The sequence below is a fragment of the Pseudomonas sp. Ant30-3 genome (assembly GCF_000690905.1).
Classification (GTDB): Bacteria; Pseudomonadota; Gammaproteobacteria; order Pseudomonadales; family Pseudomonadaceae; genus Aquipseudomonas.
Genome location: NZ_JMCL01000002.1, coordinates 1 through 57,671 on the forward strand (window position 1 = coordinate 1; position 57,671 = coordinate 57,671).

The 57,671-nt window shown below is 59.7% G+C and carries 49 protein-coding genes (1 of these 49 running past the window's edge); 17 read left to right on the forward strand and 32 right to left on the reverse strand.

Going from position 1 to position 57,671, the window contains the following annotated elements:
• Positions 1–98: 98 nt before the first annotated feature.
• From DU29_RS0100385 to bioB, 9 genes are all read right to left on the reverse strand, one after another.
• Entirely contained in the window at positions 99–1,895 is a 1,797-nt protein-coding gene (locus DU29_RS0100385; protein WP_028619907.1) for an acyl-CoA dehydrogenase C-terminal domain-containing protein, read from the reverse strand.
• 90 nt (positions 1,896–1,985) lie between these two features.
• On the reverse strand, positions 1,986–3,272 hold the full coding sequence (locus DU29_RS0100390) for a GGDEF domain-containing protein (protein ID WP_028619908.1): 1,287 nt from the start codon (positions 3,270–3,272) through the stop codon (positions 1,986–1,988).
• Between the two features lie 216 nt (positions 3,273–3,488).
• On the reverse strand, positions 3,489–5,294 hold the full coding sequence (locus DU29_RS0100395; RefSeq protein WP_028619909.1) for a phenylacyl-CoA dehydrogenase: 1,806 nt from the start codon (positions 5,292–5,294) through the stop codon (positions 3,489–3,491).
• Positions 5,295–5,572: 278 nt separating this feature from the next.
• The gene (locus DU29_RS0100400; protein ID WP_028619910.1) at positions 5,573–5,869 is read right to left on the reverse strand and encodes a hypothetical protein; all 297 of its coding nucleotides are present in this window, start codon (positions 5,867–5,869) and stop codon (positions 5,573–5,575) included.
• 107 nt (positions 5,870–5,976) lie between these two features.
• A complete protein-coding gene (gene bioD, locus DU29_RS0100405) occupies positions 5,977–6,657 on the reverse strand; it encodes a dethiobiotin synthase (RefSeq protein ID WP_028619911.1) in 681 nt (226 codons plus the stop codon).
• Positions 6,654–7,466, reverse strand: a complete 813-nt coding sequence (gene bioC, locus DU29_RS0100410) for a malonyl-ACP O-methyltransferase BioC (RefSeq protein WP_028619912.1) — start codon at positions 7,464–7,466, stop codon at positions 6,654–6,656. Before bioC ends, bioD begins: the two co-directional genes overlap by 4 nt.
• On the reverse strand, positions 7,459–8,190 hold the full coding sequence (locus DU29_RS0100415; protein ID WP_028619913.1) for an alpha/beta fold hydrolase: 732 nt from the start codon (positions 8,188–8,190) through the stop codon (positions 7,459–7,461). The genes bioC and DU29_RS0100415 overlap by 8 nt, the downstream gene beginning before the upstream one ends.
• Positions 8,183–9,361, reverse strand: a complete 1,179-nt coding sequence (bioF, locus tag DU29_RS0100420; protein ID WP_028619914.1) for an 8-amino-7-oxononanoate synthase — start codon at positions 9,359–9,361, stop codon at positions 8,183–8,185. Before bioF ends, DU29_RS0100415 begins: the two co-directional genes overlap by 8 nt.
• 161 nt (positions 9,362–9,522) lie before the next feature.
• A complete protein-coding gene (gene bioB / locus DU29_RS0100425) occupies positions 9,523–10,578 on the reverse strand; it encodes a biotin synthase BioB (protein ID WP_028619915.1) in 1,056 nt (351 codons plus the stop codon).
• Between the two features lie 92 nt (positions 10,579–10,670).
• Between bioB and DU29_RS0100430 the strand changes: the two genes are divergently transcribed.
• The 5 genes from DU29_RS0100430 to rarD all read left to right on the forward strand — a co-directional run bounded on the left by DU29_RS0100430 (position 10,671) and on the right by rarD (position 16,931).
• A complete protein-coding gene (locus DU29_RS0100430) occupies positions 10,671–11,411 on the forward strand; it encodes a ComF family protein (protein ID WP_028619916.1) in 741 nt (246 codons plus the stop codon).
• A gap of 323 nt (positions 11,412–11,734) precedes the next feature.
• The gene (locus DU29_RS0100435; protein ID WP_028619917.1) at positions 11,735–12,499 is read left to right on the forward strand and encodes a TOBE domain-containing protein; all 765 of its coding nucleotides are present in this window, start codon (positions 11,735–11,737) and stop codon (positions 12,497–12,499) included.
• Positions 12,500–12,724: 225 nt separating this feature from the next.
• Entirely contained in the window at positions 12,725–14,626 is a 1,902-nt protein-coding gene (locus DU29_RS0100440) for a PhoX family protein (RefSeq protein ID WP_028619918.1), read from the forward strand.
• A 238-nt stretch (positions 14,627–14,864) separates the two neighbouring features.
• Positions 14,865–15,839 carry a serine/threonine protein kinase gene (locus DU29_RS0100445; RefSeq protein WP_028619919.1) on the forward strand — a complete coding sequence of 325 codons (975 nt, stop codon included), beginning with the start codon at positions 14,865–14,867 and terminating at the stop codon, positions 15,837–15,839.
• A 204-nt stretch (positions 15,840–16,043) separates the two neighbouring features.
• On the forward strand, positions 16,044–16,931 hold the full coding sequence (rarD, locus tag DU29_RS0100450) for an EamA family transporter RarD (protein WP_028619920.1): 888 nt from the start codon (positions 16,044–16,046) through the stop codon (positions 16,929–16,931).
• Between the two features lie 214 nt (positions 16,932–17,145).
• On the opposite strand, the gene DU29_RS0100455 is transcribed toward rarD, so the two are convergent.
• Positions 17,146–17,664, reverse strand: coding sequence for a glycine cleavage system protein R (locus DU29_RS0100455; protein ID WP_028619921.1), 519 nt, complete (start codon positions 17,662–17,664; stop codon positions 17,146–17,148).
• A 537-nt stretch (positions 17,665–18,201) separates the two neighbouring features.
• Here DU29_RS0100455 and DU29_RS0100460 point away from each other — a divergent pair.
• Positions 18,202–20,379, forward strand: a complete 2,178-nt coding sequence (locus DU29_RS0100460; protein WP_028619922.1) for a malate synthase G — start codon at positions 18,202–18,204, stop codon at positions 20,377–20,379.
• A gap of 183 nt (positions 20,380–20,562) precedes the next feature.
• Here DU29_RS0100460 and DU29_RS0100465 read toward each other — a convergent pair whose 3' ends face one another.
• Positions 20,563–21,009, reverse strand: a complete 447-nt coding sequence (locus DU29_RS0100465) for a response regulator (protein ID WP_028619923.1) — start codon at positions 21,007–21,009, stop codon at positions 20,563–20,565.
• Between the two features lie 258 nt (positions 21,010–21,267).
• On the opposite strand from DU29_RS0100465, the gene DU29_RS0100470 reads away from it, so the two are divergent.
• The 8 genes from DU29_RS0100470 to DU29_RS0100505 all read left to right on the forward strand — a co-directional run bounded on the left by DU29_RS0100470 (position 21,268) and on the right by DU29_RS0100505 (position 30,587).
• Positions 21,268–23,202, forward strand: coding sequence for a putative nucleotidyltransferase substrate binding domain-containing protein (locus tag DU29_RS0100470; RefSeq protein WP_028619924.1), 1,935 nt, complete (start codon positions 21,268–21,270; stop codon positions 23,200–23,202).
• The gene (locus DU29_RS0100475) at positions 23,199–23,906 is read left to right on the forward strand and encodes a 3'-5' exonuclease (RefSeq protein WP_028619925.1); all 708 of its coding nucleotides are present in this window, start codon (positions 23,199–23,201) and stop codon (positions 23,904–23,906) included. The genes DU29_RS0100470 and DU29_RS0100475 overlap by 4 nt, the downstream gene beginning before the upstream one ends.
• A gap of 238 nt (positions 23,907–24,144) precedes the next feature.
• Positions 24,145–24,663, forward strand: coding sequence for an RNA polymerase sigma factor (locus tag DU29_RS0100480; RefSeq protein ID WP_028619926.1), 519 nt, complete (start codon positions 24,145–24,147; stop codon positions 24,661–24,663).
• Entirely contained in the window at positions 24,660–25,634 is a 975-nt protein-coding gene (locus DU29_RS0100485; RefSeq protein WP_028619927.1) for a FecR domain-containing protein, read from the forward strand. Before DU29_RS0100480 ends, DU29_RS0100485 begins: the two co-directional genes overlap by 4 nt.
• Positions 25,635–25,877: 243 nt before the next feature.
• A complete protein-coding gene (locus DU29_RS0100490; RefSeq protein WP_028619928.1) occupies positions 25,878–28,313 on the forward strand; it encodes a TonB-dependent siderophore receptor in 2,436 nt (811 codons plus the stop codon).
• A 72-nt stretch (positions 28,314–28,385) separates the two neighbouring features.
• Entirely contained in the window at positions 28,386–29,516 is a 1,131-nt protein-coding gene (locus tag DU29_RS0100495) for a PepSY-associated TM helix domain-containing protein (protein ID WP_028619929.1), read from the forward strand.
• Complete coding sequence (locus DU29_RS0100500; protein ID WP_028619930.1) at positions 29,513–29,692, forward strand: hypothetical protein; 180 nt, start codon at positions 29,513–29,515, stop codon at positions 29,690–29,692. Before DU29_RS0100495 ends, DU29_RS0100500 begins: the two co-directional genes overlap by 4 nt.
• A 265-nt stretch (positions 29,693–29,957) precedes the next feature.
• Complete coding sequence (locus DU29_RS0100505; RefSeq protein ID WP_028619931.1) at positions 29,958–30,587, forward strand: glutathione S-transferase; 630 nt, start codon at positions 29,958–29,960, stop codon at positions 30,585–30,587.
• 22 nt (positions 30,588–30,609) lie between these two features.
• On the opposite strand, the gene DU29_RS0100510 is transcribed toward DU29_RS0100505, so the two are convergent.
• The 8 genes from DU29_RS0100510 to rloA2 all read right to left on the reverse strand — a co-directional run bounded on the left by DU29_RS0100510 (position 30,610) and on the right by rloA2 (position 38,158).
• Positions 30,610–30,948, reverse strand: a complete 339-nt coding sequence (locus DU29_RS0100510) for a hypothetical protein (protein WP_028619932.1) — start codon at positions 30,946–30,948, stop codon at positions 30,610–30,612.
• 246 nt (positions 30,949–31,194) lie between these two features.
• Positions 31,195–32,145, reverse strand: a complete 951-nt coding sequence (locus tag DU29_RS1000000133095; RefSeq protein WP_050483046.1) for an RHS repeat-associated core domain-containing protein — start codon at positions 32,143–32,145, stop codon at positions 31,195–31,197.
• A 12-nt stretch (positions 32,146–32,157) separates the two neighbouring features.
• Entirely contained in the window at positions 32,158–33,222 is a 1,065-nt protein-coding gene (locus DU29_RS1000000133100; RefSeq protein ID WP_050483047.1) for an RHS repeat protein, read from the reverse strand.
• A 328-nt stretch (positions 33,223–33,550) separates the two neighbouring features.
• Positions 33,551–34,921 carry a cell envelope integrity protein CreD gene (gene creD / locus DU29_RS0100525; protein ID WP_028619933.1) on the reverse strand — a complete coding sequence of 457 codons (1,371 nt, stop codon included), beginning with the start codon at positions 34,919–34,921 and terminating at the stop codon, positions 33,551–33,553.
• Between the two features lie 114 nt (positions 34,922–35,035).
• Entirely contained in the window at positions 35,036–35,335 is a 300-nt protein-coding gene (locus DU29_RS0100530; protein ID WP_028619934.1) for a hypothetical protein, read from the reverse strand.
• Between the two features lie 149 nt (positions 35,336–35,484).
• A complete protein-coding gene (creC, locus tag DU29_RS0100535) occupies positions 35,485–36,912 on the reverse strand; it encodes a two-component system sensor histidine kinase CreC (RefSeq protein ID WP_028619935.1) in 1,428 nt (475 codons plus the stop codon).
• Positions 36,912–37,592 (reverse strand): two-component system response regulator CreB, encoded by a 681-nt coding sequence (gene creB, locus DU29_RS0100540; RefSeq protein WP_028619936.1) that lies wholly within the window; start codon positions 37,590–37,592, stop codon positions 36,912–36,914. Before creB ends, creC begins: the two co-directional genes overlap by 1 nt.
• 59 nt (positions 37,593–37,651) lie before the next feature.
• Positions 37,652–38,158 carry a retropepsin-like aspartic peptidase RloA2 gene (gene rloA2, locus DU29_RS0100545; RefSeq protein WP_028619937.1) on the reverse strand — a complete coding sequence of 169 codons (507 nt, stop codon included), beginning with the start codon at positions 38,156–38,158 and terminating at the stop codon, positions 37,652–37,654.
• Positions 38,159–38,468: 310 nt separating this feature from the next.
• On the opposite strand from rloA2, the gene DU29_RS0100550 reads away from it, so the two are divergent.
• Positions 38,469–39,356 (forward strand): acyltransferase, encoded by an 888-nt coding sequence (locus DU29_RS0100550; RefSeq protein WP_028619938.1) that lies wholly within the window; start codon positions 38,469–38,471, stop codon positions 39,354–39,356.
• Between the two features lies 1 nt (position 39,357).
• On the opposite strand, the gene DU29_RS0100555 is transcribed toward DU29_RS0100550, so the two are convergent.
• The 9 genes from DU29_RS0100555 to DU29_RS0100595 all read right to left on the reverse strand — a co-directional run bounded on the left by DU29_RS0100555 (position 39,358) and on the right by DU29_RS0100595 (position 50,174).
• Complete coding sequence (locus DU29_RS0100555) at positions 39,358–39,915, reverse strand: DUF2780 domain-containing protein (RefSeq protein WP_028619939.1); 558 nt, start codon at positions 39,913–39,915, stop codon at positions 39,358–39,360.
• Between the two features lie 163 nt (positions 39,916–40,078).
• Positions 40,079–41,278, reverse strand: a complete 1,200-nt coding sequence (gene fdhA, locus DU29_RS0100560; protein ID WP_028619940.1) for a formaldehyde dehydrogenase, glutathione-independent — start codon at positions 41,276–41,278, stop codon at positions 40,079–40,081.
• 206 nt (positions 41,279–41,484) lie between these two features.
• On the reverse strand, positions 41,485–42,342 hold the full coding sequence (gene purU / locus DU29_RS0100565) for a formyltetrahydrofolate deformylase (protein WP_028619941.1): 858 nt from the start codon (positions 42,340–42,342) through the stop codon (positions 41,485–41,487).
• Positions 42,343–42,511: 169 nt separating this feature from the next.
• Positions 42,512–43,144 (reverse strand): sarcosine oxidase subunit gamma, encoded by a 633-nt coding sequence (locus DU29_RS0100570; protein ID WP_028619942.1) that lies wholly within the window; start codon positions 43,142–43,144, stop codon positions 42,512–42,514.
• A gap of 144 nt (positions 43,145–43,288) precedes the next feature.
• Entirely contained in the window at positions 43,289–46,306 is a 3,018-nt protein-coding gene (locus DU29_RS0100575) for a sarcosine oxidase subunit alpha (protein WP_028619943.1), read from the reverse strand.
• On the reverse strand, positions 46,303–46,632 hold the full coding sequence (locus tag DU29_RS0100580; RefSeq protein WP_028619944.1) for a sarcosine oxidase subunit delta: 330 nt from the start codon (positions 46,630–46,632) through the stop codon (positions 46,303–46,305). Before DU29_RS0100580 ends, DU29_RS0100575 begins: the two co-directional genes overlap by 4 nt.
• Positions 46,633–46,646: 14 nt before the next feature.
• On the reverse strand, positions 46,647–47,897 hold the full coding sequence (locus DU29_RS0100585; RefSeq protein ID WP_007947735.1) for a sarcosine oxidase subunit beta: 1,251 nt from the start codon (positions 47,895–47,897) through the stop codon (positions 46,647–46,649).
• Positions 47,898–47,919: 22 nt separating this feature from the next.
• Entirely contained in the window at positions 47,920–49,173 is a 1,254-nt protein-coding gene (gene glyA / locus DU29_RS0100590; protein WP_028619945.1) for a serine hydroxymethyltransferase, read from the reverse strand.
• Between the two features lie 284 nt (positions 49,174–49,457).
• Positions 49,458–50,174 carry a TraX family protein gene (locus DU29_RS0100595; protein WP_028619946.1) on the reverse strand — a complete coding sequence of 239 codons (717 nt, stop codon included), beginning with the start codon at positions 50,172–50,174 and terminating at the stop codon, positions 49,458–49,460.
• A 131-nt stretch (positions 50,175–50,305) separates the two neighbouring features.
• Here DU29_RS0100595 and DU29_RS0100600 point away from each other — a divergent pair, with 131 nt between their 5' ends.
• On the forward strand, positions 50,306–51,346 hold the full coding sequence (locus tag DU29_RS0100600) for a threonine aldolase family protein (protein ID WP_028619947.1): 1,041 nt from the start codon (positions 50,306–50,308) through the stop codon (positions 51,344–51,346).
• Between the two features lie 187 nt (positions 51,347–51,533).
• Here the strand turns inward: DU29_RS0100600 and gbcB are convergent, their stop codons facing one another.
• Entirely contained in the window at positions 51,534–52,634 is a 1,101-nt protein-coding gene (gene gbcB / locus DU29_RS0100605; protein ID WP_028619948.1) for a glycine-betaine demethylase subunit GbcB, read from the reverse strand.
• A 295-nt stretch (positions 52,635–52,929) separates the two neighbouring features.
• On the opposite strand from gbcB, the gene gbcA reads away from it, so the two are divergent.
• The gene (gene gbcA / locus DU29_RS0100610; protein WP_028619949.1) at positions 52,930–54,225 is read left to right on the forward strand and encodes a glycine-betaine demethylase subunit GbcA; all 1,296 of its coding nucleotides are present in this window, start codon (positions 52,930–52,932) and stop codon (positions 54,223–54,225) included.
• A gap of 906 nt (positions 54,226–55,131) precedes the next feature.
• On the opposite strand, the gene etfB is transcribed toward gbcA, so the two are convergent.
• The 3 genes in view from etfB to dgcB are tightly spaced (at most 15 nt apart) and all read right to left on the reverse strand, a layout consistent with a single transcriptional unit that may run on beyond the window.
• The gene (etfB, locus tag DU29_RS0100615; RefSeq protein ID WP_028619950.1) at positions 55,132–55,902 is read right to left on the reverse strand and encodes an electron transfer flavoprotein subunit beta; all 771 of its coding nucleotides are present in this window, start codon (positions 55,900–55,902) and stop codon (positions 55,132–55,134) included.
• Between the two features lie 15 nt (positions 55,903–55,917).
• Entirely contained in the window at positions 55,918–57,138 is a 1,221-nt protein-coding gene (etfA, locus tag DU29_RS0100620) for an electron transfer flavoprotein subunit alpha (protein ID WP_028619951.1), read from the reverse strand.
• Positions 57,138–57,671, reverse strand: partial view of a dimethylglycine demethylation protein DgcB gene (dgcB, locus tag DU29_RS0100625; RefSeq protein WP_028619952.1) — the 3' end only. Its footprint extends 1,416 nt past the window's final position; 534 of the gene's 1,950 nt are visible here — the last part of the coding sequence; its start codon lies beyond the right edge, outside the window; it ends in the stop codon at positions 57,138–57,140. Before dgcB ends, etfA begins: the two co-directional genes overlap by 1 nt.

The window sequence follows — 57,671 nt, forward strand, 5'->3', positions numbered from 1 at the left end:
GGCGAGGGAGCTTGCTCCCGCTCGGATGCGTAGCAGCCGCCAATCGGTGAGCGCTACGCACTCAAGCGGGAGCAAGCTCCCTCGCCACAGACGTTGGTTCAGAGCGCAAACAATTCCGCCGGCAGTGCCATCAAACAGTCACTCCCCGCCTCGATCGCCGCGCGATGAGCGGCCGTGCGCGGTAGCAGTCGCTTGAAGTAGAACTCGCTGGTCGCCAGTTTGGCCCGGCAATAATCGGCGTCGCCACTGCCCTCATCAACTTGCGCCTGCGCTACCAGCGCCATACGCAACCACAGATAACCGAGAATGATGTAACCGCTGTACATTAGGTAATCCACTGACGCAGCGCCAACTTCATCGGCATTCTTCATGGCGGCCATGCCGACCTTGGTCGTCAGTTCGCCCCACTGCTGATTTAGCTCGTTGAGCTGCGCGACATAATCGCCCAGTTCAGGGTGCCCGGCATTGGCGGCGCAGAACTTGTGGACGATTTTGGTAAAACCGCGCAGCAGTTTGCCCTGACTGCCGAGCACCTTGCGCCCGAGCAGGTCCAGCGCCTGAATACCGTTAGTGCCTTCGTAAATCGGGGCGATCCGGCAGTCGCGGACCAACTGCTCCATGCCCCACTCACGAATGTACCCGTGACCACCAAACACCTGCATGCCGAGGTTGGTCACTTCCAGCCCGGTGTCGGTCATGAAGGCTTTGCAGATGGGCGTGAGGAACGCCAGCAAGTCTTCGGCATCCTGGCGCGCGGCTTGATCCGCGCTCAGATGCGCGACGTCCAGCAATTGCGCGGTGAAGTAGGTCAGCGCGCGATTGCCTTCGTTGAAGGCTTTCATGGTCAGCAGCATCCGGCGCACGTCCGGGTGGACGATGATCGGGTCGGCAGCTTTTTCCGGTGCTTTCGGCCCGGTCAGCGAGCGCATTTGCAGCCGGTCGTTGGCATACTTGATCGCCCCTTGAAAGCTCGCTTCGCCCAGACACAATCCCTGCATGCCGGTGCCGAGGCGCGCGTGGTTCATCATGGTGAACATGCAGTTGAGGCCTTTGTTCGCCTCGCCGATCAGAAATCCCTTCGCCTCATCGAAATTCAGGACGCAAGTGGCCGACGCCTTGATGCCCATCTTGTGCTCGATCGATCCGCAAGACACACCATTGCGCTCGCCCGCTTCACCCGCGTTGTCCGGCAGAAATTTGGGCACGATAAACAGCGAAATACCCTTGGTTCCTGCTGGAGCCTCCGGAAGTTTCGCCAACACCAGATGAATGATGTTGCCACTCATGTCGTGCTCGCCGGCGGAGATGAAAATCTTGCTGCCGGAGATCGCGTAACTGCCGTCCGCCGCAGGCACGGCGCGGGTTTTTATGATGCCCAGGTCGGTTCCGCAATGGGCTTCGGTCAGGCACATGGTGCCCGTCCATTCGCCCGCAGTGAGTTTGCTCAAATACGTCTGTTTCTGCTCGTCAGTGCCATGGGCGTGAATGGCCGACATGGCGCCGTGCGTCAGGCCGGGATACATGCCCCAGGATGTGTTGCTGGAGCCGACCATTTCACTGATGACCAGGCCCAGCGAGCTGGGCAAACCCTGGCCGCCAAATGCCGGATCAGCCGCCAGACCATGCCAGCCGCCTTCTACATATTGTGCGAAAGCTTGCTTGAAGCCTGTAGGCGTTGTGACCACGCCATTGTCGAAATGGCAGCCCTCTTCGTCACCGTTGCGATTGAGCGGCGCGAGAACGTTCTCACAGAACTTTGCGCCTTCTTCAAGGATCGCGTTGACCATGTCCGGGCTGGCGTCTGTCGCGCCCAGCGCAGCATAGTTGCTGTGAAAATCGAAGACGTGGTCGATCAGGAAGCGCATGTCGCGCAGGGGAGCTTTGTACTCGGGCATGGTCATTTCTCCGGCAGCAGATCCCTCAAACCTACTGCCGGCGACTACGCCTCACAATCACAGTCCAGACGCTGAATGCGCCATCATCACTCAACCTGCAGCAGCGTCCATGCGCACCGCGCCACGGCGATTTCGTCCGTACGCCACCACACAGTTGCGACCGGCGCCTTTGGCTGCATAGAGCGCTTCGTCCGCTGACTTCAGCACTTTTTCCGGGTTGCGTTGCTCGACACGCTCAGCGACGCCGATGCTGACGGTGACCGAGACACTCGAGGCCGCCGAACCGGCACGGCGCTGTCGCCCTTGCTGATCATCCTGAGGGCGGTCCTGATTACGTAGATGGATGTTGTAGGTCGCGATGGATTCGCGGATGACTTCGAGATGCGGCATACACTCTTCGAGCGTCTTGCCGGCAAACACAAGGGCAAATTCCTCTCCGCCGTAGCGATACGCCCTACCGCCACCGCCGATTTTCGACAGTTTGCTGGCAACCAGACGCAGCACTTGATCACCCACATCATGGCCGTGGGTGTCGTTGAATTTCTTGAAGTGGTCGACATCGCCCATCGCCAAAACGTAATTGCGCCCCAGACGTTGCATGCGTTCATTCAGTGCGCGCCGGCCGGGCAGACCGGTGAGCTCATCGCGAAACGCCATCTGATACGCCTCATGAGCGACCGCTGCAGCAATCATCAACATGACCTGACTGCACATGATATTGAGCGTGAACGGCAGGATGAACGTCTTCGGTAGCGCCCAGAACAGTCCGAGCAAGCCGACCAGTTGCGCGGCGTGCAAGGGTCTGGGGTTGCGCCAGTATTGCCAACCCAGCAGCACAAATGCGCCGATAAATACCGGGTAGGCGAGCTGGATCAGGCTCATCCAGGTTCCGTGCAACGCGGGCCAGCGGATTTCCGACAGCCACAACAGCAGCGCTTGCGGGTAGCTCTGTTCCAGCCCCAGCGCGACACTGCCCACCGCCAGCAACACTGCGAAACGCGCCACCATGTCCTGAAACAAATGGGTGCGTTCCTGCCACGCGGCAAACACCCCGAACAACAGCGGTAACAGCAGGCAACACAGGTGAAACACCACCGCAGCGTCTGCGCGAACTTTGCCGTTGTCGCGGTAGTAATCGGTTTGGGTATCAAGCAGGAAGTACGCGATGTACACCGTGACCATCAGAAACAGTTCGCGCTGGCGTCGGTATACCGCGCAGTAAGCGCCGCCGAGCAGCAGGACCAACGTGGGCAAGACGTTGAACAGCGAGGTGAGGAAGACGTTCAGATCCTTGACGTAGGCCGCCGCGAGTCCCGCAACCAAGAGCAGAAGGGACGGCAGAAAATGACTGATACGTACAGCGGAAGGACGTGACAAAGGGTAAAACTCCAACCCGGCAAAAAGAGATGGCACTGTGCCTGCCATCAGTAAATCACATAGGGTGTGACACATGTCACATCGCCATCCTCTTTAACGGCAGCGTTTGCGTTCTTCTTAAGGTTTTTTGGCTGGAATGTTTAGCCATTTATGTCGCGCACAAAAAAGCCGCTGCTCCCGAGGAAGCAGCGGCTCGATGAAGCACCTGCGCGGGTCTTAGTAACCCAGCGCGAAGTCCTCTTCCTTCATATCCATCAGGTTACCGGCGCCCGACAGCATGGTTGCAACGTGAGTGCGTGTACGCGGCAGGATGCGCTGGAAGTAGAAGCGCGCAGTCTGCAACTTGGCGGTGTAGAACGCTTCTTCCGAGGTGCCGGCCGCCAGTTTTTCTGCCGCCAGGCGCGCCATGTCAGCCCAGAAATAGGCCAGGCAGGCGTAACCGGAGTACATCAGATAGTCCACCGACGCCGCGCCGACTTCTTCGCGATCTTTCATGGCAGCCATACCGACCTTCATGGTCAGCTCGCCCCACTCTTTGTTCAGCGCAGCCAGCGGTGCGACGAACTCTTGAACCGCTTCGTTACCTTCGTTGGTCTGGCAGAACTTGTGGACGATCTTGGTGAAGCCTTTCAGTGCCTCGCCTTGAGTCATCAGCACTTTGCGGCCCAGCAGGTCGAGTGCCTGGATACCGGTGGTGCCTTCGTACAGCATCGAAATGCGGCTGTCGCGAACGTTCTGCTCCATGCCCCACTCGGCGATGAAGCCGTGACCGCCGTAGATCTGCACGCCGTGGTTGGCAGATTCGAAACCGACTTCGGTCATGAAGGCTTTGGCAATCGGCGTCATGAACGCCAGCAGTGCGTCAGCTTTTTTCTTCTCTTCTTCGTCCACACCGTATTTGACGATATCGACTTGCTTGGCCGTGAAGTAAACCATCGCGCGGTTACCTTCGGCGAAAGCCTTCATGGTCAACAGCATACGACGCACATCAGGGTGCACGATGATCGGGTCAGCGGCTTTTTCAGGCGCTTTCGGGCCAGTCAGCGAGCGCATCTGCAGACGGTCGCGAGCGTATTTCAGACCACCCTGGAATCCGATCTCGGCGTGTGCCAGACCTTGCAGCGCAGTACCCAGACGTGCGGTGTTCATAAAGGTGAACATGCAGTTCAAGCCTTTGTTCGCCGGGCCGATCAGATAGCCGGTGGCCGCGTCGAAGTTCATCACGCAGGTGGCGTTACCGTGGATGCCCATCTTGTGTTCCAGGGAACCGCAGGTGACCGCGTTGCGGGCACCGATCGAACCGTCAGCGTTCGGCATGAACTTCGGCACGATGAACAGCGAGATGCCTTTGGTGCCAGCCGGTGCGTCCGGCAGGCGGGCCAGGACGATGTGGACGATGTTATCGGCCATGTCGTGTTCACCGGCCGAGATGAAGATCTTGGTGCCGGATACTTTATAGGAACCGTCGGCCTGAGGTTCAGCCTTGGTGCGCAGCATGCCCAGGTCGGTGCCGCAGTGCGGCTCGGTCAGGCACATGGTGCCGGTCCATTCACCAGATACCAGCTTGGTCAGGTAAGCCTCTTGCTGCTCAGGCGTACCGTGCTCGGAAATGGTGTTCATCGCGCCATGCGACAGGCCCGGGTACATGCCCCACGACCAGTTGGCTTCACCGACCATCTCGCTGACCGCCAGACCCAGCGACTCCGGCAGGCCTTGGCCGCCGTGCTCGATGTCGTGCGCCAGGCTCGGCCAGCCGCCTTCAACGAATTGCTTGTAGGCTTCTTTGAAACCGGTCGGCGTTTTAACGCCGGACTCGCTCCAGGTGCAACCTTCGGTGTCACCCACGCGGTTCAGCGGAGCCAATACCTGCTCACAAAACTTGGCGCCTTCTTCGAGAATGGCGTCAACCATGTCAGGAGTTGCGTCTGCACAAGCCGGAAGGCTCTGATAATGCGCTTCGTAGCCGAGCAGTTCGTCACGAACGAAGCGAATATCACGCAAGGGGGCCTTGTAGTCAGGCATAGCGATAAACCTCTGCTGATGTAACCGGGGATGAACGACCGTATGGATTTGTTGTGACGGTCAAACAGTTGTTTGAAACATACGTTTACGCCTAAACCTTGTCAAGCGTCGATCTTTTGCCGTTTGTCATTCACGCCCTCGGTTGGCCGGACGCGCGCATGCGCAAGCCCTCGCCATCAGCGAAGCGTATTGAAGAAAAGATTAGTTGAGCGAGAAGGACTTACGCAGAAAAACGCCGCGACAAGGCGCGGCGTCGGGTAGCGGATTGCAGCGAGGCGTCAGGCAAATGTATCAATCAGCGTACCGAGCATTTCGTCGGAAGCCTTGGCCACTTTAACCCCGGCTTCAAGCTGAAACCTGCCTTGCGCCATCTCGACCATGCTGCTGGAGAGGTCTGACTGCTGAGCGCGGTCAACCGAGCGCAGACGGTCGACTTGCGATTCGGAGGACTGACTGGTGACCGAACGCTCGATCGTATTGTTGGCGATCTGAACTCCAGCCTGATCGACACGGTTCTGCCCAGTCTGAACAGTGCTCAGACCGGCATAAAAAGCGGTGTTTCCTGAGATTTCCATGGGAGAACACGTCCTTTGAAGGATCAACAAGAACTCATTGAAGCAGACCTGACAGTAAAACGCCCGACAAAAACACTAATGGCAAAGTGCCCTGTCATAGTGAAAGCCTAGTCCAGCAGATCCAGTTGCAGATGTTCAGCCACCGCCTCAGCCGTTACCAACTTGAGTTTCGGGACCCGCCCAAGGCACGGCGCGGGGAGTCGTTCGGCGAGGGTGGCGAGGTTTTCTTCCAGCCGCGAGGTTTTTGGATCGATGATATTCGCCACCCAACCGGCCAGCTGCAGGCCGTCTCGGGCAATCGCTTCGGCCGTCAACAGTGCATGGCTGATGCAGCCGAGGCGCACACCAACCACCAGAATCACTGGCAGATTCAGCGCCATCGCCAGGTCGGACAGATTGTCCTGATCCGCCAGCGGCACGCGCCAGCCACCGGCGCCTTCAATCAAGGTGAAATCCGCCTGCATGTCTAGAATCTGCCGCATCGGCGTGAGCAGAGACTGCACTGTAAGCGCCACACCGGCTTCTCGAGCGGCCAGGTGAGGCGCGATGGCCGGCTCGAACGCCAGCGGATTCACTTGCTTATAAGTCAGCGGCATTGAGCACTCCGCCAGCAGCGCCAGGGCATCGGCATTGCGTAAACCCTTGGGCGTGACCGAGCAACCGGAGGCCACCGGTTTGCCCGCTGCGGTACTCAGGCCCGCTGAGCGCGCAGCGTGCAGCAACCCCGCCGCAACGGTCGTCTTGCCAACATCGGTGTCCGTACCGGTGATGAAATAGGCTGCGCTCATTGGGGTTTCTCCAAAACGGCGTACACCACTTGATAAGTCGCCGGCAGACCTTTGGCCTGACGAAACCGCTCATAAGCCTCAACCAGGCCGAGAATCCGCGCGCGGCCGGTCAAACCGCCCGGTCGACCGGGGTTCAGGTTGTGCGCACCCAACGCCTTGAGCTCGTGGGTGAGACTGCGCACATCAGGGTAATGCAGCACATGGGGACGGGTCTCCAGTCGCGCGATTCGCAAACCGCTGTCGGCGCAAAGCTGTTGGTAAACCCCGAACTCCCGAAAGCGATTGACGTGCACTCTGCCATCGACCTGACGCCAACTGTCGCGCAGCTCCGCCAGGGTGCCTACGCACAGACTAGCAAACGCGAAGACTCCACCCGGTTTCAGTACCCGATTCGCTTCACTGAGCACCGAAGCGAAATCCGCGCACCACTGCACCGCCAGGCTTGAAAAGATCAAATCGCAGGTCGAGGCCTGCAGCGGTAACCGTTCTGCATCGCCAACAATGAAATCGCGCGCCCCGCCCAATGGCCGCGCGTGATTGAGCATGCCCTCGGCAATGTCCAGCGCAATACCCTGGCTGCCGGCGAACCGTTCGGCCAACACGCGACTGAAATAGCCAGTGCCGCAACCCAGATCCAGCCAGCGCGCCGGTACGAAAGCCTCCGGCAACCTGTTCAGTAATTCACCGCCGACTGCACGCTGAAGCTCGGCCACGCTGTCATAGCTGGCTGCCGCGCGGGAGAAGGAAGCGGCTACGTCGCGCTTGTCCGGCAACCCGCCGGGCAAGCCGTGAAGGGATAAATCAGTCATCACCAAACTCATGCAAAAAGGCCTGAATCGCCCCCGCCACACCGTGGGGGTCTTCCAGAAGAAACGCGTGGCTGGCCTGTTCAATCAGACCAATTTCGACATCCGGCAACAACGCCAGCAATTCACTCGCGGCCTCAGCGGGCACAAGGCCGTCGAGCCCGGCGAAGAGGTGCAGTTGCGGTCCGCGAAAGGCTTGCAGCGCCTGACGGGTATCCAGTTGCGCGAGCACTTCGAGGCCGCTCATTAGGACGGCGTCGGTCGTGTGCGGCGCGCCGCCGAGCAACAACCGCGACAACCCGCGCGGGTCTTCAGCGCCCTGCGTGCAAAGCAGTGCAAAGCGTTTCAAGGTCAGCCGCGAATCGGTTTTGCACCCGGCCAGAAACGCGTCGAAGGTTTCTCCCGACATCGCACTCGGCCACTGTTCATGGGCGATAAAACAGGGATTGCTCGCGAGCGTCAGCACGCCGCAGCAGCGGTCGCCGCGCCGCGCCGCCAGTTCGGACGCGAGCATGCCGCCAAAGGACCAGCCGCCCAACCAGGTGTCCTGGGGCAGGGTCGCATCAAGTTCGTCGAGCCATTCTTCCAGGTCGCTGGATGCCAGCTCAGGCAACGGCTCGATCTCGACGCGCAAGCGCTCATCCAGTCCCTGCAGAGCCGCAGACAATGGCTCCAGCGGAGAAATGCCGAGACCCCAACCGGGTAGCAGAATCAGCCGATCACGCATGGTTTGGCTCCGGGCGCAGTTGTTGAAAACAGTCGGCGAGGCCCTCTAACAATAGCTGCACCTGTGCTTCGCTGTGCGCCGCGGTCAACGTCACTCGCAAACGCGCACTGCCCGCAGGCACGGTCGGCGGGCGAATCGCGGTCACCATCAGGCCGCGTTCACGGAGCATGTGCGACAGGCGAACCGCGCGCCCGGCATCGCCAACCATGATCGGCTGGATTGGCGTGGAGCTGTCCATCAGCTCCAGACCTATCTGCTCGGCACCCCGGCGGAATTGGCGGATCAAGCTCTGCAGGTGCTCACGGCGCCAGTGTTCACTGCGCAGCAATTCCAGGCTTTTCAGCGTTGCGCAGGCCAGGGCCGGCGGCTGGCTGGTGGTGTAAATGTATGGGCGGGCGAACTGGATCAGGCTTTCGATCAGCTCGTCGCTGCCAACGACAAATGCGCCGGCCGTACCAAACGCTTTGCCCAGCGTGCCGACCAGTACCGGCACATCGTCCTGACTCAAACCGAAATGTTCGACGATGCCGGCACCCGTGGCGCCCAGCGGTCCAAAACCGTGGGCATCGTCAACCATCAACAACGCGCCTTTGGCCTTGGTTTCGCGCACCAGCGCCGGGAGATCGGCGATGTCGCCGTCCATGCTAAACACGCCGTCGGTGACCACCAGGGTATTGCCGGTGGCTTTCTCGAGGCGCTTGGCCAGACTCGCCGCGTCGTTGTGCAGATAACGATTGAAGCGCGCGCCGGAGAGCAGCCCGGCGTCCAGCAATGATGCGTGATTGAGCCGGTCTTCGAGGACCGTATCGCCCTGTCCCACCAGCGCGGTGACTGCGCCAAGATTGGCCATGTAGCCGGTGGTAAACAGCAAGGCACGTGGGCGGCCGGTAAGGTCGGCGAGGGCTTCTTCGAGTTCATGATGCGGCGTGCTGTGACCGATTACCAGATGCGATGCCCCGCCGCCGACGCCCCATCGGGACGCACCGGCCCGCCAGGCTTCGATCACTTGCGGGTGATTGGCCAGACCGAGGTAATCGTTGTTGCAGAACGCCAGCAACGGCTGACCATCGACCACCACTTGCGGGCCTTGCGGGCTGTCGAGCAATGGGCGGTGACGGTAGAGATTGTCGGCACGACGGGCGGCAAGGCGTGCGGCGAGATCGAAAGACATGCAGGCCTCGACTTTCAAATGATACATGTCCCCTGTGGGAGTGAGCCTGCTCGCGATGGCATTGTGTCAGCCGAGATCGTTATTGGATGTCATACAGCTATCGCGAGCAGGCTCACTCCTACAGTGGTTTTGCATTCCAATCAGTGGGAAAGGTGAAACGGTCAAACAGCCGCGTTATAAAACTGCTCGCTGCTTTTCTGCTCCACCAACGCCTGCTCGATCGCCGCCTGATGCACTTCATCCGCATGCTCTTCACGCGCTTCCGGCAGGATGCCCAGGCGCGAGAACAGTTGCATGTCCTTGTCGGCCTGCGGGTTGGCGGTGGTCAGCAACTTGTCGCCGTAGAAAATCGAGTTCGCACCGGCGAAAAACGCCAACGCCTGCATTTGCTCGTTCATCGCTTCACGGCCAGCGGACAGGCGCACGTGAGACTGCGGCATCAGGATGCGCGCGACCGCGAGCATGCGGATGAAGTCGAACGGGTCGATGTCATCGGCATTTTCCAGCGGCGTGCCGGCGACTTTCACCAGCATGTTGATCGGCACCGATTCCGGATGCTCCGGCAGGTTGGCCAACTGGATCAGCAGGTTGGCGCGGTCGTCCAGCGACTCGCCCATGCCGAGAATGCCACCGGAGCAGATCTTCATGCCCGATTCACGCACGTACGCCAGGGTTTGCAGGCGCTCGCCGTAAGTGCGCGTGGTGATGATGCTGCCGTAAAATTCCGGCGAGGTGTCGAGGTTATGGTTGTAGTAATCGAGGCCGGCGTCGGCCAGCGCTTCGGTCTGATCCTGATCCAGGCGACCGAGGGTCATGCAGGTCTCCAGGCCCATGGCTTTCACGCCTTTGACCATTTCCAGTACGTACGGCATGTCTTTGGCCGACGGGTGTTTCCACGCCGCGCCCATGCAGAAGCGGGTGGAGCCGATGGCTTTGGCGCGCGCGGCCTCTTCGAGGACCTTCTGCACTTCCATCAACTTCTCTTTCTCCAGCCCGGTGTTGTAGTGACCGGACTGCGGACAATATTTGCAATCTTCCGGACAGGCGCCGGTTTTGATCGAAAGCAGCGTTGAAACCTGAACGCGATTGGCGTCGAAATGCGCGCGGTGCACCGTCTGCGCCTGGAACAACAGGTCGTTGAACGGCTGCACGAAGAGTGCTTTGACTTCGGCCAAAGACCAATCATGACGCAGAGTTGCAGTGGTGCTGGCGCTCATGGGTGTTTCCTTTGTTTTATGCTTGGCTGGCGACTGGGGTAAGGAATACCCACAGACGCGACACGGATGTTCGGCATATTTAAGGAAGAGTGATGCGCTGTCAACCACGCTACGAAGGACCGGTTTACATCTGGTTAAAAAACAAACAACACTGTTCGCTGTGCGGCGAAGTGGCGGATGACGCCACGCCGATCTGCATGGCTTGTGAAACCGATCTGCCGTGGCTGGGTGAACATTGCCGGACGTGCGCATTGCCACTGCCGTCGGCGGGGCTAACGTGTGGTCAGTGCCTCAAACAACCGCCGGCATTCGAACAGGTCGCGGTGCCATGGACCTACAGTTTTCCGCTGGACAGCCTGATCACCCGTTTCAAACACAGCGCGCGTTGGCCGTATGGACGACTGCTTGGTAACCTTCTTGCTCAGTTTCTGCGCCACCGTTTCGGAGAGGATATGGACCGGCCCGACGCAATGCTTCCAGTGCCTATGGCCGCGAAACGTCTGCGCAAGCGTGGTTTTAATCAAGCGGCCATGCTCGCGCGATGGCTGAGTGAGGGGCTCGACATCTCTTGCGATGACAAAATATTGTTGAGAGTTCAGGACACCAGCGCCCAGCAGGATCTGAATGCCGAGGCGCGCAAAAAGAACCTGCGCAATGCCTTCGCCCTGGCGCCCGATGCACGGGTCGCAGGTCTTCATCTGGCGCTGGTGGACGACGTGCTCACCACCGGCGCCACGGCCCATGCCTTGGCCCGATTGTTGATGGATGCCGGCGCGGCGCGGGTCGATGTGTACTGCCTGGCGCGCACACCAAAACCTGGCGACACCCTCTAATTCACGCCGGAAAATATATCTGTGGCGAGGGGATTTATCCCCGTTCGGCGGCGAAGCCGTCGTAAGACCTGCTTGCAGGGTACGCGTTAACAATGTTTGGGGCCGCTTCGCAGCCCAACGGGGATAAATCCCCTCGCCACAGATGAACCCTTCCATCAGGTATACACCTCCATCAGGTATACCCTTCCATCTGGTATACCCTTTCATCTTAGCGACATAACCCGTGGGATCGGGCTTGCTGCCACAAGTCCGCTGCGCGACTTGACTCCCGCGTTCCAAGCAGCCAACGTCCCCGACATCGTCATAGTCCAAAGCCTCTCGCCATGTCCCTGCCCACGTTGTTGTCCCAGCACATTGTCCGTCGCCCGCAACGCATTGCGTTGCTGCAGCACATCGCCGAGGAAGGCTCGATCACCCGTGCGGCAAAAAGCGCCGGCCTGAGTTACAAAGCTGCGTGGGACGCCATCGACGAGTTGAACAACCTCGCGCAGAAACCGTTGGTGGAACGCAGCGTCGGTGGCAAGGGCGGCGGTGGTGCCAGACTGTCCAGCGAAGGTGAGCGGGTGCTGCGCCTGTATCAAAAACTGCAAACCCTGCAGGCGCAGGTGCTGGAAGCGGCAGAGGACGCCAGCGATCTCGATCTGCTCGGACGCCTGATGCTAAGGACCAGTGCGCGCAATCAATTGCACGGCAAGGTGATCGCGATTGGCAGTCAGGGCCGCAACGACCTGATCCGGCTTGAGCTGGCGGCGGGCCTGACACTGGATGCGCAAATCACCCACGACAGCACGCTGCGTCTTGAGCTGGAAATTGGCACCGAGGTGGTGGCGTTGATCAAAGCCGGATGGCTGGAGCTGCTGGCGCTCGAAGATTCGGCAACGCCGGGATACAACGACCTGACCGGCATTATCGAAGAAATCCTCGACGCCGAGGACGGCCCCAGCGAAGTGCGCATTGGCTTGCCCAACGGCCAGACGCTGTGCGCACTGGCCGAGCCGCTGCTCTTGCGCTCGCTCGATCTGGCAGCGGATAAACCGGTGCGCGTGCAATTCGCACCGTCCAACGTTTTGCTTGGCACACCGCTGTAAACCATACACCGCTGCCTTTGTAGCAGCTGGCGGAGCCTGCGTCCGGCGGCGCAGCTGTCGTAAAAAACTCACGTCGCGATCGCGATTAAAAATTGATATGAGATTACGACTGCTGCGCAGCCGGACGCAGGCTCCGCCAGCTGCTACAAGGGAGGTGTGCTGCAACTGCAACAAAAACTTCATCGTTGCTCTTTATGGTGACTGCAAAACCGCAGGGAGCCTGATGTGAGCCTATTAGAAGAAAACCAGTCCACCGATCTCGAAAACATGATCGGCCTCAGTCGCCGTGGCTTCATTAGCGCAGGCGCCCTGTGCGGCGCCGCGATGTTCCTCGGTGGCAACCTGCTGAGCCGCAGCGTCCTGGCCGACAGTGTCAGCGCAGGCGCGAGCAAACTGTTGGGCTTTGCCAGCATCCCCGCCGCCACTAGCGACGCCATCACCCTGCCGCCGGGCTACAAATCCTCGGTGCTGATCAGCTGGGGCCAGCCGCTGCAAAAGGACGGGCCAGCCTTCGACCCGGCTGGCAACGGCACCGCGGCCCAGCAGGAACTGCAGTTCGGCGATAACAATGACGGCATGAGCCTGTTCGAATTCCCCGGTGAAAAAGACCGGGCGCTGATGGCGATCAACAACGAATACACCAACTATCGCTACCTCTATCCCCACGGCGGCATGCCGCAGTCGGCGGACGATGTGCACAAGGCGCTGGCCTGTGAAGGTGTGTCGGTGATCGAAGTTCAGCGCCAGAACGGTCAGTGGCATTTTGTACAGGGCTCGCGTTACAACCGGCGGATTCACGGCAATGCGCCGATCCAGTTGAGCGGCCCGGCCGCCGGTCATGCGCTGATGAAAACCAGCGCCGATCCCGACGGCAAAACCGTGTTGGGCACCTTTCAGAACTGTGCCAACGGCATGACGCCGTGGGGCACCTACCTGACCTGTGAAGAAAACTTCACGGATTGTTTTGGCAGCAATAACGCCGAGCAAAAATTCGATGCCGCGCAGAAACGCTACGGCGTGGTCGCCGCGAGCAAAGAGATCAACTGGCATCAGCACGACGAGCGCTTTGATCTGGCGAAGAATCCCAACGAGCTCAACCGTCACGGCTGGATCGTCGAGATCGACCCGTTCGATCCGCAATCGACGCCTGTCAAACGCACGGCCCTGGGCCGCTTCAAACATGAAAACGCCGCCCTGACCGAAACCGCCGACGGCCACGCCGTGGTGTACATGGGCGACGATGAGCGTGGCGAATTCATTTACAAGTTCGTCAGCCGCGACAAGATCAATCACAAAAATCCCAAGGCCAATCGCGATTTGCTGGACCACGGCACGTTATACGTCGCACGTTTCGACGCCGGGGACAGCAATGCCGATCATCCGAAGGGCCACGGTGAATGGATCGAACTGACCCACGGCAAAAACGGCATCGACGCCAGCAGCGGTTTCGCTGATCAGGCGCAAGTGCTGATCCACGCACGTCTGGCCGCCAGTGTGGTGAAAGCGACGCGCATGGACCGTCCGGAATGGATTGTCGTCAGCCCTCAGGATGGCCAGGTGTATTGCACGCTGACCAATAACGTCAAACGCGGCGAGGAAGGTCAGCCGGTAGGTGGGCCCAACCCGCGCGAGAAAAACGTCTACGGACAGATTTTGCGCTGGCGCACGGATCGCGACGATCACGCCTCGAAAAGCTTTGCCTGGGACCTGTTCGTGGTCGCCGGTAACCCCGGCGTGCACGCCGGAACGCCGAAAGCTGGCTCTTCGAACATCACCACGCAGAACATGTTCAACAGCCCCGACGGCCTGAGTTTCGACAAGGCCGGACGCTTGTGGATCCAGACGGATGGCGACTCGAGCAACACCGGCGATTATGCGGGCATGGGCAACAACCAGATGCTCTGCGCCGATCCGGTGACGGGCGAGATCCGCCGGTTCATGGTAGGGCCGGTAGGTTGTGAGGTGACGGGGATTGCGTTCTCGCCGGACCAGAAGACGTTGTTTGTAGGGATTCAGCATCCGGGGGAGAACGGTGGTTCGACGTTCCCCGACCATTTGCCCAATGGCAAGCCGCGGTCTTCGGTGATGGCGATCACGCGTGAAGATGGTGGGGTTGTCGGCGCCTGACAGGGCCTCATCGCGGGCAAGTCGGGATGCCGCACCACACGCTCCCACAGGAGGCTGCGGTGTGTCGCAATAACGTGCGCACCGCAATACCCTGTGGGAGCGTGTGGTGCGGCATCCCGACTTGCCCGCGAACGCGTCGCCACGAACAACACTTACCTCAAGTGCAACCCCTAAACCCTCCCCGTCTGCGCTACCATGCTTGGCCGGACGCGGCAGCCTGCTGCGCGCAGGAGTCAGCATGGCCCACCCGTTTGCAACGCTTACCCCCGACCTCGTGCTCGATGCCGTCGAAAGCATCGGCTTTCTCAGCGACGCGCGCATTCTGGCGCTCAACAGCTACGAGAACCGCGTCTACCAGGTCGGCATCGAAGACTCCGAGCCGCTGATCGCCAAGTTCTATCGCCCGCAGCGCTGGACCAACGAAGCGATTCTCGAAGAGCATCAATTCACCTTCGAGCTCGCCGAGTGCGACGTACCCGTGGTGGCACCGATGATCCACAATGGCGCCAGCCTGCACGAACACAACGGTTTCCGTTTCACCCTGTTCCCACGGCGCGGCGGCCGGGCGCCGGAGCCGGGCAACCTCGATCAGCTGTATCGCCTCGGCCAATTGCTCGGCCGCTTTCACGCGATGGGCTCGACGAAGCCGTTCGAACACCGTGAAGCGCTGGGCGTGAAGAACTTCGGCCACGACTCACTGACCACGTTGCTTGAAGGCAACTTCATCCCCAAGAGCCTGCTGCCAGCCTACGAGTCAGTCGCCCGCGACCTGCTCAAGCGTGTGGAAGAGGTCTACAAGGCAACGCCGCACCAGAACATCCGCATGCACGGTGATTGCCATCCCGGCAACATGATGTGCCGCGATGAGATGTTCCACATCGTCGACCTTGACGACTGCCGGATGGGCCCTGCGGTGCAAGACATCTGGATGATGCTCGCCGGTGATCGTCAGGAATGCCTGGGGCAGTTGTCGGAATTGATGGACGGCTACAACGAGTTTCATGATTTCGATCCGCGCGAACTGGCACTGATCGAGCCGCTGCGCGCCTTGCGCCTGATGCACTACAGCGCCTGGCTCGCCCGCCGCTGGGACGACCCGGCGTTCCCGCACAGCTTTCCGTGGTTCGGCACCGAGCGTTATTGGGGCGATCAGGTACTGGCGTTGCGCGAGCAGTTGTCCGCGCTGAATGAAGAACCCCTGAAATTGTTTTGACACACTCAATCCCTAATGGGAGCGAGCCTGCTCGCGAAGACGGACTTTCATTCAACAGAGACGTCGACTGACATACCGCTTTCGCGAGCAGGCTCGCTCCCACAGATATTGTGTTCACAACTGCCCGACCTAATCAGGCAGGACATTCACAGACAAATCTCCTTACAATCCCCTCTTTGTTAGCTGCCTATGCAAGGATTCCGCATGCAAGCCGCCAACCCGCGTCGCGGGTACATCCTGGGCCTGAGTGCCTACATCATCTGGGGACTTTTCCCGCTCTACTTCAAAGCCATCGCCAATGTCCCCTCCGTGGAAATCATCATCCACCGGGTGCTCTGGTCGGCGTTGTTCGGGGCGTTGCTGCTGATGGTCTGGAAGCACCCGGGCTGGTGGCGCGAATTGCGCGACAACCCCAAACGGCTGGCGATCCTGGCGTTGAGCGGCACACTGATCGCGGCCAACTGGCTGACTTACGTCTGGTCGGTAAATAACGACCGGATGCTCGAAGCCAGTCTTGGTTACTACATCAATCCGCTGATAAACGTGTTGCTCGGCATGCTGATTCTGGGTGAGCGGCTGCGGCGCATGCAGTGGATCGCCGTGGGTCTGGCGGCGGCCGGTGTGGCGCAGCAAGTGTGGCAGGTGGGTAGTCTGCCGTGGGTGTCGCTGGTGCTGGCGTTAACGTTCGGTTTCTACGGGTTGATTCGCAAGCAGGCGCCGGTCAAGGCCCTGCCCGGTCTGGTGGTGGAAACCTGGATGCTGGTGCCGATCGCCGTTGCCTGGTTGTTGTTCAATCCCGGGGCAAACAGTGCTCAAGCTGAATTCTGGAGCACCTCCGAGGCTTGGTGGCTGGTCGCCGCCGGACCGGTGACGCTGATACCGCTGGTGTGTTTCAACGCCGCTGCACGGCATTTGCCCTACACGACATTGGGATTTCTCCAATACATCGCGCCGACGCTGGTGCTGCTGCAGGCAGTACTGCTCTTCAATGAGCATATGTCGTCGAGCACGCTGGTTGCGTTCATGTTTATCTGGGCAGGTTTGGCGATCTACAGCGTCGATGCGTGGATAAGTCTGCGCCGCCGCAGCTGATCAGAAAACGTACAAACCTCTGCAGGCCACGTCCATCGTGGCCTGTGTGCATCCTTCCCAAGGTTATCCACAGCGTGATCCCCGCCGTTTGTGCACAACTTGTTGAAACTGCTGGTTTTTTGATCAGAGGCTGAAGACGCCCGGCCGGCGTGGGCTGGCGGGCAGTCTCTACAGGTTATCCACAGGCAGGTGCACGTTTAACTTGGATAACTGATCAAGGTTCACTGCGCAGCACCAATTCGACCATAAGATCGTCTGCCAGCGTCTCCAGACGCGACTGCAAAACATCCAGGGACAAGGTCAGCGGCACAGCCAGAATGGCTTCGGCGTGGAACAAAGGCTCGCTGCTCATCGGCGCCGGACGGACTTCTGTCACCAGCCGTTCAAGGTTGACGCCCTGTTCACTTAATAAACGCGTGATGTCCCGCACGATGCCCGGACGATCATTGCCCACCAGCTCCATGGCGATCGGTTTCCAGGTGCAGGATTGCTCGATGCCGCTTTCGGCGATCAGCACGCGAATACCATGGGTCGACAACGCTTGCAGAGCGTCGACCAATTCATCGTAGGCCTCGGCCGGCACGCCCACCCGAAGAATCCCGGCAAACTGCCCGGCCATGCGCGACATGCGGCTCTCCAGCCAGTTGCCGCCATGCTCGGCGATGCACTGGGCGATGCGCTCGACCTGCCCGGCCTTGTCCGGTGCAAATACTGTCAGTACGAGGTGGTCCATGGCGCAGCCCTCTTTTGTTATCGAAAAGGAAGTATAGGCAAGGGGCTAATCTGTGGTGAGTCGACTGATGCCCTCGCGGGCAAGCCATGCTCCCACAAGCCTGCGCGATCCGGGTGGGAGCAAGGCTTGCCCGCGAACGGCGCACTAACGATTCAATTGAAAAGCACAAATCGTGTACAACTTTTGATATTTAACTGGAACAATCCAATAGTTTTTTGAGAACATCCCGTTCCCCGTCGTGACCGCAATGCGTCATGGCGTCGCACAACGACGTATTTAGTCTGATTTTCACAAGCGCAATTCATCATGTAGTATGCCGCAGCGCGCACTACATAACCTTGGATCGATGTCTGCCGCAGGCGCAATCGCAACCCTGAAAGCCCTGTCAGCAAGGCCTCCAAGCCGTTGATCGGTTACCACCCAGCCGCCCGAAATGGCATGTACTGGTAGAAGGGGTTTGTGGTTTAAATAGCCAGAGGCTTCATTGTCAATTTGAAGAGCTGAAAAGCGAAATAGCTGAGCAGAGTGAGGCAAGCAATGACTGAACACGTTCAAGTCGGTGGCCTTCAGGTCGCCAAAGTCCTGTTCGACTTCGTGAACAACGAAGCCATTCCCGGTACCGGTCTCACCGCCGACAAGTTCTGGGACGGCGCCGACAAGGTCATTCATGACCTGGCGCCGAAGAACAAAGCCCTACTCGCCAAACGCGATGATTTCCAGGCTCGCATCGATGCCTGGCACCAGACTCGTGCGGGTCAAGCGCATGATGCGGTGGCCTATAAAGCTTTCCTCCAGGACATCGGTTACCTGCTGCCGGAAGTGGCGGATTTCCAGGCGACGACGCAAAACGTCGATGACGAAATCGCGCGCATGGCCGGCCCGCAGCTTGTGGTGCCGGTCATGAATGCCCGCTTCGCGCTCAATGCCTCGAACGCTCGCTGGGGTTCGTTGTACGACGCGCTCTACGGCACCGACGCCATCAGCGAAGCCGGTGGCGCGGAAAAAGGCAAGGGCTACAACAAGGTCCGCGGCGACAAGGTCATTGCCTTCGCCCGCGCCTTCCTCAATGAGGCCGCACCATTGGCCGCCGGTTCGCACGTCGACTCCACCGGTTACAAGATCATTGACGGAAAACTGGTGGTTGCCCTCAAGGGCGGCAGCAATTCCGGCTTGCGCGACGATGCTCAACTGATCGGTTTCCACGGCGATGCCAGCGCACCGACCGCAATCCTGCTGAAGAACAACGGCCTGCACTTCGAGGTCCAGGTCGATGCCAGCACTCCGGTTGGCCAGACCGACCCGGCCGGCATCAAAGACATCCTGATGGAAGCCGCACTGACGACCATCATGGACTGCGAAGACTCCGTCGCTGCCGTCGATGCCGACGACAAAGTGGTGATCTACCGCAACTGGCTCGGCCTGATGAAAGGCGACCTGGCGGAAGAAGTTTCCAAGGGCGACAAGACATTTACCCGCACCATGAACGCGGACCGGACCTACACCGACGTCGACGGCAAGGAACTGAGCCTGCACGGTCGTTCGCTGCTGTTCGTGCGCAACGTCGGTCACCTGATGACCATCGATGCGATCCTCGACAGCCAAGGCAACGAAGTGCCGGAAGGCATTCTCGACGGTCTGGTCACCAGCCTTGCAGCGATTCACAGCCTCAACGGCAACAGCTCGCGCAAGAACAGCCGCACCGGCTCGGTGTACATCGTCAAGCCGAAGATGCACGGCCCGGAAGAAGTCGCGTTCGCCAACGAGCTGTTCGGACGCGTCGAAGACGTGCTTGAGCTGCCGCGCAATACGTTGAAAGTCGGGATCATGGACGAGGAGCGCCGCACCACGGTCAACCTCAAGGCGTGCATCAAGGCGGCGAGCGAGCGCGTGGTGTTCATCAACACCGGTTTCCTCGACCGTACCGGCGATGAAATCCACACCTCGATGGAAGCCGGCCCGGTGGTGCGCAAGGCTGACATGAAGGCTGAAAAGTGGATCGGCGCTTATGAAAACTGGAACGTCGATATCGGTTTGAGCACCGGCCTGCAAGGTCGCGCGCAGATCGGTAAAGGCATGTGGGCGATGCCCGACCTGATGGCGGCGATGCTGGAACAAAAGATCGCGCACCCGATGGCCGGTGCGAACACCGCGTGGGTGCCCTCGCCGACTGCGGCTGCACTGCATGCGCTGCACTACCACAAGGTCGATGTGTTCGCCCGTCAGGCTGAACTGGCCAAACGCGAGCGCGCGTCGGTCGACGACATCCTGACCATCCCGCTGGCCGTGAACCCGAGTTGGACTGCAGAACAGATCAAGAACGAACTGGACAACAACGCCCAGGGCATTCTCGGTTATGTGGTGCGCTGGATCGACCAGGGCGTGGGCTGTTCGAAAGTGCCGGACATCAACGATGTCGGCCTGATGGAAGACCGTGCCACGCTGCGTATTTCCAGCCAGCACATCGCCAACTGGCTGCGTCATGGCATCGTCACCGAAGAGCAAGTGATGGAAAGCCTCAAGCGCATGGCGCCAGTGGTTGACCGTCAGAACGCCAACGACGCGCTGTACCGCCCACTGGCACCGAATTTCGACAGTAACATTGCCTTCCAGGCAGCGGTCGAACTGGTGGTGGAAGGTACCAAGCAGCCCAATGGCTATACCGAGCCGGTGTTGCACCGCCGTCGTCGTGAATTCAAGGCTGCCAATGGCCTGTGATTGAGCGTTGATGCCACAAATGAAAAAGCCCTGATCGAAAGATCAGGGCTTTTTTGTGGGTAAGCTCCCTATATCACGCTCCCGTAGGAGCCGGCTTGCTGGCGATGAACGATCACGCGTTTGACCTGTAGATCTGCTGTGTCAGGATCGCCAGCAAGCCGGCTCCTACAGCTTTGGGTTGCGCTAAGGCTCCATCCCCAGCTCATGCTTCACCAACCCGAGCAATTTGACGGTATCAATCGGTTTTAGCAGAAAGTCCACCACGCTCAAATGCATCGCCGCAATCGCGTCCTGCACATCGGCGTCACCGGAGACGATGATAAACGGCAGCGCCGCGCGATCCGACTCGCGAACCTGGCGGATCAGGTCCAGCCCATCGATATGGCCCATGCGAAGATCGGTAATCACCAGGCCAATCGACGGCTTCTCGCTGAGCATCTTCAGCGCCGTTTCGCCACTCGCCGCCGTCAGGCAACGAATTCCATCCAGCCCCAGAATCTCCGACAACAGCTCGCGCGCGTCTTTATCGTCGTCAACGATCAGCACCCGTTGCGGCGGTAAATCAGGCTCGAGCATGACTGCGCTCAGCGCCTCGCGCTCGTCGTCAGTCAAAATATCGTGGTCGGACATGGCTTTCTCTACGTTTCCAGATCAATCCCCAGCACAGTGGTGAGACAGCGCTAAGTGGACCGCTAATGTGCACTTCGTCGGATTTATTTCCAATAGATAAAAGCATAGGTTCTTCCCATAGTTACGTAAGGATTTTCCGAAACTTCTTAAGCTCCGCTGCCTACCTAGACTTACGTCCAATGGGCACCCTGCGCGCAGGGGTCGACCATGGCTCAGTCATCCGACAACAACAATTCCAAAAAAAATGCGGTAACGGTTATGAGTAAAGCGGACGCCTTCACACAGGCAGGGAAAACCGCGGTGTTGCAGAACATCCAGGGCACGTTGCAATTTCTTCAGCGCTTCCCGCCCTTCAATCAGATGGAACACGCGCACCTGGCGTACCTGGTGGAACAATGTCAGCTGCGTTTTTACGCGCCAGACGAGAGCATCATCAAGCCTGCCGATGGCCCGGTCGAACACTTCTACATCGTCAAGCAAGGCCGCGTGGTGGGTGAACGTCCACACACGGCCAAGGGTGGCACCGAGACCACGTTCGAAATCACCACGGGCGAATGTTTTCCTCTGGCGGCATTGCTTGGCGAGCGTGCCACGCGGACCGAGCACCTCGCCGCCGAAGATACCTTTTGCCTGCAGCTGAACAAGCTGGCGTTCATCAAACTGTTCGCCCTGTCCAACGCGTTTCGCGACTTTGCCCTGCGCGGTGTGAGCAGTTTGCTCGATCAGGTCAACCAGCAAGTTCAGCAGAAAGCCGTGGAAACCCTCGGCACGCAATACTCGCTCAACACCCGACTGGGCGAATTGGCCATGCGCCATCCGGTGATGTGCAGTCCCGCGACACCGTTGCGGGAAGCCGTGACCCTGATGCACGAGCAGCAGGTCGGCAGCATCGTGATCGTCGATGAAGACAAAGCCCCGCTGGGCATCTTCACCCTGCGCGACCTGCGCCAGGTGGTGGCGGGCGGCACCAGCGACTTCAACGAGCGCATCGAAGGGCACATGACCCCTGCGCCGTTTTTTCTGTCGCCGGACCACAGCGCCTTCGACGCGGCGATTGCCATGACCGAGCGGCATATTGCCCACGTCTGTCTGGTCAAGGATCAACGCTTGTGCGGCGTGGTGTCCGAGCGTGATCTGTTTTCCCTGCAACGGGTCGATCTGGTTCACTTGGCGCGGACCATCCGAAGCGCTCAGCGCGTGGATAACCTCGTGGCGCTGCGCGGTGAAATCGGCCAGTTGGTGGAGCGCATGCTCGCCCATGGCGCGTCGTCGACGCAGATCACCCACATTATTACCTTGCTCAACGATCACACGGTGTGCCGGGTGATCGAGCTGACCTTGGCCGAGAAAGGCGACCCCGGCGTGCCGTTCAGCTGGCTGTGTTTCGGCAGCGAAGGTCGCCGCGAGCAAACGCTGCACACCGATCAGGACAACGGCATTTTGTTCGAAGCACGGGATGCGGCGCACGCTGCCGAGATTCGCGGCAAGCTGCTGCCGATCGCCCAGCAGATCAATCAGAGCCTGGCGTTGTGCGGTTTCACCCTGTGCAAGGGCAACATCATGGCCGGCAACCCCGAGCTGTGTTTGTCCCGGGCCGAGTGGGCGCGGCGCTTCGCGGCGTTCATTCGCGAAGCGACGCCGGAGAATCTGTTGGGTTCGAGTATTTATTTCGACCTGCGCGTGGTCTGGGGCAACGAGCAAGGTTGCGAACAGCTGCGCAAAGGGATTCTTGATCAGGTCAGCGACAATCGCCTGTTCCAGCGCATGCTCGCCGAAAACGCGCTGCGCAACCGTCCGCCGGTAGGACGTTTCCGCGAGTTTGTGCTGGCGCGCAAAAACGGCGAAAAGGCCACGCTGGACCTTAAAATTCAGGGCCTGACGCCCTTTGTCGACGGCGCGCGTCTGCTGGCGTTGGCCCATGGCATCGAGGCGAATAACACCTTGGAGCGTTTCCGCCAGTTGGTCGCCAAAGAGGTCATCGAGCGGCTGGACGGCGCGGCGTACGAAGAGGCCTATCACTTCATTCAGCAAACCCGCATGCAGCAACATCAGCTACAGACCCGCGAGAATCTGCCTTACTCGAACAGGGTCGATCCGGACAGCCTCAACCATCTGGACCGACGCATCCTGCGCGAATCCCTGCGCCAGGCACAACGCCTGCAAAGCAGCCTGGCCCTGCGGTATCAGCTATGAGTCTATTTTCATGGTTGCGCCCGGCCAGCGTGGCGATTTCCAATGAGCAGCAACAGCGGCTGAAACGCTTGCCAACCGTGGTCGAGTTGAGCGAATGCAGCCTGCGTGAACAACGCTGGGTGGTGCTCGATCTGGAAACCACCGGGCTGAATCTGAACAAGGACCGGGTGCTGTCGATCGGTGCAGTGGTGATCGAGGACGGCGCGATCGACTTCAGCCAGCAATTCGAGCGCACCCTGCAATGTGACGAGCTCAAACTCGGCCCCAGCGTGCTGATTCATGGCTTGGGGCCGAGCGCAATTGCCGCCGGCAGCGACCCGGCGCACGCCTTGCTGGAGTTCATGGAATTTGTCGGCGACAGTCCGCTGCTGGCGTTTCATGCTCCTTTCGATCGGCACATGCTCGGGCGCGCATTGAAGGATCATCTGGGCTACAAACTGCATCATCCGTTTCTGGACGTGGCGGACCTTGCGCCGCTGCTGTGTCCGCAAGCAAACATTCGCGAGGCGGGCCTGGACGAATGGATCGAGTGGTTCAAGCTGGAGGTGTTCGAGCGCCACAATGCCAGCGCCGATGCGCTCGCCACGGCGGAACTGGCGCTGATCCTGTTCAGCCGCGCACGTCAACAACAGATTCATAGCCCGTTGAATCTGCAGCAGCGGGTGAGTCAATGGAAACGCCGACAGCGAGCGCCGTCTTTTTAGTACTGCGGTGATTGTGCTGGCCAATCGCGGGCAAGCCTTGCTCCCACAGGCTTGTTTTTGTTCTCCCGTTTTGTGTGCGACGCAAAACCCGTGGGAGCAAGGCTTGCCCGCGATGAACGATAAAGCGGTCTAACTGCACAATCCCGACCCGACCAGTGGCCAATTGCTTACCTCCCGCGCCTCTGCGACAATCGCGAACAATTCTCGTTAGTTAACATTTCCCAATCGGTGATGCTGCGTGTCGTCAGTCCAAAGCCCCCACAGTGAGCTCGTCGGTGCGTTATACCGGGACCATCGCGGCTGGCTGTTGACGTGGCTGCGGCGCAACGTGGCGTGTCCGCAACGGGCCGAAGACCTGAGTCAGGACACTTTCGTGCGCTTGCTGGGACGCGATGAATTGAAGGAGCCACGCGAGCCGCGGGCGTTTCTGGTGGCGATTGCCAAAGGTTTGTTGTTTGACTATTTCCGTCGCGCCGCACTGGAACAGGCTTACCTCACCGAACTCATGCTGATTCCTGCAGGCGAACAACCGTCCGTTGAAGAACAGCAACTGATTCTTGAAGACTTGAAAAACATCGACCGCTTGCTTGGCAAATTGTCGAGCAAAGCGCGGGCAGCCTTCCTTTATAACCGTCTCGATGGCCTGGGGCATGCCGAGATCGCGCAGCGTCTGGGCGTGTCGGTGCCGCGCGTGCGTCAGTACCTGGCGCAAGGCATTCGCCAGTGCTACATCGCGCTCTACGGTGAGCCGCTTTGAACTCCGCCAGTTCCAAGCCGGTTTCGGCACAGGTGCTGGACGCGGCGATTGCCTGGCAGCTGTCGCTCGATTCCGGCAACCCGGTGGAGCGCGAGGAGTTCGCCAAATGGCACGCGGCCCACGAAGAACACGCCCGCGCCTGGCGTCAGTTGGGCATGCTCGATCAACGTTTCAGCGTGGCCAGCGGGCCAGCCCGTGCCGCGCTGTTGCAATCGCGCGAAAGTATTCGCCGGCGAGTTCGCAAGCTGGGCAGCGGTCTGGCAAGCGTGGTGGCGGTGATCGGGCTGGCGTTGTTTGCCGGCGATCGTTATCTGCCGATCGACTACTGGCTGGCCGATCAGCGCACTGCGACCGGCGAACAACGTACCTTGCGCCTGAGCGACGGCACGCTGATCAACCTCAACACGCACAGCGCAGTGGACGTGCGATTCGATCAGAAGCAGCGCCTGATTGTTTTGCAGGAAGGTGAAATTCTCGTCGAGACCGGCCACGGCGATGCGCGGCCATTCATTGTCGAAACCCGCGAAGGCAGCATGCGTGCGTTGGGTACGCGCTTCCTGGTCAAGCGCGAGGAAGAAGGCACGCGCCTGAGCGTGTTGAAATCCGCCGTCGCCGCTCATCCGCAGTCGAGCCCGCAAGAGCAAATTTTGCGCGAAGGTCAGCAGGTGCTGATGCGCAGCAATGGCCTCGGCCCTATCGTCGCGCTCAACCTTGGCGCCGATGCCTGGACCCGCGGCATGCTGGTGGTGGACAACACGCGACTGGACGATCTGGTGCACGAACTCGGTCGCTATCGTCGCGGGCATCTGGGTGTTGCGCCGGAGGTTGCCGACTTGCGGATCACCGGCAGTTTTCCGCTGCACGACACTGATCTGGCATTGAGTGCGTTACTGCCGACGCTGCCGGTGCAGATTGAAAAGCAAACACCGTGGTGGGTGACGGTGGTGGCGAAGGCTGAAGCCAAGCCCTGAAATTCGTCTCGATGGACAAATCGCCTTCGCGAGCAGGCTCGCTCCCACAGGGACCGCGGTCAAATGTGGGAGCGAGCCTGCTCGCGATGGGGTCATCAGCCGCCCCATGAAAACCGGTTTCATCCCACATCCGTTGCAACACTGACTTGATGAATCACAATTATTTTCATCCAGCCCTATCACTTTTCGGTTTTCGTTCGGCACCAAGGCAATTGAGAAATATTCCCTTTCAGGAGCCGCTGTATGTCCCGTTCGCTAGACACCTTGTTGCGCCCCAGTCTGCTGGCTGTCGCCATTGCCCTTAGCGCCCCGCTGGCCAGCAGTGCGCTGATGGCCGCCGAACAAGCGTCCAGCGTGCGCGCCTACAACCTGCCCGCAGCGCCACTGGCCAGCACGCTGAACCAGATCGCCAGCCAGGCCGGCATTGCGTTGTCGCTGAGCCCTTCGCTGGCGGCGGGCAAGACTTCAGCGCCGGTCAACGGCCAGTTCGACGCCACCGCCGCCCTGCGCGCCGCGTTGCGTGGCACGGGTTTACAGCTGGAGCAAAGCAGCGCGGGCACCTACACGCTGGTGGCCGTGCCGGAGGGCGTGATGGCGCTGCCGGAGACGGCGGTGATCGGCGTGGAAAATACTGAAAGCGCGTGGGGGCCAGTAGAAGGTTATGTAGCGACTCGTACCGCCGCAGGCACCAAGACTGATACCGCATTGGTAGAAGCACCGCGTTCGATCTCCGTTGCGACCCGTCAGCAAATGGAAGATCGCGGCGTGCAAAACCTCGATGACGCCGTGCGCTACATGCCGGGCATCACGGCCAGCAGCTACGGCAGTGACACCCGCGCCGACTGGTTGCGCGTGCGCGGTTTCGAACCGACTCAATTCCTCGACGGCCTGCCGTTGCCGAAAGGCGTGTACGCCAACCCGAAACAGGAAACCTGGAACCTCGATCGTCTGGCCCTGCTGCGCGGCCCGGCTTCTTCGGTCTATGGTCAGACGCCGCCGGGTGGTTTGCTGGACATGGTCAGTCGTCGTCCCAGCGCTGAATCGAGCAGTGAAATCCAGGTGCAATACGGCAGCGACAATCACCGCCAGATCAACTTCGCCAGCACCGGCAAGATCGATGACGAAGGTCGTTTTCTATACGGCATGAGCGGTGTAATACGCGACAGCGGAACGCAGATCGACCACGTCGACAACAAGCGCTACAACATCGCGCCTAGCCTGACCTGGAATATCGACGACGACACCAAACTCACCTTGCTGACGCAATTCACCCGCGACGATACCGGCATCACCAGTCAGTTTTACCCGATTCAAGGCACCAAGATCGACATGCCGTTTGGCAAGGTGTCGCACCATAAGAACCTGGGCGATCCAAACTACGAATATTACGACCGGACCTACTACGCGCTCGGCTACGCCTTTGAACATCGCCTGAACGATGTCTGGCAGTTCCGGCAGAATCTTCGCTATACCAAGTCGGACACGTCCTTTCAGGCGATCACGGTTAACAGTTACTCTCCGGAATTTGGCTTAGTTGTCGACGATCAAGGCAACACCGGCCGTGGCACCACCAATGTGGAAGAGGACATCAGCCAGTTCGCTGTGGATAACAACTTTCAGGGCGACTTTGCAACCGGTGACATCCAGCACACCCTGTTGATCGGACTCGACCACCAGCGTAGCAATACCAATTACCTGTCGATCTTCGGCACGGCGCCGAGCATCAACGTCAACAATCCGATCTACGGCTTGCCGATCACCCGTCCGCCGCGCTCCGATGCCTTCTATGACTACGACCAGAAGACCTATCAGACCGGCCTGTACATCCAGGACCAGATGGCGCTCGATAATTGGCGTCTGACCTTGGGCGGACGCGAAGACTGGGTTCACAGCGGCACCAAGTTCTTCAATCAAGACGGCGCGACGAACACCGAGCGCGACAAGAAATTCAGCGGCAATGCCGCAATCAGCTACGTTTTCGACAACGGCATCGTGCCGTACCTGTCTTACGCCGAGTCGTTCCAGCCGACCGCCAACGCCAACGCCACAGCAACTCAATCGTTCAAACCGACAGAGGGCCAGCAGTGGGAGTTGGGCCTCAAGTACCAACCGCCCGGCAGCAACACCCTGCTGACTGCGGCGATTTATGACCTGACGCAGAAAAACGTGTCCGCTACCACTATCGTGGCCGACGTGCCGATCACCAGTCAGACGGGTGAAGTGAAAGTCAAAGGTCTGGAGCTGGAAGCCGTTTCCGACGTGACGGAAAACCTCAAGGTCATTGCCGCTTACACCCTGGCAAAATCCGAAGTGCAGAAAGGCACTTTCAAAGGCAACCGCCTGCAACTGATGCCTAATCAGCAGGCGTCTCTGTGGGCTGACTACACCTGGCACAACGGTGTGCTCGACGGCTTCGGCATCGGCGCCGGCGCGCGTTATACCGGCAATACCTATGGCGATCAGGGCAACACCTGGCTGGGCAAGGCCAACTCCTACACAGTGTATGACGCGGCCGTGCATTACGACCTCGGTCGTCTGGACAACAGCTTGAAAGGCGCCTCTGTTGCACTGAACGCCACCAACCTGCTCAACAAGGATTACATCTCCACCTGTGACGGCTTTTACTGCTATTACGGCGACCAGCGCAGTGTAGTCGCCAGTGCTACCTACAAGTGGTAACAGGTTGACCTGAAACACAGCATGACCAAGCCGTCCTGACCGGGCGGCTTCGGCATTTCTGAAGGCCCGAACATGAAAAGCAAAACCATCCGCCGCTGGTCCTTCGTCCACACCTGGACCAGCCTGATCTGCACCGTGTTCCTGCTGATGCTGGCGCTTACCGGCCTGCCGTTGATCTTCCATCACGAGATCGATCACTTGCTGGGGGATGCCGCCGAGCTGAAGGAAATGCCGGCTAATACCCCGCATTTGAATCTGCAGCAATTGGTGCAGGCGGCGGAAAAACATCGTCCTGGCGAAGTCATGCAGTATTTTGGCTTCGAAGACGACGAACCCAACGGTGCGATCGCGATCATGGCCCCGACGGCTGGCACTCATCCCAACGAATCCCACACCTTCATGCTTGACGCTCGCACTGGCGAGGCGCTGGAAATGCCGTCGGCCAACGGCGGTTTCATGATGCTGATGCTGCGGCTGCATGTGGACATGTTCGCCGGCCTGCCGGGCAAGCTGCTGCTGGCGTTCATGGGCCTTTTGTTTGTGGTGGCGATTGTGTCAGGCACGGTTTTGTATTTGCCGTTCATGCGCCGCCTGAAATTCGCCACCGTGCGACAGAACAAATCCACCCGGCTGCGCTGGCTCGACCTGCACAACCTGATCGGCGTGGTCACACTGACCTGGGCGCTGGTAGTCGGGGTGACCGGCGTAATCAGTGCCTGCACCGACCTGCTGATCGCGGCGTGGCGCAATGACAGCCTCAGCGCGATGGTCGCGCCCTACCGCGATGCGCCGCCACTGACCCAACTGGCGTCGGCGACACGTTTGCTGGACATCGCCAAAGAGGTCGCGCCGGGCATGCAAGCGGACTTTATCGCCTTCCCGGGCACTCGCTTCTCCAGTGAGCACCATTACGCGGTGTTCATGAAAGGCAGTACCCATTTGACCTCGCATCTGCTGACGCCGGTGCTGATCGACGCTAGCACCTTGCAGGTCACCGCCGTGGCCGAACGGCCGTGGTACATGGACGCCATGGGCATGTCGCAACCGCTGCACTTCGGCGATTACGGCGGCATGCCGATGAAGATCCTCTGGGCGGCAATGGACGTGCTGACCATCATCGTGCTCGGCAGCGGGGTTTACCTGTGGGTGGTGCGGCGCAAGGCGGCTAAACCGGTGCTGGAACACGCCGAGGCGAACGCATGAAGCCGCGGCAGTCGAGCTTCTGGAAGGTATTCGCCGTGCCGTTGGTGATTGGTGTGCTCAGTGCTGCGGGGTTGTTCGCCGCGTTGCTGGGCGATGGCGCGTGGGACTCCCTAAGCTGGCTGGGCCTGGGCATCCCCGCCGTGCTCGGCCTGCGGGGCCTTTTGCAACGCCGCTGATAATAAATACGTCGCCATACCCCTCCCTTGTAGGAGCTGTCGAGTGACACGAGGCTGCGATCTTTTGATCTCGATCTTGTCTTCAAGGGGTAAAAACAAGATCAAAAGATCGCAGCCTCGTTTCACTCGACAGCTCCTACAGGGTTCGCATCGCGACGGTTCCCAGGATTGGACTTGGCCCGCATGCGGCCGGGATGCTTTCGACATCATGCCTCCCCGGTCAACGCGCTATGCTCTCGACACTGCCATCGTCAGAGACGCCGCCATGTCCACCGCCAGCATGACCCTGTTCCACAATCCCCTGTCGCCCTACGTCCGCAAAGTCATGGTCCTCCTGCATGAAACCGGCCAGCAGGACCGTGTGGCGTTACAGGCCAGTGTGCTGACACCGGTCAGCCCCGATACCGCACTCCTCGAAGACAACCCGCTGGGCAAAATCCCGGCGCTGCGTCTGGCCGATGGCAACGTCATTCACGACAGCCGCGTCATCCTCGAATACCTTGATCATCAACACGTCGGTAACCCACTGATCCCGCGCGAAGGTTCTGCGCGCTGGCGCCGCCTGACCCTGGCTTCCCTGGCTGACGGGATCATGGACGCTGCGGTGCTGATTCGTTACGAAGTCGCCCTGCGCGCCCCGGAGAAACACTGGGACGAATGGCTCGATGGCCAACGCGACAAGATTCGCCGGAGTCTGGCATTGCTGGAAAAAGACGCGATCGCCGAGCTGACCAGCCATTTCGATGTGGCGGCGATCAGTGTGGCCTGTGCGCTGGGTTACCTGGACCTGCGCCATCCGGATCTGCAATGGCGCGCGGTGAATCCGCTGTTGGCGGCGTGGTATTTCGAGGTGAGCCAGCGGGCTTCGATGCTGGCTACGATGCCGAAGGTTTGAAATCCTCAAGGAACCCGGGCTCTTACACAGTGCTGTTGGATAACTTCGGAGCTGCCGTTTTATGTAAAGCGCGTTGCCCGGTGAAAACTGCAGCCAATGCAATCGTATCGGCGTTTCTGTACATCATTTTTTCCCTGTATCGCCCACCTTTGATGATGCCGTGCTCAACAATGAAGCGAATGCGGGTACCGAATAATGACACCATCGTATTGTCGTCAAGTGCACCCGCAGCAATCCTGTCGGCAATTTGTTGGATGAGTTGTTCTCCCGGTATCCTGGCGGTGATTTCAGTCACTTCCCTGTTGAAGTTCTCTACATTGAATTTTCCCGACAGAAAACCTGATTGACCGGGAGGGTTCAAATAATAAAAAAATCTTCAGTGCCAAGTTCCAAATGGGAAAGCTCATGAATAATAGTTCTCGCCCTCTGTAAGGGGTTACGCTCAAAAAAAATCGGAGTGAAAAAAATTCGTTTATGTTCATCTCCGGTTACGGTTCGAGCTATGACTCCGCGTCTTGCAGCGTTGGAGTTAACGAAGACAATCTGATCACTCAACGCGCCCCCTTTTGCATGCAATTTCGCAGCATCAATCAGCGTTTTAAAGTCGCTAAGTAGTTTGGTAACAGAGACTAGAGAACCCTGAAACACCTTTTGAAGCATTTTCGAGACTGTCATCGGCTTCGCCTCCATGTTCCAACGACCGTGATGCTGATTCCAATATATCCAAAGCCAATTCAAACGCTTGATCCAATGCCTCCAGATGCTCGACTTCGGCGTCAACGCGACCTCGCACAGCGATTTCGAAGTTTTCCAAGGTCTGTTTCTCGATATCATCATCTCGACCACTGTACAAACCTAACGTGTCACTCAGCGCAATCGGATTGTTCTTCACCATGCAAAACAGGTTAAGCCCATCTGCTATCCCAGCCGGATCCGGATTAATCCATCGCTGCACCCAAGGCGCGTAATACCTGAACCCGTAGTAATACAAACCAGTAGCATCGCGCTCTTTACCCGAATAACGCACAAACTTGTAACTGGCCTCAACCTGCGAACGGCCCATCCACCAAGCGGTTCCGCCATAGGGGTAATATCCTTCATAGCTGATTACCTTGCCTTGTCGATCCAGTTCCAGCGTGCTGCTGCCCAAGTGGTCGTCCAGACTGAAACGTAGCTGGTCTTCTTCGATTTCATCCGGCTGTCCGCGCTCCCAGTGCAGGAGTCGCACGCTGCTGCGTCCCGCTTGCAGACTAATCACCTGCAGGATTACAGCAGTACCGCTCACACCCTCAGTACGTATTTCCAACCCCGGCAAATAGCGCACTTCGGCCGTGCGAATCACACTGGCGGCATGCGCACGCCTAACTTTGCGCAAGCGCATACCCGGAGCGTCATAAACGTAACGCTCGCTGTCGTTGTCGCCCGCACTGCGCGCTAGCAGAGTGACGGCATCCAGTTGATTGCGCGCTGTCCACACCATCGGCTGGCCAGGCGCAAGAGACCGCAGATTGCCGTTGTCATCAAAACCCGCGTCAAAATCCGGGGCTTTGCCTTCCACCCGTTTCAGGCCTCAATTGCTGCGCGTATCGATGTCCATGAAGTGGGTGGGCTTAGCGCTGTGACGCTGCTCCAGCAGATTACCGCCCGCGTCGTAAGACCAACTCTGGCGGTAGTTGCGCAGTTGTGAAGGAGCGGGCGGCGAGATCAGTTCCGGCAGCACCGAACTGTGGGCCGCCGTTGCCACTTCGCGGCCCGTGGCGCTGATCATTTGATACATCGAGTCATAGTGATAGCGGTTGACGGGGTCGATTCGCTGATTGGCAAACCAGCGAACAGGTTGCGACGCATCCGCCATACAGACAATGTTGCCCACCGGGTCGTGGTCGTAATGCAAGCCTTGCACTTGATGCTCACCCCGGACGGCCAACAACTGCCTAAACCGGCCATTCGCGGGATCGTAAACACTGGAACTGATGACACCGTTGCCCGCTATTTCGCGTTCAACCTGGCCAAAGGCGTTGTAAGCAATTTCACTGACCAGCGTTTGCTCTGACTTGCCCGCCACCGTCAGCGAGGTGCTGCGCGACTGCCCTGCAACAGTGTAGGCGTGTCTGCGGATGTGGCTTGCAGCATCCGTTTGCTCAAGCAACATATTTGTGGCGTCGTAACGCCAATGAGTCAGATAGGTCGCGGCTGGCTCCTGCTCAAGCAAGGCATCTTGGTGCTGTTCGTCGATCGGCCAATCCGGCTGATCCAGCTCAGCCAGAAAACGCCGTGACTCGTTGATCGGTTGCCCCTGCAGGCTGTAACCCTTCATTTCCCGCACGCCGGCAGTGTCAGCATGGCGAATCAGTCGACCGCAGCGGTTCAACAGATTTGCATCGGATGCAGCGGGTGCGTAGTACAGGCGTTCAACAGTCTGCGGGGCAGCATCGGCATTGGCTTGCTCAACGCTCAGTGGCCTGCCCATCAGATCGTATTCCACACACGTCGTGTTCCCGGCTGCGTCCCAGCGCTGTCGGACCTGCCCTGCTTCATCCTGCAAGGCCAGTCGCCAGCCCGCATCCACACTGAGCGTCACCAGGGGCGTGCCGGACAAACCGGGAATTACTGCCTGCGAAGCGAGCGGCTGCATCCCCGCCCCCAAACGAGCATCCCAATTCGCCACGGATCGTCCGACCACGTCAAACGTTTCCCGGGTCCTGCGCGTTGCAGGCAACTCGGCACTTGTTTTGCGATAATAGGCAACAGAGGCAACGGCTAACCCTCGGGGATCGCAGATTGCCAATGTCGGAGTGTGTCGATGCAGTTCGTGGCCGGTTTCCATACCTGATCTCTCAGTGCGCAGTCACTGCAGGTTAGTCGAGCCGTGCTCAGGCTGTCGGGTATCAGGAACAATTTGGCTATTCGTCTCGCCAGCACGCGCCCTGCCCGCTGATCCTCGCGCAACCCCAGCGAGCGGCTCATTCCACCACCCCAATGTCGAACTCCAGTGGTTTGGCCGGCTTCTGTCCGATCCCGTACCAGTCCAGTTTGCGCGTCAGCACCATGAACACGCCCAGCAGGCCGAACAGCAGCAACGAGCCCATCAGCAACGCGTAATCTTCGGCACTCAACAAGCCGTAGAGCAAGCCATACAGCGCTGCCAGTCCCGCCGAAAAACATAGACCGTGACGTACGCTGCGCAAAACATGGCAGACGTAAAAACCAATCAACAACACGCAACCACTTGCCGACATTAGATACGCCAAGGCGAACCCGAGGTGTTCGGAGAGTGACAACAACAAGAGGTAGAAAAACGCCAGGGCCACCCCGACCAGTGCGTATTGCACCGGGTGCACCGCCAGACTTTTCAGCACTTCGAAGAGGAAAAAGCCGGCGAAGGTGAGGACGATGAACAGCAGCGCATATTTGATCGCGCGGTCGCTTTTCAGATACTGATCAACCGGGTCGATGAAGCTCACGCCGAAGCTGCGAGCGTTGAACGCATCACAGGTGTTGGTAGACACGCAGCGCACCAGGGCTTCTTGCAGGTTGGTAGAGAAAAACGTGGTCTGCCATTCGGCGGTGAAGCTTTGATCGGTGATCTCACGCTGGACCGGCAGGTAGTTGCCGATGAAGCTGGGGTGCGGCCAGTTGGCGGCCAGCGAGACTTTGCTGGTTTTGCCCACCGGCAGCACTTGCAGCTGGCCAGTGCCCTGCAGACGCAGGTCAAAACCGAAGGTCAGCTCTGTGACCTGCGCCGCGTTCAGCGCCGGCAACGTCACGTGCACACCTTCACCCAACCAGCCCACCTGGCTGCCAGGGAGGAAGTCCAGTCGCTGATCGTTGAGTTCCAGTTTCAGCGCATTTTCGATGCCGCGTATGTCGCTGATGCCCACCGCGAGGAATGGCTGATCGAACTGGTAATCGGCAAAGTCCTCCTTGATGCCCAGTTGAGCCGGGACCGAAAAGTGCCCGCTGATGCGGTTGTCGGCGTGGAACAGACGCGCTTCGTAAATGCCCCGTTTGCGCAGTTCGGTCTGGACCTGGCCATCGAGTTCGAAACGCTCCGGCAGGAAATATAGACGTCCGCGCTCCTCGCCAACCTCCTGATAACGCTGGTTGGTTTTTTCGTTGAGCTTCCAGGTGCGCAACACCTTGCGATACGGCACCACCATCAGTGGTCCGCTGAGTTGCTGGCTGTAGCTGGAGCTGCGGGCAATGTCTTCGAGCACACCATCGCGCAGTTGCTGGCGGTCGTTGATCAACCCGTTGATCATTAACAGCGGGATCAGTAACAGCAGAATCAACAGCGCGATGGCGCCGAGTTTCAAGGTCAGATTTCGGTTCATGGGACTCTCCCTGTTTGGATGGGGAGAGTCTCGGATGGACGTGTGGGCGTTATGTGTGGGGAATGTGGAGATTATGTGGAGACTGCTCCACCCCCTTGGTGAATCCTCCCAGTCCTATTTCGTGCAAGTCAGCCGTGAGTACTTCGGCGGCTCCAGCAGAATGCCGGGTGTCATGTAAGTCGAGCAATTAAATTTGTGCCCTTTCGCCGTGGTGGCTTCAAAGGTCAGCTCCGTGCCACCCAGAAAGTCCGGCGTGCCTTTTTTGACAGGGCCCATGGTCATTTCATCCGTTGAGGCCAGGCCCAGGGCCTCGGCCGTCACTTTGTGCATTTGCAGCACGTTGGGGTTGGTGGCGCAGCCGGTCAGCCCGGTGGTCACTATCAACAGAAATGAAGCGGCGACTGATTTGTTCATGCTCACTGTTCCCTGATAACTCGCGGTTGGCGCAAATCGCACTCACTGTGCGGTCTCCTTGTCGCCTCGAAGTTTAGGGATGAGCTGAGAGCGCAACAATTGGCTGCCGGAAATCAGGAAGGATCCTATTGCTGAAAGTCTTGTGCCTGTCAGCTACGTCCTACGAGTCGCAACGTAACCTCCACCCCGCCCTCGACGTTGGCGATGCGCAAATCGCCGCCATGCAGCTTCACCACCTCTTCAACGAAATTAAGCCCCAGCCCCGTGCTCTTGCGCCCGCTGTCCGGGCGCGGCAATGAATAGAAACGCTCGGTCAAACGTGGCAAGGCGTAATCGGGGATCGCGTCTGTCTCGTTGAACAATCTGACTTCTATCTGCGCTCCCGTCCGCTCGGCACTGAAGCGCAGCACGCCGTAAGCGGGGGTGAAATCCAGCGCGTTTTCCAGCACATTGCCCAGTGCCTGACGCAGCAGGAAAGGCTCACCGATGATGTTCAGATCCGCTGCGATGGTTTGCTCGACACGCAATCGCTTACCCTCGATTCGCGCCGTCTGAGCGGCCATCAATTCGCTGACCAACGCTGCCAGTGGCACCGCAGTCCGTTCCTCCAGTCCCTGCCGTTGTTCTACTTGAGCCAGATTCAGCAGACGTTCGATCAACTGCTGCATCCGCCGGCTTTCGCTGTCGATGTTGCTGACGAATCGCTGCCGTTGCGCCAGCGGCATTTCACTGTGCAGCAATTCCGCCGCACCGCGAATCGCTGCCAGCGGGCTTTTCAGTTCATGGGTCAGCGTGTGCACGTAACGCTCGACATAGGCCTTGCCTTCCAGCTGCGTGCGCATCTGCTCGACTGCTGTTGCCAGTTGCTCCAGCTCACCGCCGCGATAGTGCGGCACCTCGACTTTGCGCCCTTCGCTCACCGCTTGCGCATAACCGGTCAGCCGTCGCAGCGCTGCGCTCAACCACCACGACAACAGCGCGCCGAACAGCAGGCCAAGGCCAATCAGGCCGGCGCCGTAAGCCAGCAAGCGCCGTTCGGTGCGATCGACATAGGGCTGCAAGGAACTGTTGGGTTTGGCCACGGTGACCACGCCGATGATTTTCCCGTTATCACGAATCGGCGCCCCGACGTGCATCACCGAGGAGCTGGCATCCTCGGGGTCACTGCGGCTGGAGCGGGCGCCGTACTCGCCGCGCAAGGTCAGCAGTACGTCGTTCCAGCGCGAGTAATCCTGCCCCACCGCGACGCCGCTGGAATCGAGCACCACAATGCCTTTGGCGTCAGTGACGTAGATCCGGTGATTGACCTGGTTTTTCGGCAAGCCCCAGATAGTCGCGCGTGGCTGGCGTTCACCGTAGGCTTTGAGCAACTGCGGCCAGCGATTCTGATTGAGCGTACCGGCCTTGAAATCGTCACGCAGGATTTCGGCCATCAGGTTGGCGGTATCGACCAGGGTTTCTTCGGTGGACTGGCGCACGCCCGGGCGTATTTCTTCCATGACGGTGTTGAGCACGAAGTACCCGGTCAGGCCGATAAACAGCACATAGACCAGAAAAATCCGGATGCCCAACGCCATCAGCTGTGGACCGGACTGTAGCTGTAACCGAGGCCGCGATGGGTCTGGATCGGCTCGGCGTCCGCGTTCACCAGGCGCAGTTTGGCGCGCACGCTTTTTATGTGACTGTCGATGCTGCGTTCGTACCCGGCATCGGCGGCGACGCCCAGTGCATCAAGCAGTTGCTCGCGGCTGAAGACGCGTTCGGGTTGTTCGAGCAAGCACTGCAGCAGACGAAATTCGTGGCGAGTGAGGGTCAGCAATTGACCACGATAGCTGATCTGCACCCGTTCGCTGTCGATGCGAAACAACGCTATCCCAATGTCGGCTACAGCGCGCGGCGCCATGCGTTTGAGAATGGCCCGAACCCGCGCCGCCACTTCACGCGGGCTGAACGGCTTGACCACGTAATCATCGGCGCCGATTTCCAGGCCCACCACACGGTCGATTTCGGCGTCACGGGCGCTGAGGAATATCACCGGCACTTCGCTGAAACGCCGCAGCTGCTTGCAGGTTTCGAAGCCGCTGATGTCCGGCAGGCCAATGTCGAGAATGATCAGGTCGGCCGGGGTCTGGCGCTGATGGTCCAGCGCCGCCGCGCCAAGGCTCAGCCACGTGGTGGTGAAGCCCTCGCCCTGCAAGGCGAAAATCAGGGTGTCGGCAATCGCGGCTTCGTCTTCGACAATCAGGATATGAGGCATGGCGTCCGAGCCCGACAGTAAGGTGGGCGAACGGTGCCTCAAGGCTGATACGCCGTCAATCAGCAGTCGGGTTTGTCTGCCGTGTAGCGACGCGCCGGGTTCACGGCGGCGTCGAATTCGCGCAGAGCCTTGGCGCCGATCAGCAAGGGGTAATTGAAGCTGCTGCGGTCGGTGAGGTTAACCTCGACCGTGCGTTTCACCTTGCCCAGGCACAGTTCCAGATCGACAACCGGACGCTTGGTGGGCTCGGCGCCTTCCTTGTCGTCCTCGTCTTCCTCGGAGCGGGCCTTGATCTTGCTGATCCGCGCGACTTTGTGTTCGTAAACCTTGTTGCTCGCGCCTTTGGTGGCGAGGCGGAAACGCACCCATTCATCGCCGTCGCGGGTGAAGGTTTCGATGTCCTTGGCGGAAAGCGATGCGGTCAGCGCACCCGTGTCCATTTTGGCTTTGAGCACTTCACCGCCGATTTCCGGCAGGGCGATGTATTCGTAGCGACCGTACAGGGTCGGCTCGGCGGCCAGCGCCGGCAGAGCCACGAGGGTAAGCAGTGCGAGGAGGGATTTCACGTGATCGGTGTCCTGGGAAAGTGAGCAGCGGGATTTTAGACCGTCAGCGGGGAATTCGTTCGTTTCTGAGTTCGCTTCGCGGGCAAGCCACGCTCCCCACGTTTCGTGTCGTACCGTAATTCTGTGGGCGATACAAAAAACTGTGGAAGCGTGGCTTGCCCGCGATGAGGCCGGACCAGTCACCGGAGCAATGTGATCTGAGTGGCGTCGAAATATACCGCGACAAACGTGAAACATTCGTCACCAACGATTTGGCCTCCCGCCCCAAGCTGCTTATCATGGCGCGTCTACAAGCTTTCAAGAGTTACCTATGCGCCGCCTGCTCACCGGCTGTTTCGTTACCTTGCTGCTGTTGCTCAACACCCTGCTCCTGATCGGGCCGCTGTTGGTGTTCGCCCTGCTTAAACTGGTGTTGCCCGGTCGCTATCGCGACGACGCCTCGAAGGCGGTGATGTGGATTGCCGAGACCTGGGCCGAGGTCGACAAACTGATCTTCCGCCTGTTCATCCCCACGCAATGGGACATCCGCGGCGGCGATGATCTGCGCCGTGACACCTCGTATCTGGTCATCAGCAACCATCAATCGTGGGTCGATATCCCGGCGCTGATCCAGGCACTCAACCGGCGCACGCCGTTCTTCAAGTTCTTCCTCAAGAAAGAACTGATCTGGGTACCGTTCCTGGGACTGGCCTGGTGGGCGCTGGATTACCCGTTCATGAAGCGCTACACCAAGGCTTTTCTGGCGAAAAACCCCGAGCTGGCGGGCAAGGATCTGCAGATCACCAAAGCCGCGTGCGAGCTGTTCAAGCGTCAACCGGTGACGGTGGTGAATTACCTCGAAGGCACCCGCTTCACCGCGATCAAAAGCAACCAGCAGCAATCGCCCTTCACCCATTTGCTGAAGCCCAAAGCGGGCGGCGTGGCGTTTGTACTGGCGGCAATGGGTGAACAGCTGGACGCCATTCTCGATGTGACCGTGGTCTATCCGCAGCAGAAGATTCCGGGATTCTGGAACCTGATCTGCGGCGTCGTGCCGAGGGTGATCATCGACATCAAAACCCGTGAACTCGACCCGGCGCTGTGGCAGGGCGATTACGAAAACGACCCGTTGTTTCGCGGGAAGGTCCAGAACTGGGTCAACCAGCTCTGGATCGAGAAAGATCAGCGTATCGACGCCTTGCGCGCCGAACGCTGTTGAATCAACTGCCGGTGCCGGCGCCCCAGATGCCGCCGAGGCTCTGCAGCAGCGAGCCGCCGACGCCCTGCTGACCGAGGTACTGCAAAAGCACCGGGGCAAACTGGCCGATCATGCCGCTGTCCATGCCCAACGCGCTGAAAGCGTTGTTCAGGTCATTAGTGTCCTTGACGGTGCCCAAGGCATTTTCCAGCCCGGCAGTCTTGGCGGACGAACCGAGCAAGCCGCTCAACGCCGCCAGATTACCGCTGCCGCCCGACAGTTTGTCGATGCCCGGTACGCTCTTGGCCAGTTCGGAATAATCGGTACTGCTGAGCTGGTTTTTCGCCAGCCCCAACATCGCACTGGTGCCGCCGACGGCCTGCTCTGGCGAGACCTTCAACGCACTCAGCGCACTCAGCAGACCTGCCGTCTCCGGGGTTGGCGCCACAGCCGCAGCCTTGTCGCCGCCCTGCATACCGGCTACCACCCCGGCGACATCGTTCAGGTTGAACTGAGCAAAGACCGGGCTGGCCACCAGAGTCATCAGCGAGGCCAGTGCAAAACCGCGTGTAATCTTCATTCAGACATCCTCTTTTAGCCATGAAACCGCCCGGCTAGGGGCGGCAAAACTGCGGTTTGGACCGGGTATGGCCCGGCATGTTCCTCAGAACGACCGCCGATTGTCGCCGTGATCAAAACAAAAACGGCGACCCGAGGGCCGCCGTTCAGCATTGCACGAAGTCTCAGGCCGCACTGAACATCTTGTGCGGATCAATCACAAACTTCTTCGGCACGCCCGCATCGAACTCGCCATAGCCCTGCGGTGCCTGATCCAGGCTGATCACCTGAACGCCCACCACTTCGGCGATGTTGATACGGTCCCACATGATCGCCTGCATCAGCTGGCGGTTGTACTTCATCACTGGCGTCTGCCCGGTGTGGAAGCTGTGGGATTTCGCCCAACCCAGGCCGAAGCGAATGCTCAGACTGCCCATTTTCGCAGCGGCGTCTACGGCGCCCGGATCTTCGGTCACATACAGGCCCGGGATACCGATTTTGCCGGCCACACGAACCACACCCATCAACGAATTGAGCACCGTGGCCGGAGCCTCGTGTTTCACGCCGTCATGACCGTGGCCGCGCGCTTCGAAGCCGACGGCGTCGACGGCGCAATCCACCTCTGGTTCGCCCAGCAATGCGGCGATCTGTTCGTGCAGCGGGGTATCGAGCGACAGGTCGGCGATTTCGAAACCCTGCGCTTTGGCGTGAGCCAGGCGCACGGTGTTGACGTCACCGATGATTACCACTGCCGCGCCCAGCAATCGCGCGGAAGCGGCAGCCGCCAGACCAACCGGACCGGCACCGGCGATGTACACCGTGCTGCCCGGGCCAACGCCCGCGGTCACCGCGCCGTGGTAACCGGTTGGCAGGATGTCGGAGAGGCAGGTCAGGTCGCGGATTTTTTCCATCGCGCGATCGCGGTCCGGCAGTTTCAGCAGGTTGAAGTCGGCATACGGCACCAAGGCGTATTCAGCCTGGCCGCCGGTCCAGTCGCCCATATCGACGTAACCGTACGCTCCGCCCGGACGTGCGGGGTTGACGCTGAGGCAGACGCCGGTGTGCATTTCCTTGCAGGAGCGGCAGCGGCCGCACGCCACGTTGAACGGTACGGAGACCAGATCGCCGATTTGCAGATTCTCGACGTCGCTGCCCTTCTCGATCACTTCGCCAGTGATTTCGTGACCCAGCACCAGACCGGTCTGAGCGGTAGTCCGGCCGCGCACCATATGCTGATCGGAACCACAGATGTTGGTGGAAACTACGCGCAGGATGACGGCGTGTTCGATCTTCCTGCCGCGCGGATCCTGCATTTTCGGATAGTCGATATTCTGTACTTCGACCTTGCCAGCGCCGAGATACACCACACCACGATTGCCAGACATGCTTTCACCTCGCTGTTGTTTTTATGTAGCGGTCGCGTCGCCCTGGAGCGGCGGCGCGTTGATTGCTCTGGGTGTTGCCTGTGTGATTTGTGTTGTCTGTCAGGGCCTCATCGCTGGCAAGCCAGCTCCTACAGGGATTCGAGTGAACACGGGATTTGTGGGCAGACACAAAACCCTGTGGGAGCCAGCCTGCTGGCGATGGCGTTTTAAAGAACAACCGTTCTGTTGGCGTTCAGAAACACCCTTCTTTCAATGTGATAACCAACAGCCCGGGCCAATGTCAGCCCTTCGATGTCCCTCCCCTTGGCGATCAAATCCTCCGGGTAATGACTGTGGTCCACCACCTCGACGCCCTGGGCGATGATCGGCCCTTCGTCGAGGTCGTTGTTGATGTAATGCGCCGTCGCGCCGACCAGCTTCACGCCCTTGTTGTAAGCCTGGTGATAAGGCTTGGCGCCCTTGAAACCGGGCAGCAGCGAGTGGTGAATATTGATTGCCTTACCGTCGAGTTTGCGGCACAGCTCTGGCGACAAAACCTGCATGTAGCGCGCGAGGATCACCAATTCGGCGCCGGACTCTTCAATAACCTGCCAGACCTGACGCTCCTGCGACGGCTTGTCGTTCGGGTCCAGCGGGAAGTGGTGATAAGGAATCTGGTGCCAGTCGGCCAATGGTTTGAGATCCGCGTGATTGGAGACCACGGCGGCGACGTCCATCGACAATTGGCCGATGCGCTGGCGGTAGAGCAAATCGTTGAGGCAGTGATCGGCCTTGGAGACCATGATCACCACTTTCGGGCGGTAGTTGGGTTCGGTCAGTTCGAAGAGCATGCCGAATGCTTCGCCGCGTTCAGCAAGACCTGCGCGGAAGGATTGTTCGTCGAAGCCATCCGGTTGGCGAAATTCCACGCGAATGAAGAAGCGGCCGGAGAGCCGGTCATCGAACGAGTGGTGCTCGGTGACGTAGCAGCCCTGCTCGAACAGAAAGCGCGTGACCGCGTCCACGGTGCCGAGGACGCTTGGGCAATCGGCGGTCAAAATCCATGTGTCTGGGGCGCGGCTCATAGTGCGGTGACTCCTGGGAGATCGGTAGACAATGCGTTCTCCTGTGAGAGCGAGCCTGCTCGCGATGGACGTCAACGATGACGCGTATTTCCTGATTTAACGCGTCGTCCTCGAGTCCTTCGCGAGCAGGCTCGCTCCCACAGTTGACCGCCTCCATGGCGGGTAGTGATCAGGCCTGGACGCTAAGGCCGTACTCAGCCGACGCATCCTGCAACCACAACCACCAGTAATCCGAGAAGCTGCGACGAATCAATAATTCCCAAGTGTCTTCAGACGTGTGGCGGATCACCAGTTGCGACTTGGCGAACACCGTGCCGACGGCTTTACCCACGGGAAAACTGTTGGGGTGCACGTCGTAGCTGGTGGATTTCATCAACACCTGGCGCACATTCGGGCCGCTCAGCTCCAGGATCTGCTGGCCGCCGCTGACGTTGGTGATCGCGATGTGCAGATCGCCCAACGCTTCACGCAGTTTCTGCTCGGTGGCGAATTCTTCGCCGGTCGGCACGATCAGCAGCCATTCATCGGGGCCCATCCATTGCAGGCTGGTTTCGCCTTTCACAATCACGGTCAGCGCGGCGGGCAATTCGATGCCCAGCGCCTCGTGCACTCCTGCGGCGAACGCGGCATCGTGGCCATCGCCCCGGATAGTCAGGTGACCAAGGAGTTTTTTCTCACGCACGATTACACCGGCGCTTTTGCGACCCTTACCGACCAGGCTGGCGAGGTCGGCATGGTGCAGAGATGATTCGGCTTTTGCGCCGGTGGTCGGGCGTTGTTGGTACACGTTGGCTGCGGTCATAAAGCACCTTTCCTGAATTCTGCTGGAACCTGTAGTGGCTGAGCCTCCGCTTTCGCGAGCAGGCTCGCTCCCACAGGGAAACGCGTTCAAATGTGGGAGCGAGCCTGCTCGCGAATAGCCGCCCATCCACCGTTCTCGAGGCCATCAAACATTCTGGCGATCACCCTTCGGATCGAAGAACACCGAAGAAACAATCTCCGCCTCAATCACGCTGCCATCCGCCAGCGGCGCAAACACGCGCTCACCGATGCGCTTCAACCCGCCCTTCACCACCCCCATCGCAAACGAATAACCCAGCGAGTTGTGCAGGTAGCTCGAGGTGACGTGGCCGACCATCGTCATCGGTATCGCCTGCTGGGTTTTGAACACCAGTTGCGCGCCTTCCGGCAGCCACTTCGCCGGATCGATCGGCTTCAGGCCAACCAGTTGCTTACGCTGATCCTTCAGGCAATCTTCGCGATTCATCCCACGCTGACCGATCCACGAAAACGGTTTGGTGCGACCGACGCACCAGCCCATGTTCAGGTCGTCCGGGGTCATCGAGCCGTCAGTATCCTGACCGACAATGATGAAACCCTTCTCGGCCCGCAGCACGTGCATGGTCTCGGTACCGTACGGCGTCAGGTTGTACGGCTTGCCAGCCTCGACGATTTTCTCCAGCACGCCCATCGCGTAGTCGGCCTGCACGTTGACTTCGTACGACAGCTCACCGGTGAACGAAATGCGGAACACCCGCGCCGGTACACCGCCCACCAGACCTTCTTTCCAGGTCATGAACGGGAACGCTTCGTTGCTCAGGTCAATGTCGGTCACGGCGCTGAGCAGCTTGCGACTGTTAGGCCCGGACAGGGTCATGGTCGCCCAGTGATCGGTCACAGAGGTGAAGTACACCTTGAGGTCCGGCCATTCGGTCTGATGATAGATTTCCAGCCACTGCAACACGCGTGCAGCGCCGCCGGTGGTGGTGGTCATGACGAAATGATTGTCGGCGAGACAGGCAGTTACACCGTCGTCGAAGACCATGCCGTCCTCTTTGCACATCAGACCATAGCGCGCCTTGCCCACATCGAGCTTGGTCCAGGCGTTGGTGTAGATGCGGTTGAGAAACTCGCGCGAATCCGGGCCTTGAATGTCGATCTTGCCGAGGGTCGACGCGTCCAGCAGGCCGACGCTGTCGCGCACGGCTTTGCATTCGCGTTTGACGGCGGCGTGCAGGTCTTCACCGTTTTTCGGGAAGTACCACGGACGCTTCCACTGACCGACGTCTTCGAATTCGGCACCGTTTTTCACGTGCCAGTGATGCAGCGCGGTGTGACGCACGGGCTCAAAGATGTGCCCGCAGTGACGTCCTGCCACCGCGCCGAAGGTTACCGGCGTGTAGTTCGGACGAAACATGGTGGTGCCCATCTGCGGGATGGTCACGTTCAACGAACGGGCGGCGATGGCCAGCCCGTTGACGTTGCCGAGCTTGCCCTGATCGGTACCGAAGCCCAGCGCGGTGTAGCGTTTGACGTGCTCGACCGACTCGAAACCTTCACGGGTCGCCAGCTCGATGCCGCCGGCGGTGACATCGTTCTGGAAGTCGACGAATTGCTTCGGCGCGCGTGCAGAGTTCTTCTCGTGCGGCACCTGGAACAGCGCCAGCGTCGGTTCTTCGAGACGGCTCAGGGCCTTTGGCAACGTGCCTTCAACCACACTGAAACCGGCTTCGCTGGCCGCGCGAGCGCCGCCTTCAAAACCGTCCGCCAGCGAATCGCCAAGGCCATAAACGCCGTTGATGCCACCCACGCACACGCGTTTCTGCGGTGCTTCGCCCGGTACAAAACCGAGGATGTCTTCACGCCAGATCGGCTTGCCACCCAGGTGCGAGGCCAAGTGAACAATCGGGCTGTAACCGCCGGAGCTGGCAACCAGGTCGCAATCGAGCCATTCACCCGGGCTGGTCACGGCGTGCGCTTTGACGTCGATCGCGGCGACACGGGCTGCGGTCACGCGTTTGGTCCCGCGGGCTTCAATGACGGCGCTGCCCGTGAGGATGCGGATGCCTTTGGCGCGCGCTTCTTCAACCAGTGCACCGCGCGGATTGCTGCGCGCATCGGCGATCGCCACCACTTGCAGGCTGGCGTCGAGCCAGTCCAGCGCCACGCGGTAGGCGTGATCGTTGTTGGTCGACAACAGCAGTTTTTTGCCCGGCGCCACGCCGTAACGGCGTACGTACGTCGAGACAGCACCGGCGAGCATGTTGCCCGGCACGTCGTTGTTGCCGTACACCAGCGGACGCTCGTGAGCGCCGGTGGCAAGCACCACGCGCTTGGCGCGAACGCGGTGAACGCGCTGGCGCACCTGGCCGATCGGTGCGCGATCGCCGAGGTGATCGGTAAGGCGCTCGTGAATGGTCAGGAAGTTATGGTCGTGGTAACCGTTGACGGTGGCACGCGACAGCAGCAGCACGTCGGGCGTGTTTTTCAGTTCGTCGATGACCGTGGCGACCCATTCTGCGGCCGGTTTGCCGTCGAGGCTTTCACGCGAATCGAGCAGGCTGCCGCCGAATTCTTCCTGCTCATCGGCAAGGATCACTCGGGCACCGCTGCGCGCAGCGGCCAGTGCAGCGGCCAGACCTGCAGGGCCGGCACCGACGATCAGCACGTCGCAGTGCTGGTTCATGTAGTCGTAAGTGTCCGGATCGTTCTCGGTCGGCGAGCGGCCCAGGCCTGCAGCCTTGCGGATGTATTTCTCGTACGTCATCCAGAACGATTGCGGGTACATGAAGGTTTTGTAGTAGAAGCCCGGCGGCATCAGCTTGCCGCCGACCTTGCCGAGAATCCCCATCATGTCGTTGTTCACGCTCGGCCAGCCGTTGGTGCTCGTGGCGACCAGCCCTTGGTAAAGCGCTTGCTGAGTGGCGCGCACGTTAGGGATCTGCGTGGCTTCAGTCGCGCCGATCTGCAGGACTGCGTTCGGCTCTTCGGTGCCGGCGGCAAAAATCCCGCGTGGACGCGAATACTTGAAGCTGCGGCCGATGATGTCGACACCGTTGGCAATCAGCGCGGCAGCCAGGGTATCGCCCTCGAAGCCTTTGTAGGTCTGGCCATTGAAGGTGAAGCTCAGCACTTTGTTGCGGTCGATCCGTCCGCCGTTGGACAGGCGATTGATCTGGCTCATACCTTCTCTCCCAGAGCCGTGGCGGCCGCTTTCGGGCTGTCGGTCTTGTCGGTGAATTGTGGCTTGGTGCCGATCTTGTAGGTTTCGAGAATCTCGTAAGTCACGGTGTCGCGCGTCGCGTTGAAGTACTGACGGCAGCCGGCGACGTGATCCCACAACTCGTGGTGCAGACCGCGCGGGTTATCGCGGAAGAACATGTAGTCGCCCCACTCCTCGTCGGTGCAGCTGGCCGGGTCCAGCGGGCGCGGGATGTGCGCCTGGCCCGACGCGTGAAATTCCTCTTCGGAGCGCAGTTCGCCGCAGTGAGGACAGAAGATATGCAACATAGGGATTTCTCCTGTTAGTGGGCGACCGCAGCAGCGCCGTGTTCATCGATCAACGCACCGTTGTGGAAACGGTCGATGGAGAAAGGTGCGGCCAACGGGTGCATTTCACCCTTGGCCAGACTTGCGGCAAACACGTTGCCCGAGCCGGGTGTTGCCTTGAAGCCACCGGTGCCCCAACCGCAGTTGAAGAACATGTTCGGGACCGGGGTTTTCGAGATGATCGGGCAAGCATCGGGCGTGGTGTCGACGATGCCGCCCCATTGACGGTTCATGCGCACGCGGGACAACACCGGGAACATCTCGACGATGGCTTGAATGGTGTGCTCGATCACCGGGTATGAACCGCGCTGGCCATAGCCGTTATAGCCGTCGATGCCGGCGCCGATCACCAGGTCGCCCTTGTCAGACTGGCTGATGTAACCGTGCACGGCGTTGGACATGATCACGCTGTCGATAATCGGTTTGATCGGCTCGGACACCAGCGCTTGCAGCGGGTGGGATTCGATCGGCAGGCGGAAACCGGCGAGTTTGGCCATGTGCCCGGAGTTACCGGCAGTTACTACACCGACGCGCTTGGCGCCGATGAAGCCCTTGTTGGTTTCAACGCCGATGCACACACCGTTTTCCTTGCGGAAACCGATCACTTCGGTCTGCTGGATCAGGTCCACGCCGAGGGCGTCGGCGGCACGCGCAAAGCCCCACGCCACGGCATCGTGACGGGCCACGCCGCCACGACGCTGGACGGTGGCGCCCATCACCGGGTAGCGGGTGTTCTTCGAGCAGTCGAGGTACGGGATTTCGTCGGCTACTTGTTTGGCATCGAGCAGTTCGCCGTCGACGCCATTGAGACGGTTGGCGCTGACCCGACGCTCGGAATCACGGATGTCCTGCAGGGTGTGGCACAGGTTGTAAACGCCACGCTGAGAGAACATCACGTTGTAGTTCAGGTCCTGCGAGAGGCCTTCCCACAATTTCATCGCGTGTTCGTACAAATGCGCCGACTCGTCCCACAGGTAGTTGGAGCGCACGATGGTGGTGTTGCGCGCGGTGTTACCGCCGCCCAGCCAGCCTTTCTCGACCACAGCCACATTGGTGATGCCGTGTTCTTTGGCCAGGTAGTAAGCCGTGGCGAGACCATGCCCGCCACCGCCGACGATGACCACGTCGTAGACCTTTTTCGGGGTCGGCGTGCGCCACATTTTCTGCCAGTTTTCGTGGTGGCTGAGCGAGTGTTTGAAGAGGCCGAAGCCGGAATAGCGTTGCATAGTCATTACTCCAAAACCGCGCTCAGCGATAAACCGGGAAGTCTGCGCACAGGGCCGTCACTTGCCGGGCAACATCGGCTTCGACGTCGGCATCGCCGAGGTTGTCGAGGATGTCGCAAATCCATCCGGCCAGCGTCACGCACTGGGTCACCTTGAAGCCGCGCGTGGTCACCGCCGGGGTGCCGATGCGCAGGCCGGAGGTCACGAACGGTGACTGTGGATCATTCGGCACAGCGTTCTTGTTGACGGTGATGTGCGCACGACCAAGGGCTGCGTCCGCTTCTTTACCGGTGAGGCCCTGACGGATCAGGCTGACTAGAAACAGATGGTTATCCGTGCCGCCGGACACTACATCGTAGCCGCGTTTGATAAATACGCCGGCCATGGCCTGGGCGTTGTCGATCACTTGTTGTTGGTAGGCCTTGAAACCGGGTTCCAGCGCTTCTTTGAAGCACACCGCTTTGCCGGCGATAACGTGCATCAACGGGCCGCCCTGACCGCCGGGGAATACCGCGGAGTTGAATTTCTTTTCCAGTTCTTCGTTGGCCTTGGCCAGGATCAGACCGCCACGTGGACCGCGCAGGGTTTTGTGCGTGGTGGTGGTGACCACGTCGGCGTACGGCAGCGGGTTCGGATACAAACCCGCCGCCACCAGACCGGCCACGTGGGCCATATCAACGAAGAAATACGCGCCTACTTTGTCAGCGATCTGGCGGAAGCGCGGGAAGTCCAGGGTCTTCGAATAAGCCGAGAACCCGGCGATGATCATTTTCGGTTTGTGCTCGACCGCCAGGCGTTCGACTTCGTCGTAGTCGATCAGGCCGGTGCTGGTGTCGATGCCGTACTGCACGGCGTTGTAGAGCTTGCCGGAAAAGCTGACTTTGGCGCCGTGGGTCAGGTGACCGCCGTGGGCCAGGCTCATGCCGAGCACGGTGTCACCGGCGTTGAGCAAGGCGAGGTAAACCGCTGCGTTGGCCTGGCTGCCGGAGTGCGGCTGGACGTTGGCGTAATCGGCACCAAACAGTTGCTTGGCGCGCTCGATGGCCAGGGCTTCAACTTTGTCGACGTGCTCGCAGCCGCCGTAGTAGCGCTTGCCCGGATAACCTTCGGCGTACTTGTTGGTGAGGCCGCTGCCCTGCGCTTCCATGACGCGTTTGCTGGTGTAGTTCTCGGACGCGATCAGCTCGATGTGATCTTCCTGGCGTTGCTCCTCGGCATTCATCGCCGCCAGCAGTGCATCGTCATAACCCTGGATCTGGTCTTGCTTGCTGAACATCGCGTCTCTCCCAGCGGCGGCGGTGCGCCATTCGTCTCGGTGAGGCACGTACCTTTCGGCAGTGCCCTTTGGATTCGATGGTATGACCGGCGCAGACAGGCCAAATGCCTACGGACGCCACGCAAAGGTGCGTTTACGACATGGCGGCGAATGGCAGGCCGGGCACAGTCTTTGAACCGGCGCAAATTCCCCGTGGGAGCGAGCCTGCTCGCGATAGCGGCTTCATATTCGACATTGATGTCGGCTGACCCGCCGCCATCGCGAGCAGGCTCGCTCCCACAGGGTTATGCGATGGCCTGTCGCACTGCGAGTAGCAGCAGAAAATGCACGGGATACAGCGCATACGCCCAGCGCCGCATGGGTGGCGGGCGCAGGGCTTTGGCGTGGCGCAACAAGAACATTCCCATCAAAGGCGCAAACAGGCAGGTGACGAGGCCCAGAATGGCGGGCGCATTGCCAAACCGTGCGGAGTGATACAACACCTCCCACTGATTCGCAGCCAGGCACACCACCCCGGGGAGCAGACTGAAAAACCAGGACCGTCTGATCACCAACAGCGTCGCCAGCGGTAGCAGCACCCCGAAAAACCCGAACATCAGGCGCTCGGAAAAAAGCGCTGCAACGATCAAGGCACCCAGCGCCAGCAGTCGCGATTGCAACGCGTGATGCTGCCAGCCCCGCGCCACCAGCAAGCCAAGCGCCAGCGTCGGCATCACGTTCAGCGTGTCGGGATCAGGAATAAACATCCGGTAAGGAATTTCGCTGATGGCGCTGAACAGCAGCAACCACAGCAAATAGCGCCATTGCCCATCTGCAGTGACTGCGCGAGGCCGCGCCAGATTCGCCGCCATCGCCAGGCAAAACCAGGGAAAGGCCAGCCGGCCCGGGACATACAGGATATCGACGGAATAACCGACATATCGCAGGTGATCGAGCACCATACTCAGCAACGCCAGCCACTTGAGCAGATCCAGCGCCCCGTCCCGCTGAGTCATGTGCATAATTGCCCGTCACCCGTGTATTTTTCTGACAGCAACATCCCGTGTGCTCCCCGGACGATCTTCGGTAAAGTGCGCACCATCATTGACCACGACGCTCTTCACCATAAGAGCCTCGATCACGGAAGCCGGCCATGACCGACAAGAGCCAACAATTCGCCAGCGATAACTACTCTGGCATTTGCCCTGAAGCCTGGGCTGCCATGGAGCAGGCCAATCACGGCCACCAGCGCGCCTATGGCGACGATGAATGGACCGCACGCGCGTCCGATGAATTCCGCAAACTGTTCGAAACCGACTGCGAAGTATTTTTCGCCTTCAACGGCACGGCAGCCAACTCGCTGGCGTTGTCGTCGCTGTGCCAGAGTTACCACAGCGTGATCTGCTCGGAAACCGCCCACGTTGAAACCGACGAATGCGGCGCGCCGGAGTTTTTCTCCAACGGCTCGAAACTGCTCGTGGCCCGCACCGAAAACGGCAAGCTGACCCCTGAGTCGATCCGCGAAGTGGCCCTCAAGCGTCAGGATATCCACTACCCGAAACCGCGCGTTGTTACCCTGACTCAGGCCACCGAAGTCGGCAGCGTCTATACCCCGGAAGAAATCCGCGCGATCAGCGTCACCTGCAAAGAGCTCGGCCTGAACCTGCACATGGACGGCGCGCGTTTCTCAAACGCCTGCGCGTACCTCGGCTGTACGCCGGCTGATTTGACCTGGAAAGCGGGCGTAGACGTGCTGTGCTTTGGCGGCACCAAGAACGGCATGGCCGTGGGTGAGGCGATCCTGTTCTTCAACCACAAACTGGCCGAAGACTTTGATTACCGCTGCAAACAGGCAGGGCAACTGGCCTCGAAGATGCGCTTCCTCTCGGCACCCTGGGTCGGGATTCTGGAAAACGACGCCTGGCTCAAATACGCCCGCCATGCCAACCACTGCGCGCAGTTGCTGGCCGAACTGGTGAGCGATATTCCGGACGTGGAACTGATGTTCCCGGTGCAGGCCAACGGCGTATTCCTGCAACTCTCGGAACCGGCCATCGCCGCGCTGACTGCCAAAGGCTGGCGCTTCTACACCTTCATCGGCAACGGCGGCGCACGCTTCATGTGCTCATGGGACACCGAAGAAGAGCGCGTGCGCGAGTTGGCTTCAGACATCCGCGAAGTGATGGCTCGGTAAACCTCCGCAGCGCACTCTGTAGCAGCTGGCGCAGCCTGCGTTCGGCGGCGCAGCCGTCGTAAGATCAAACAACGCGGTGTGTCAGGTACACCGCGTTTAATGGATTTACGACGGCTGCGCCGCCGAACGCAGGCTTCGCCAGCTGCTACACACAAGCGCGTTCACGGAAGTGATCAAGTCAGCAAGGTCAGAATTCAATCCGCACATCGCCCTTCGGCACGCTGCAGCACGACAAAATGAACCCTTCCGCTTCGTCCTCTTCGGTGATCCCGCCGTTGTGGTCCATCTCGACTTCGCCGCCCAGCTTCAACACCTTGCACGTCCCGCAAATGCCCATGCCGCAGGCCTTGGGAATCAGCAAGCCAACCTTGGCCGCAGCGGCGTGAACGGTCTCGCCCGGGGCCACGTGAATGCTTTTGCCCGATGAGACGAATTCCACCTGATGCAGATCCGCCACGTCGAGTTCCGGTGCATCGGCAGCGATTTCGGCTTGCTCCACCGCATCGGCGCGGGCTTCCGGCGGTGTCGCGCCGAACGATTCTTCGTGATAGCGCGACATGTCAAAACCGGCCGCTTCGAGCATGCGCTTGACCGCGTTCATGTACGGCGTCGGGCCGCAGCAGAAAACTTCGCGCTCAAGGTAATCAGGCGTCATCAGCTCAAGCATTTTCTGGTTCAGGTAGCCGCGATAACCGGCCCACGGTTCGCCCAGGCCATGCTTCTCGCAAATCAGGTGCAGACTGAAGTTGTCGATCCGCGACGCCATGTGTTCAAGCTCGCGGTGATAAATGATGTCTTTCGGTGAGCGGGCGCTGTGGATAAACACCATGTCAACGTTGCCGTTGGTGTCATAGAACCAGCGCGCCATCGACATGACCGGTGTAATGCCGACCCCACCGCTCAGATACAAAACCTTGGGCGCGGTGAAATCCATCGCGTTGAACAAGCCGACCGGACCGTGCACCGCCAGCTCCTGGCCTTCGTGCAGCGTGTCGTGCAACCAGTTCGACACCTTGCCGCCCGGCACGCGCTTGATCGTCACCGAAAAGCTGTAAGGCACGGAAGGCGAACTGGAAATGGTGTAGGAGCGCATGATCGGCACACCTTCGATTTCCAGCTCCAGGGTGACGAATTGTCCGGGTTTGAAGAAGAACAGAATCGGTTGGTCGGCCATGAAGCAGAAGGTGCGCACATCCCAGGTTTCCTGGATGACTTTGACGCAACGGACGATGTGTCGACCATTGGCCCAGGTCTGGGTCGTTACCGGATTCAGGAAGCTGTTGGACATGCTGTTCTCCACCGCCGATGCTCGGCCTTATGGTGGCGATTCTGCGTATAGCGCAGATCGCCCATTTACCTATCTGCGACATTCACATACTTATCGCGACCAGGCCCCAACTACCGGGAGTTGCGCGTCGGGAACAGAGTGGGCCATGTCGTTCGTGGATAAGGTTCTGGTGTGCGTCGGCCCCACACTCGCTGCAAACCAATACACATTCATTACACCTTGCGTAGCTATTCCGAACAGCAACCTGATTAGCCACTTTCGCCGGCCACACAGAATGGCCATGAGGATCAAATCGATGGACGTCACCGCAAAAATCAGCTTGGGCGATCCGCTGGAACCCGCACGCAAGGCCACCGCACAGATGCTGCAAGAGCGTGAGCGCACGTTCTCGCTGCCGCAGCCGTTTTACTCTGACGAGCGGCTGTTTGATATCGATATGCAGGAGATTTTTCAGAAAGAGTGGTTGATCGCTGGCATGACCTGCGAAATCCCTGGCAAGGGCAATTACCTGACCCTGCAGATCGGCAAGAATCCGATCATCGTGATTCGCGGCGCCGAGGGCGTCGTGCATGCGTTCCACAACGTCTGCCGTCACCGCGGCTCGCGCCTGTGTACCAGCGAAAAAGGCAAGGTTGCCAAACTCGTGTGCCACTACCACCAGTGGACGTACGAGCTGGACGGTCGCCTGTTATTCGCCGGTACAGAAATGGGTGCCGACTTCGACATGAAGCAATACGGTTTGAAACCGGTGAATGTGAAGACCGCAGGCGGCTACATCTTCATCAGCCTGTCGGAAAATCCGCCGGCCATTGATGACTTTTTGTCGACGCTAAACCATTACATGGAACCGTACGACATGGAGAACACCAAGGTGGCGATCACCACCACCTTGATCGAGAAAGCCAACTGGAAACTGGTGCTGGAAAACAATCGCGAATGCTACCACTGCAACGCGTCGCATCCGGAACTGCTGAAGACCCTGCTGGAATGGGACGACGTCACCGACCCGCGCGCCGACCAGGCCTTCAAGGATCATGTCGCGGCGTCTGCCGCCGCGTGGGAAGCCGAGAAGATTCCTTACGCTCACGCCAGCTTCGGCCTGCGCAACCGCATCGTGCGCATGCCGCTGCTCAAGGGGACCGTGTCGATGACCCTCGACGGCAAACAGGGCTGCGCCAAACTGATGGGCCGCATCAAAAACCCGGACCTGGGTTCTATGCGCATCCTGCACCTGCCGCATTCGTGGAACCACTGCATGGGCGACCACATCATCGTGTTCACCGTGTGGCCGATCAGCGCCCAGGAAACCATGGTCACCACCAAATGGGTTGTGCACAAGGACGCCGTTGAAGGCGTGGATTACGACGTCGACCGCATGCGTCAGGTCTGGGATGCAACCAACGACCAGGACCGTCGCCTGGCGGAAGAGAACCAGCGCGGGATCAACTCCACGGCATATCAACCTGGCCCTTACTCCAAGACGTATGAATTTGGTGTGGTGAATTTTGTCGATTGGTATAGCGAACGTTTGCTGAACAATCTTGGGGCCGAGCCGGCGGCTTATCTCAAAGGTGTGCCGGTTCAGGGTTAACAGCAAAAAGCATCGCGAGCAGGCTCACTCCTACATTTGGAATGAGTTACTCCTGTAGGAGTGAGCCTGCTCGCGATAGCGACTTTATATTCAGCACATCTCCCGGCCGTGGTTGCACAAAATCTAATCAACTGCCCCACACCCCATAATCACCAGCCCCTCAGCCTTCCGCAAACAACTTATCCACACGTCCGCCCACAGCTATTGGGGACAAGTGCGCCATGTCGTCCATATTCTTCGTAAAAAGGCGAATAAAAACCGTGACTTATCCCGGACTACGGTTTGGCTTGAGTATTGGTTAAATAGTAACCAGCCAATTGAAAGCCCCGGATAACAAGGCCTGTAGACGATGGCGAACACCTTATCCACAGAACCACCAACAGAGTTTGGGGGCAACTTTTCCCAGGCTGTGGAAAACCGCTGACAACCGCGTGAATTGGGCCTTCTGGGGCGCATTGCGGATCAAAAAAGCACAATTGATCAACTTATGATCAACTCTCTGAAAGCGCCGCTGGGTATGGGCTGCAGACGTTCGCGAACATCTTATCCACAGAAGCGCCAACAGGAATTGGGGGCAAGTATCGTCAGTTCAACAGCGCGATGTGCAAAAATAACCCGATAAAACCGTAGGTTAGCTTGGTTACTTTTCGTACTGACGCTGTCAGGACCGGGTTTACAGGGGCTGTGGACAAGTACGAACATGTTATCCACAGGTACACTCACAGCAATTGTGAGTAAACCTGTAGCAGCTGCCGAGCCTGCGAGGCTGCGTCCGAGGACGAAGTCCTCGTCAAACCAGGTACCACCGTCGCGCAGGGTCATGTCATCTTAGGCGACCGCTTCGCGCTCGAACGCAGCCTCGCGGGCTCGGCAGCTGCTACATAAGCGAGGTGCAGACTCGTTGCCTTACCTGACCACGCCTTCTTCAATCAGCAATTTGAGGATAGCCTCGGCACCCGCTTGTGCGGTGACGCCCTTGAGCACTTGCCCCCCGCCACCGCTGGCCTTGGCGGTCGCGGCTTTCATGCGGTCGGCACCGCTTTTGGCCTTGATGACTTTCAAGCGTTTCGGCCTGGGTTTGGCCGACTGCAACGTCGCAACCGTGAGCAGCTCATCGTCGATGACCTCCACGTCGTCAGCCTGCAGAACACCCCGTCGCGCCGGACCATAAGCGCTCTGTCGAGGCTTGGGCGCAGCATTATCCACAGTCGCAAGAAATGGCAGCCGCACTTTCAAGCGACGGCGCTGGCCGCGCGGCAACGCCTGCAGTACCAGCGCTGAACCGCCTTCGATGGATTCAACCTGAGCCAGCCCCACCACCAGCGGCCAGCCAAGGCTTTCGGCCAACAGGAACGGCAGCATACCCGAGCCTTCTCCGGTTTCCGCCTGACTGCCAGTGAGCACGACCTGTGCTCCGGCCTCGCGCAGATACGCAGTCAACGCCGGCAAGGCGTCGGCACCGTCAGGCTGTTCCAGCACATGCAGCTGTTCCAGTCCCATGCCCAGATAGGCGCGCAACGCCGGTTCCGCCACGTCGCCAGCATGCAGCACCTGCAAGTTATCCCCTGCCAGCTGCAGTCCAAGTTCTACAGCCCGCGCATCTTGTTCCGCGCGACGTGGCCGACCGGAGGTTGGATGAGCGCCGATGGACACCAGGCTGATGATTTTTGTGCTCATAACCCTTTCCTTTCCTTATGCCGCATCGCGCTTGGCGTCGTTACGGTAAGCCGCGACCGCATCGATCAAGGCCTGAAGAATCTCGGCACTTTCACCGATCACCGACAGGTCGGCCCGTTTGATCATGTCGCAGCCCGGATCCAGATTGACCGCCACCACCTTGTCGCAAGCGCCAATGCCCTGCAGGTGCTGGATCGCCCCGGAAATACCCACCGCCACGTAGACCCGCGCCGTGACCCACGTACCGGACGCGCCGACCTGGCGATCCCGCGCCATGAAGCCATCGTCGACCGCCACACGGGACGCGCCCTCTGTGGCACCCAATGCCTGGGCGGTCCTGTGGAACAGCGCCCAGTCCTTGACGCCATTGCCGCCGGAAAAAATGAATTCCGCCTCGGCCATCGGAATGGCAGCCGGATCTACCGCCACCGCGCCCAGATCTTCGATTCGCGTCAGGCTGCGCGCTACGGTTGTGGATAACTCAACCGGCAGAGCTTCATGACGGGTTTCGCTGACCGGTTCAGCGCATTCGGCGGCGGCCAGAATCAGACGCGCAACCGGTCGTGCCAAATCCTGCAACCCGGCTCCGGCACGGCCAATACACTGCTGATCCTTGACCTGCCAGACCCGTGTGGCCGGGCGTTCACCCAGTGCGGCGGCAAAGCGTCGACCGAGTTCACCGCCGCCACTACGGCTATCAGGCAGCAGCCAGTGACGAGGGTTGAACTGGTTATCCACAGCGCGCAGACCCTGCACACGCTGCTCCGGCGCATAACCGCTGAACTCGTCACCCTCCAGCACCAGCAAGCGATCGACGCCGGCATTGGCGAAGGTGATTTCCTTATGTTCGCCAAAGATCACGGCCAACACCGCGCCATCGCTGCCGGCCAACTGATGAGCCAAGCCAAGCAGATCGCGGTCGTGACTGCTCAAGCGGCCACCCACCATGTCCGGCACCACGCAGATGTAAAACACTGGTTGCGGCACTTGATGCAGCGGCATTTGCGCTTCAACGGTAGCCGAACGCTTACTCGCCCCGCCCTGCTGAGCGCCGCTGCGGTCGATACGCTTGATCCCGTTCGGGCCGATGAAACCGATACCATGGGGATTCTTGCGGATCACGCCATTGGGCCCCATCCAGCTGTGCTGCAGCGGTTGCATGGCCGCGTGCAGCGGGTGCAGACGGTTGCGGGCGATCCACTCGGCGCGTGGGTCGCGGCGGATAATGTCGCTCATCAATGGGCCTCCGCAGGTTCACGTTTGGCCGGTGAATTCGGCTTGTTGGTTGGCGCGTCTTCAAGCAACGCGTCGGCCACCAGTTCGGCGATGTCTTTGATCAGCGGGCGCGGTTCGACCACGCCTTCGAGCATCGCGGTGCACTGTGGACAGCCCACGGCCACAAGCTCGGCGCTGGTTTCGCGGATGTCGTCCATGCGCATGTCGGGGATGCGTTGCCTGCCCGGAATGTCGGTGATCGGCGCACCGCCGCCACCCCCGCAGCAGCGCGAACGGAATCCGGAGCGTTGCATCTCTTTCACCTCGATTCCGAGCGCGCGCAACACTTCACGTGGCGCCTCGTATTCACCGTTGTAGCGGCCGAGGTAGCACGGGTCGTGATAGGTCACGCTGCTGCCTTTGTGCTGGCCGAGATTGAGCGCACCCGCGCCGATGATTTCCGCCATGTAAGTGCTGTGATGCTGCACGAGGTAATTGCCGTCGAAGGCGCCGTACTCGTTTTTCAACACATGAAAGCTGTGCGGATCGCAGGT

Bases quoted from the DNA above. Each gene is read 5' to 3' on its own strand.
- DU29_RS0100445 (WP_028619919.1), top strand. From the start codon at position 14,865: ATGGCCCACCCGTTTGCAACGCTTACCCCCGACCTCGTGCTCGATGCC.
- rarD (WP_028619920.1), top strand. From the start codon at position 16,044: ATGCAAGCCGCCAACCCGCGTCGCGGGTACATCCTGGGCCTGAGTGCC.
- DU29_RS0100415 (WP_028619913.1), bottom strand. From the start codon at position 8,190: ATGCGTGATCGGCTGATTCTGCTACCCGGTTGGGGTCTCGGCATTTCT.
- DU29_RS0100470 (WP_028619924.1), top strand. From the start codon at position 21,268: ATGAGTAAAGCGGACGCCTTCACACAGGCAGGGAAAACCGCGGTGTTG.
- bioC (WP_028619912.1), bottom strand. From the start codon at position 7,466: ATGACTGATTTATCCCTTCACGGCTTGCCCGGCGGGTTGCCGGACAAG.
- DU29_RS0100490 (WP_028619928.1), top strand. From the start codon at position 25,878: ATGTCCCGTTCGCTAGACACCTTGTTGCGCCCCAGTCTGCTGGCTGTC.
- bioD (WP_028619911.1), bottom strand. From the start codon at position 6,657: ATGAGCGCAGCCTATTTCATCACCGGTACGGACACCGATGTTGGCAAG.
- DU29_RS0100600 (WP_028619947.1), top strand. From the start codon at position 50,306: ATGACCGACAAGAGCCAACAATTCGCCAGCGATAACTACTCTGGCATT.
- DU29_RS0100505 (WP_028619931.1), top strand. From the start codon at position 29,958: ATGTCCACCGCCAGCATGACCCTGTTCCACAATCCCCTGTCGCCCTAC.
- creB (WP_028619936.1), bottom strand. From the start codon at position 37,592: ATGCCTCATATCCTGATTGTCGAAGACGAAGCCGCGATTGCCGACACC.
- DU29_RS0100395 (WP_028619909.1), bottom strand. From the start codon at position 5,294: ATGCCTGACTACAAGGCCCCCTTGCGTGATATTCGCTTCGTTCGTGAC.
- etfB (WP_028619950.1), bottom strand. From the start codon at position 55,902: ATGAGCACAAAAATCATCAGCCTGGTGTCCATCGGCGCTCATCCAACC.
- gbcB (WP_028619948.1), bottom strand. From the start codon at position 52,634: ATGTCCAACAGCTTCCTGAATCCGGTAACGACCCAGACCTGGGCCAAT.
- DU29_RS0100555 (WP_028619939.1), bottom strand. From the start codon at position 39,915: ATGAAGATTACACGCGGTTTTGCACTGGCCTCGCTGATGACTCTGGTG.
- DU29_RS0100500 (WP_028619930.1), top strand. From the start codon at position 29,513: ATGAAGCCGCGGCAGTCGAGCTTCTGGAAGGTATTCGCCGTGCCGTTG.
- DU29_RS0100435 (WP_028619917.1), top strand. From the start codon at position 11,735: ATGTCCCTGCCCACGTTGTTGTCCCAGCACATTGTCCGTCGCCCGCAA.
- glyA (WP_028619945.1), bottom strand. From the start codon at position 49,173: ATGTTCAGCAAGCAAGACCAGATCCAGGGTTATGACGATGCACTGCTG.
- DU29_RS0100385 (WP_028619907.1), bottom strand. From the start codon at position 1,895: ATGCCCGAGTACAAAGCTCCCCTGCGCGACATGCGCTTCCTGATCGAC.
- DU29_RS0100495 (WP_028619929.1), top strand. From the start codon at position 28,386: ATGAAAAGCAAAACCATCCGCCGCTGGTCCTTCGTCCACACCTGGACC.
- DU29_RS0100585 (WP_007947735.1), bottom strand. From the start codon at position 47,897: ATGCAACGCTATTCCGGCTTCGGCCTCTTCAAACACTCGCTCAGCCAC.
- bioF (WP_028619914.1), bottom strand. From the start codon at position 9,361: ATGTCTTTCGATCTCGCCGCACGCCTTGCCGCCCGTCGTGCCGACAAT.
- DU29_RS0100595 (WP_028619946.1), bottom strand. From the start codon at position 50,174: ATGCACATGACTCAGCGGGACGGGGCGCTGGATCTGCTCAAGTGGCTG.
- DU29_RS0100575 (WP_028619943.1), bottom strand. From the start codon at position 46,306: ATGAGCCAGATCAATCGCCTGTCCAACGGCGGACGGATCGACCGCAAC.
- fdhA (WP_028619940.1), bottom strand. From the start codon at position 41,278: ATGTCTGGCAATCGTGGTGTGGTGTATCTCGGCGCTGGCAAGGTCGAA.
- DU29_RS0100465 (WP_028619923.1), bottom strand. From the start codon at position 21,009: ATGTCCGACCACGATATTTTGACTGACGACGAGCGCGAGGCGCTGAGC.
- bioB (WP_028619915.1), bottom strand. From the start codon at position 10,578: ATGAGCGCCAGCACCACTGCAACTCTGCGTCATGATTGGTCTTTGGCC.
- DU29_RS0100400 (WP_028619910.1), bottom strand. From the start codon at position 5,869: ATGGAAATCTCAGGAAACACCGCTTTTTATGCCGGTCTGAGCACTGTT.
- DU29_RS0100530 (WP_028619934.1), bottom strand. From the start codon at position 35,335: ATGAACAAATCAGTCGCCGCTTCATTTCTGTTGATAGTGACCACCGGG.
- DU29_RS0100550 (WP_028619938.1), top strand. From the start codon at position 38,469: ATGCGCCGCCTGCTCACCGGCTGTTTCGTTACCTTGCTGCTGTTGCTC.
- creC (WP_028619935.1), bottom strand. From the start codon at position 36,912: ATGGCGTTGGGCATCCGGATTTTTCTGGTCTATGTGCTGTTTATCGGC.
- DU29_RS0100430 (WP_028619916.1), top strand. From the start codon at position 10,671: ATGCGCTGTCAACCACGCTACGAAGGACCGGTTTACATCTGGTTAAAA.
- purU (WP_028619941.1), bottom strand. From the start codon at position 42,342: ATGAGCCGCGCCCCAGACACATGGATTTTGACCGCCGATTGCCCAAGC.
- DU29_RS0100570 (WP_028619942.1), bottom strand. From the start codon at position 43,144: ATGACCGCAGCCAACGTGTACCAACAACGCCCGACCACCGGCGCAAAA.
- DU29_RS0100475 (WP_028619925.1), top strand. From the start codon at position 23,199: ATGAGTCTATTTTCATGGTTGCGCCCGGCCAGCGTGGCGATTTCCAAT.
- DU29_RS0100460 (WP_028619922.1), top strand. From the start codon at position 18,202: ATGACTGAACACGTTCAAGTCGGTGGCCTTCAGGTCGCCAAAGTCCTG.
- DU29_RS0100580 (WP_028619944.1), bottom strand. From the start codon at position 46,632: ATGTTGCATATCTTCTGTCCTCACTGCGGCGAACTGCGCTCCGAAGAG.
- creD (WP_028619933.1), bottom strand. From the start codon at position 34,921: ATGAACCGAAATCTGACCTTGAAACTCGGCGCCATCGCGCTGTTGATT.
- DU29_RS0100455 (WP_028619921.1), bottom strand. From the start codon at position 17,664: ATGGACCACCTCGTACTGACAGTATTTGCACCGGACAAGGCCGGGCAG.
- etfA (WP_028619951.1), bottom strand. From the start codon at position 57,138: ATGAGCGACATTATCCGCCGCGACCCACGCGCCGAGTGGATCGCCCGC.
- DU29_RS1000000133100 (WP_050483047.1), bottom strand. From the start codon at position 33,222: ATGCAGCCGCTCGCTTCGCAGGCAGTAATTCCCGGTTTGTCCGGCACG.
- gbcA (WP_028619949.1), top strand. From the start codon at position 52,930: ATGGACGTCACCGCAAAAATCAGCTTGGGCGATCCGCTGGAACCCGCA.